Annotated in this window: 64 protein-coding genes (1 of these 64 only partly in view); 44 read left to right on the top strand and 20 right to left on the bottom strand. The window is 34.1% G+C overall.

The window, feature by feature from the left end; translation table 11 throughout:
• Positions 1–450: 450 nt before the first annotated feature.
• Together ASJ80_RS08535 and ASJ80_RS08540 are read right to left on the bottom strand one after the other, a co-directional pair.
• Positions 451–879: a hypothetical protein gene (locus tag ASJ80_RS08535; RefSeq protein WP_069585213.1), complete on the bottom strand. Its 429-nt coding sequence runs from the start codon at positions 877–879 to the stop codon at positions 451–453.
• Positions 880–974: 95 nt separating this feature from the next.
• The gene (locus tag ASJ80_RS08540; protein ID WP_069585215.1) at positions 975–1,277 is read right to left on the bottom strand and encodes a hypothetical protein; all 303 of its coding nucleotides are present in this window, start codon (positions 1,275–1,277) and stop codon (positions 975–977) included.
• Positions 1,278–1,474: 197 nt separating this feature from the next.
• On the opposite strand from ASJ80_RS08540, the gene ASJ80_RS08545 reads away from it, so the two are divergent.
• Positions 1,475–2,206 (top strand): hypothetical protein, encoded by a 732-nt coding sequence (locus ASJ80_RS08545; protein WP_069585217.1) that lies wholly within the window; start codon positions 1,475–1,477, stop codon positions 2,204–2,206.
• 82 nt (positions 2,207–2,288) lie between these two features.
• Here ASJ80_RS08545 and ASJ80_RS08550 read toward each other — a convergent pair whose 3' ends face one another.
• On the bottom strand, positions 2,289–2,576 hold the full coding sequence (locus tag ASJ80_RS08550) for a DUF7508 domain-containing protein (RefSeq protein WP_069585222.1): 288 nt from the start codon (positions 2,574–2,576) through the stop codon (positions 2,289–2,291).
• 71 nt (positions 2,577–2,647) lie between these two features.
• Positions 2,648–3,235 (bottom strand): M48 family metallopeptidase, encoded by a 588-nt coding sequence (locus ASJ80_RS08555; protein WP_069585225.1) that lies wholly within the window; start codon positions 3,233–3,235, stop codon positions 2,648–2,650.
• A 786-nt stretch (positions 3,236–4,021) separates the two neighbouring features.
• On the opposite strand from ASJ80_RS08555, the gene iorA reads away from it, so the two are divergent.
• The 3 genes from iorA (at position 4,022) to ASJ80_RS08570 (ending at position 7,085) form a co-directional block, all read left to right on the top strand.
• Positions 4,022–5,875, top strand: a complete 1,854-nt coding sequence (gene iorA / locus ASJ80_RS08560) for an indolepyruvate ferredoxin oxidoreductase subunit alpha (protein WP_069585228.1) — start codon at positions 4,022–4,024, stop codon at positions 5,873–5,875.
• Between the two features lie 27 nt (positions 5,876–5,902).
• Positions 5,903–6,496 carry an indolepyruvate oxidoreductase subunit beta gene (locus ASJ80_RS08565; protein ID WP_069585230.1) on the top strand — a complete coding sequence of 198 codons (594 nt, stop codon included), beginning with the start codon at positions 5,903–5,905 and terminating at the stop codon, positions 6,494–6,496.
• 322 nt (positions 6,497–6,818) lie between these two features.
• Positions 6,819–7,085, top strand: a complete 267-nt coding sequence (locus ASJ80_RS08570) for a hypothetical protein (RefSeq protein ID WP_141705211.1) — start codon at positions 6,819–6,821, stop codon at positions 7,083–7,085.
• Positions 7,086–7,196: 111 nt separating this feature from the next.
• On the opposite strand, the gene ASJ80_RS08575 is transcribed toward ASJ80_RS08570, so the two are convergent.
• Positions 7,197–7,589 carry a protease inhibitor I42 family protein gene (locus tag ASJ80_RS08575; RefSeq protein WP_069585234.1) on the bottom strand — a complete coding sequence of 131 codons (393 nt, stop codon included), beginning with the start codon at positions 7,587–7,589 and terminating at the stop codon, positions 7,197–7,199.
• A 140-nt stretch (positions 7,590–7,729) separates the two neighbouring features.
• Between ASJ80_RS08575 and ASJ80_RS08580 the strand changes: the two genes are divergently transcribed.
• Positions 7,730–8,128 (top strand): hypothetical protein, encoded by a 399-nt coding sequence (locus ASJ80_RS08580; RefSeq protein ID WP_069585237.1) that lies wholly within the window; start codon positions 7,730–7,732, stop codon positions 8,126–8,128.
• A complete protein-coding gene (locus ASJ80_RS17055; RefSeq protein ID WP_176720317.1) occupies positions 8,125–8,274 on the top strand; it encodes a hypothetical protein in 150 nt (49 codons plus the stop codon). Before ASJ80_RS08580 ends, ASJ80_RS17055 begins: the two co-directional genes overlap by 4 nt.
• Positions 8,275–8,290: 16 nt before the next feature.
• Here the strand turns inward: ASJ80_RS17055 and ASJ80_RS08585 are convergent, their stop codons facing one another.
• Both ASJ80_RS08585 and ASJ80_RS08590 read right to left on the bottom strand, forming a co-directional pair.
• The gene (locus ASJ80_RS08585; protein ID WP_069585239.1) at positions 8,291–8,722 is read right to left on the bottom strand and encodes an ACT domain-containing protein; all 432 of its coding nucleotides are present in this window, start codon (positions 8,720–8,722) and stop codon (positions 8,291–8,293) included.
• Positions 8,723–8,749: 27 nt separating this feature from the next.
• On the bottom strand, positions 8,750–10,048 hold the full coding sequence (locus tag ASJ80_RS08590; RefSeq protein WP_069585240.1) for a phenylacetate--CoA ligase family protein: 1,299 nt from the start codon (positions 10,046–10,048) through the stop codon (positions 8,750–8,752).
• Positions 10,049–10,649: 601 nt separating this feature from the next.
• Here ASJ80_RS08590 and ASJ80_RS08595 point away from each other — a divergent pair.
• The 3 genes from ASJ80_RS08595 to ASJ80_RS08605 all read left to right on the top strand — a co-directional run bounded on the left by ASJ80_RS08595 (position 10,650) and on the right by ASJ80_RS08605 (position 15,402).
• Positions 10,650–12,248 carry a sodium:solute symporter family protein gene (locus tag ASJ80_RS08595; RefSeq protein WP_069585241.1) on the top strand — a complete coding sequence of 533 codons (1,599 nt, stop codon included), beginning with the start codon at positions 10,650–10,652 and terminating at the stop codon, positions 12,246–12,248.
• Positions 12,249–12,360: 112 nt separating this feature from the next.
• Positions 12,361–13,224, top strand: coding sequence for an MBL fold metallo-hydrolase (locus ASJ80_RS08600; RefSeq protein ID WP_069585242.1), 864 nt, complete (start codon positions 12,361–12,363; stop codon positions 13,222–13,224).
• 180 nt (positions 13,225–13,404) lie between these two features.
• On the top strand, positions 13,405–15,402 hold the full coding sequence (locus ASJ80_RS08605) for an ATP-binding protein (RefSeq protein WP_179288746.1): 1,998 nt from the start codon (positions 13,405–13,407) through the stop codon (positions 15,400–15,402).
• Positions 15,403–15,612: 210 nt separating this feature from the next.
• On the opposite strand, the gene ASJ80_RS08610 is transcribed toward ASJ80_RS08605, so the two are convergent.
• The 3 genes from ASJ80_RS08610 to ASJ80_RS08625 form a co-directional block, all read right to left on the bottom strand.
• Complete coding sequence (locus tag ASJ80_RS08610; RefSeq protein ID WP_095652066.1) at positions 15,613–15,969, bottom strand: hypothetical protein; 357 nt, start codon at positions 15,967–15,969, stop codon at positions 15,613–15,615.
• 486 nt (positions 15,970–16,455) lie between these two features.
• The gene (locus ASJ80_RS08620) at positions 16,456–20,760 is read right to left on the bottom strand and encodes a PAS domain S-box protein (RefSeq protein ID WP_179288747.1); all 4,305 of its coding nucleotides are present in this window, start codon (positions 20,758–20,760) and stop codon (positions 16,456–16,458) included.
• A 132-nt stretch (positions 20,761–20,892) separates the two neighbouring features.
• On the bottom strand, positions 20,893–22,092 hold the full coding sequence (locus tag ASJ80_RS08625; RefSeq protein WP_069583320.1) for a glutathione-independent formaldehyde dehydrogenase: 1,200 nt from the start codon (positions 22,090–22,092) through the stop codon (positions 20,893–20,895).
• A gap of 537 nt (positions 22,093–22,629) precedes the next feature.
• Here ASJ80_RS08625 and ASJ80_RS08630 point away from each other — a divergent pair.
• Both ASJ80_RS08630 and ASJ80_RS08635 read left to right on the top strand, forming a co-directional pair.
• Complete coding sequence (locus ASJ80_RS08630) at positions 22,630–22,836, top strand: symporter small accessory protein (RefSeq protein ID WP_048080143.1); 207 nt, start codon at positions 22,630–22,632, stop codon at positions 22,834–22,836.
• A gap of 12 nt (positions 22,837–22,848) precedes the next feature.
• Positions 22,849–24,447, top strand: coding sequence for a sodium:solute symporter family protein (locus tag ASJ80_RS08635; RefSeq protein ID WP_069583321.1), 1,599 nt, complete (start codon positions 22,849–22,851; stop codon positions 24,445–24,447).
• Between the two features lie 33 nt (positions 24,448–24,480).
• Here the strand turns inward: ASJ80_RS08635 and ASJ80_RS17060 are convergent, their stop codons facing one another.
• The 5 genes from ASJ80_RS17060 to ASJ80_RS08655 form a co-directional block, all read right to left on the bottom strand.
• Positions 24,481–24,651, bottom strand: coding sequence for a hypothetical protein (locus tag ASJ80_RS17060; protein ID WP_176720218.1), 171 nt, complete (start codon positions 24,649–24,651; stop codon positions 24,481–24,483).
• A gap of 591 nt (positions 24,652–25,242) precedes the next feature.
• Positions 25,243–25,815: an ERF family protein gene (locus ASJ80_RS08640; protein WP_069583322.1), complete on the bottom strand. Its 573-nt coding sequence runs from the start codon at positions 25,813–25,815 to the stop codon at positions 25,243–25,245.
• Between the two features lie 67 nt (positions 25,816–25,882).
• Positions 25,883–26,641: an endonuclease NucS gene (gene nucS, locus ASJ80_RS08645; RefSeq protein ID WP_069583323.1), complete on the bottom strand. Its 759-nt coding sequence runs from the start codon at positions 26,639–26,641 to the stop codon at positions 25,883–25,885.
• Between the two features lie 394 nt (positions 26,642–27,035).
• Complete coding sequence (locus ASJ80_RS08650; protein ID WP_069583324.1) at positions 27,036–27,515, bottom strand: hypothetical protein; 480 nt, start codon at positions 27,513–27,515, stop codon at positions 27,036–27,038.
• Positions 27,516–27,530: 15 nt separating this feature from the next.
• The gene (locus ASJ80_RS08655; protein ID WP_048080148.1) at positions 27,531–27,716 is read right to left on the bottom strand and encodes a hypothetical protein; all 186 of its coding nucleotides are present in this window, start codon (positions 27,714–27,716) and stop codon (positions 27,531–27,533) included.
• Positions 27,717–27,930: 214 nt separating this feature from the next.
• Between ASJ80_RS08655 and ASJ80_RS08660 the strand changes: the two genes are divergently transcribed.
• The 4 genes from ASJ80_RS08660 (at position 27,931) to pyrE (ending at position 29,739) form a co-directional block, all read left to right on the top strand.
• On the top strand, positions 27,931–28,308 hold the full coding sequence (locus tag ASJ80_RS08660) for a cupin domain-containing protein (RefSeq protein ID WP_083240918.1): 378 nt from the start codon (positions 27,931–27,933) through the stop codon (positions 28,306–28,308).
• A gap of 362 nt (positions 28,309–28,670) precedes the next feature.
• Positions 28,671–28,937 carry a PRC-barrel domain-containing protein gene (locus tag ASJ80_RS08665; RefSeq protein WP_069583326.1) on the top strand — a complete coding sequence of 89 codons (267 nt, stop codon included), beginning with the start codon at positions 28,671–28,673 and terminating at the stop codon, positions 28,935–28,937.
• Positions 28,938–29,013: 76 nt separating this feature from the next.
• Positions 29,014–29,166, top strand: coding sequence for an orotate phosphoribosyltransferase (locus tag ASJ80_RS08670; protein ID WP_069583327.1), 153 nt, complete (start codon positions 29,014–29,016; stop codon positions 29,164–29,166).
• Between the two features lie 45 nt (positions 29,167–29,211).
• The gene (gene pyrE / locus ASJ80_RS08675) at positions 29,212–29,739 is read left to right on the top strand and encodes an orotate phosphoribosyltransferase (RefSeq protein WP_176720219.1); all 528 of its coding nucleotides are present in this window, start codon (positions 29,212–29,214) and stop codon (positions 29,737–29,739) included.
• A gap of 53 nt (positions 29,740–29,792) precedes the next feature.
• Here pyrE and ASJ80_RS08680 read toward each other — a convergent pair whose 3' ends face one another.
• Positions 29,793–30,317: a MogA/MoaB family molybdenum cofactor biosynthesis protein gene (locus ASJ80_RS08680; protein ID WP_069583329.1), complete on the bottom strand. Its 525-nt coding sequence runs from the start codon at positions 30,315–30,317 to the stop codon at positions 29,793–29,795.
• A gap of 584 nt (positions 30,318–30,901) precedes the next feature.
• Between ASJ80_RS08680 and ASJ80_RS08685 the strand changes: the two genes are divergently transcribed.
• The 11 genes from ASJ80_RS08685 to mtnA all read left to right on the top strand — a co-directional run bounded on the left by ASJ80_RS08685 (position 30,902) and on the right by mtnA (position 40,507).
• Positions 30,902–31,411, top strand: coding sequence for a PIN domain-containing protein (locus ASJ80_RS08685; RefSeq protein WP_069583330.1), 510 nt, complete (start codon positions 30,902–30,904; stop codon positions 31,409–31,411).
• A 147-nt stretch (positions 31,412–31,558) separates the two neighbouring features.
• Positions 31,559–32,653, top strand: a complete 1,095-nt coding sequence (locus ASJ80_RS08690; protein WP_069583331.1) for a DUF2117 domain-containing protein — start codon at positions 31,559–31,561, stop codon at positions 32,651–32,653.
• Between the two features lie 9 nt (positions 32,654–32,662).
• The gene (locus ASJ80_RS08695) at positions 32,663–33,649 is read left to right on the top strand and encodes a methanogenesis marker 2 protein (RefSeq protein WP_069583332.1); all 987 of its coding nucleotides are present in this window, start codon (positions 32,663–32,665) and stop codon (positions 33,647–33,649) included.
• 191 nt (positions 33,650–33,840) lie between these two features.
• Complete coding sequence (gene mmp3, locus ASJ80_RS08700) at positions 33,841–35,376, top strand: methyl-coenzyme M reductase-associated protein Mmp3 (protein WP_069583333.1); 1,536 nt, start codon at positions 33,841–33,843, stop codon at positions 35,374–35,376.
• Positions 35,357–35,800: a methanogenesis marker 6 protein gene (locus ASJ80_RS08705; RefSeq protein ID WP_069583334.1), complete on the top strand. Its 444-nt coding sequence runs from the start codon at positions 35,357–35,359 to the stop codon at positions 35,798–35,800. The genes mmp3 and ASJ80_RS08705 overlap by 20 nt, the downstream gene beginning before the upstream one ends.
• 94 nt (positions 35,801–35,894) lie before the next feature.
• Positions 35,895–36,278, top strand: coding sequence for a DUF2111 domain-containing protein (locus tag ASJ80_RS08710; protein ID WP_069583335.1), 384 nt, complete (start codon positions 35,895–35,897; stop codon positions 36,276–36,278).
• A gap of 72 nt (positions 36,279–36,350) precedes the next feature.
• The gene (locus ASJ80_RS08715; protein WP_048080160.1) at positions 36,351–36,797 is read left to right on the top strand and encodes a methanogenesis marker 5 protein; all 447 of its coding nucleotides are present in this window, start codon (positions 36,351–36,353) and stop codon (positions 36,795–36,797) included.
• Positions 36,790–38,019, top strand: coding sequence for a methanogenesis marker 15 protein (locus ASJ80_RS08720; protein ID WP_069583336.1), 1,230 nt, complete (start codon positions 36,790–36,792; stop codon positions 38,017–38,019). Before ASJ80_RS08715 ends, ASJ80_RS08720 begins: the two co-directional genes overlap by 8 nt.
• 21 nt (positions 38,020–38,040) lie before the next feature.
• On the top strand, positions 38,041–38,592 hold the full coding sequence (locus ASJ80_RS08725) for a methanogenesis marker 17 protein (protein WP_069583337.1): 552 nt from the start codon (positions 38,041–38,043) through the stop codon (positions 38,590–38,592).
• A gap of 29 nt (positions 38,593–38,621) precedes the next feature.
• The gene (locus ASJ80_RS08730) at positions 38,622–39,473 is read left to right on the top strand and encodes a radical SAM protein (RefSeq protein WP_069583338.1); all 852 of its coding nucleotides are present in this window, start codon (positions 38,622–38,624) and stop codon (positions 39,471–39,473) included.
• Between the two features lie 104 nt (positions 39,474–39,577).
• Complete coding sequence (gene mtnA, locus ASJ80_RS08735) at positions 39,578–40,507, top strand: S-methyl-5-thioribose-1-phosphate isomerase (RefSeq protein WP_069583339.1); 930 nt, start codon at positions 39,578–39,580, stop codon at positions 40,505–40,507.
• A 46-nt stretch (positions 40,508–40,553) separates the two neighbouring features.
• On the opposite strand, the gene ASJ80_RS08740 is transcribed toward mtnA, so the two are convergent.
• Together ASJ80_RS08740 and ASJ80_RS08745 are read right to left on the bottom strand one after the other, a co-directional pair.
• Complete coding sequence (locus ASJ80_RS08740) at positions 40,554–40,781, bottom strand: hypothetical protein (RefSeq protein ID WP_069583340.1); 228 nt, start codon at positions 40,779–40,781, stop codon at positions 40,554–40,556.
• A 94-nt stretch (positions 40,782–40,875) separates the two neighbouring features.
• The gene (locus ASJ80_RS08745) at positions 40,876–41,895 is read right to left on the bottom strand and encodes a class I SAM-dependent methyltransferase (protein WP_069583341.1); all 1,020 of its coding nucleotides are present in this window, start codon (positions 41,893–41,895) and stop codon (positions 40,876–40,878) included.
• A 340-nt stretch (positions 41,896–42,235) separates the two neighbouring features.
• Here ASJ80_RS08745 and dph5 point away from each other — a divergent pair, with 340 nt between their 5' ends.
• Positions 42,236–43,024 (top strand): diphthine synthase, encoded by a 789-nt coding sequence (dph5, locus tag ASJ80_RS08750; RefSeq protein WP_069583342.1) that lies wholly within the window; start codon positions 42,236–42,238, stop codon positions 43,022–43,024.
• 39 nt (positions 43,025–43,063) lie between these two features.
• Positions 43,064–43,996, top strand: coding sequence for a DNA adenine methylase (locus ASJ80_RS08755; protein WP_069583343.1), 933 nt, complete (start codon positions 43,064–43,066; stop codon positions 43,994–43,996).
• 18 nt (positions 43,997–44,014) lie between these two features.
• On the opposite strand, the gene ASJ80_RS08760 is transcribed toward ASJ80_RS08755, so the two are convergent.
• Entirely contained in the window at positions 44,015–44,248 is a 234-nt protein-coding gene (locus tag ASJ80_RS08760; RefSeq protein WP_048080169.1) for a hypothetical protein, read from the bottom strand.
• 259 nt (positions 44,249–44,507) lie between these two features.
• Between ASJ80_RS08760 and ASJ80_RS08765 the strand changes: the two genes are divergently transcribed.
• The 9 genes from ASJ80_RS08765 (at position 44,508) to mtrA (ending at position 50,811) form a co-directional block, all read left to right on the top strand.
• A complete protein-coding gene (locus tag ASJ80_RS08765; protein WP_069583344.1) occupies positions 44,508–45,020 on the top strand; it encodes a PadR family transcriptional regulator in 513 nt (170 codons plus the stop codon).
• 89 nt (positions 45,021–45,109) lie between these two features.
• Entirely contained in the window at positions 45,110–45,472 is a 363-nt protein-coding gene (locus ASJ80_RS08770; RefSeq protein WP_069583345.1) for a PadR family transcriptional regulator, read from the top strand.
• 65 nt (positions 45,473–45,537) lie between these two features.
• Entirely contained in the window at positions 45,538–45,993 is a 456-nt protein-coding gene (locus tag ASJ80_RS08775) for an HAAS signaling domain-containing protein (RefSeq protein WP_069583346.1), read from the top strand.
• Positions 45,994–46,104: 111 nt separating this feature from the next.
• Positions 46,105–46,314, top strand: coding sequence for a hypothetical protein (locus ASJ80_RS08780; protein ID WP_069583347.1), 210 nt, complete (start codon positions 46,105–46,107; stop codon positions 46,312–46,314).
• A gap of 17 nt (positions 46,315–46,331) precedes the next feature.
• On the top strand, positions 46,332–47,270 hold the full coding sequence (locus ASJ80_RS08785) for an ABC transporter ATP-binding protein (RefSeq protein ID WP_069583348.1): 939 nt from the start codon (positions 46,332–46,334) through the stop codon (positions 47,268–47,270).
• 5 nt (positions 47,271–47,275) lie between these two features.
• Positions 47,276–48,478 carry an ABC transporter permease gene (locus ASJ80_RS08790; protein WP_069583349.1) on the top strand — a complete coding sequence of 401 codons (1,203 nt, stop codon included), beginning with the start codon at positions 47,276–47,278 and terminating at the stop codon, positions 48,476–48,478.
• Positions 48,479–48,798: 320 nt separating this feature from the next.
• Complete coding sequence (locus tag ASJ80_RS08795; protein ID WP_069583350.1) at positions 48,799–49,095, top strand: hypothetical protein; 297 nt, start codon at positions 48,799–48,801, stop codon at positions 49,093–49,095.
• 316 nt (positions 49,096–49,411) lie between these two features.
• The gene (locus ASJ80_RS08800; RefSeq protein WP_069583351.1) at positions 49,412–49,987 is read left to right on the top strand and encodes a class I SAM-dependent methyltransferase; all 576 of its coding nucleotides are present in this window, start codon (positions 49,412–49,414) and stop codon (positions 49,985–49,987) included.
• A 266-nt stretch (positions 49,988–50,253) separates the two neighbouring features.
• Positions 50,254–50,811: a tetrahydromethanopterin S-methyltransferase subunit A gene (gene mtrA / locus ASJ80_RS08805; protein WP_069583352.1), complete on the top strand. Its 558-nt coding sequence runs from the start codon at positions 50,254–50,256 to the stop codon at positions 50,809–50,811.
• A gap of 49 nt (positions 50,812–50,860) precedes the next feature.
• On the opposite strand, the gene ASJ80_RS08810 is transcribed toward mtrA, so the two are convergent.
• On the bottom strand, positions 50,861–51,592 hold the full coding sequence (locus ASJ80_RS08810) for an archaeosine tRNA-ribosyltransferase (RefSeq protein WP_069583353.1): 732 nt from the start codon (positions 51,590–51,592) through the stop codon (positions 50,861–50,863).
• A gap of 764 nt (positions 51,593–52,356) precedes the next feature.
• Here ASJ80_RS08810 and ASJ80_RS08820 point away from each other — a divergent pair.
• The 7 genes from ASJ80_RS08820 to ASJ80_RS08850 all read left to right on the top strand — a co-directional run.
• Positions 52,357–52,872, top strand: a complete 516-nt coding sequence (locus ASJ80_RS08820) for a CDP-alcohol phosphatidyltransferase family protein (protein ID WP_069585292.1) — start codon at positions 52,357–52,359, stop codon at positions 52,870–52,872.
• Between the two features lie 141 nt (positions 52,873–53,013).
• Positions 53,014–54,030 (top strand): CoB--CoM heterodisulfide reductase subunit C, encoded by a 1,017-nt coding sequence (hdrC, locus tag ASJ80_RS17495; protein ID WP_069585293.1) that lies wholly within the window; start codon positions 53,014–53,016, stop codon positions 54,028–54,030.
• A 19-nt stretch (positions 54,031–54,049) separates the two neighbouring features.
• A complete protein-coding gene (hdrB, locus tag ASJ80_RS08830; RefSeq protein ID WP_069585295.1) occupies positions 54,050–54,961 on the top strand; it encodes a CoB--CoM heterodisulfide reductase subunit B in 912 nt (303 codons plus the stop codon).
• 232 nt (positions 54,962–55,193) lie between these two features.
• The gene (locus ASJ80_RS08835; RefSeq protein ID WP_069585297.1) at positions 55,194–55,460 is read left to right on the top strand and encodes a DUF749 domain-containing protein; all 267 of its coding nucleotides are present in this window, start codon (positions 55,194–55,196) and stop codon (positions 55,458–55,460) included.
• Positions 55,457–55,984: a DUF2096 domain-containing protein gene (locus ASJ80_RS08840; protein ID WP_069585299.1), complete on the top strand. Its 528-nt coding sequence runs from the start codon at positions 55,457–55,459 to the stop codon at positions 55,982–55,984. The genes ASJ80_RS08835 and ASJ80_RS08840 overlap by 4 nt, the downstream gene beginning before the upstream one ends.
• Before the next feature lie 38 nt (positions 55,985–56,022).
• Positions 56,023–56,691, top strand: coding sequence for a metallophosphoesterase family protein (locus ASJ80_RS08845; RefSeq protein WP_069585301.1), 669 nt, complete (start codon positions 56,023–56,025; stop codon positions 56,689–56,691).
• Between the two features lie 362 nt (positions 56,692–57,053).
• Positions 57,054–57,450: the beginning of a 2-phosphoglycerate kinase gene (locus tag ASJ80_RS08850; RefSeq protein ID WP_069585303.1), read on the top strand. Its footprint extends 521 nt past the window's final position; 397 of the gene's 918 nt are visible here — the first part of the coding sequence; it begins with the start codon at positions 57,054–57,056; the stop codon falls past the right edge of the window.

The raw sequence follows: 57,450 nt of genomic DNA on the forward strand, positions 1-57,450 counted from the left end.
CCTCAAAAAATTCATAGAATTTTTTGGGACATTCAAACGCAAAGCGTTTGATGCCTGCAAAATTTTTAATTTTGCGGCCGAGGAAACAGAGTTTCCTCCGGCATCGGAAATCTATGATTTCCGAAAGGTTAAGAAATGTTTACAAAATCTCCGATTTTGTAACCGCAAAAAACTATTGAAATCTCTGATTTCAATGCATCGAAAATTCACAGAATTTTCGAATGCTTCATTTTTTGCATGCTTGCATTTCCTAAAATTCGAAGAATTTTGGGGCATGAGCATTAAATTAATTTACAGGTACTGGAATGAAATCAAGTAAACTATTTTGAAACTAGACCGCAGGTGCAGAACATATAAATTTTTTGATATTCTCAAATGAGAGGAAGATACACTACTAACAAAAAAGTCCAAAATAACTCTTCTAAAAAGAATTTCCACTATAATTTTAAGCTAAAAAGTTATATTAAACAACACAACCCCCACAATAAACACACCTAAAAAGACAGCACAAGCGAGCATTATATACATCATATATCTAGAAATTATTAGTAACCTGTAACGTATTGGATGTTTTTTATATATTTCCAGAGCTTTCTCCCGTGAATCCTCCTGTTTTTTCTTCATTTCAGGATATTTAATTGAAGTATATCTGGAGTAAATGTGGCTTATAATAGAAATTATAAGCAATAATAATACTATAATCCAGATATAACCTGCAATAGTACATGTAATAAAAATAATTCCTAAAATAAATGGAAATAAAGCAGATATTAAAGCCTTTTCTTTTTCAGGATGTAGTCTATAGTGATTGACAGCTAAAATACCTAAAATCATGAATAAAATACCCATTATCAAAGAAAATATAGCGATGATTCCCATAATAACTCATTTTTAAATGAAATATAAAAATTTTTCGACATTTTAACAGGTAAACCTACCCCATTAAAATTATTATAAAACAAGGACTAATATAATCAAATTACAAGAGCCGCCCAACCAGCAGCTAACTTTTCCCAAAATGCAGGAGATTTATATCCTTCAGGATGTTTCTTTGAAAGATAAACATGATGTAAATAAAAAAGTACGAGTATAAACAGCATTGCAGGCCAAAAACCAGTAGCAACTATAATCCAAAGAATTCCAATAAGATATGTAAATAAATAAGATATATAATCCAACTCTTTTTCAGGATATTTTCGTTTGTTAAAGATATCTAGAGTGGTTACAATTATAAGAAAAATTCCTATTATTAAAAAACCTATATCAAAAATATTCATAATAACTCATTTCTAAATAGGATATAAAAAATTTTTGACAATCCAAAAACAAGTAACAGGTAACCTAACTAAACCAAAAAAATCCCAAAATACTCCTTATTTTCTCAAATACACTAAAATAACACCAGAACAATCACAATATTTACATTTTCAACAAATTTCATATAACATCTGCACCAATATATAACTGTGAGCACATGCCGAAATTTGAATTTTCAAATAAATTAAGGGATTATTTAAAGAAAATAGAAACCGAAACTGGAAAAGAAGTTAAAATACTTGAAAGCCCATATCTCGGAATAAAAGGTATGTGGGCAGGGTTCAGGTACCATCCAGATTACATCATAGTTATCATCCGTTCAGATATCCAAAAAACAAACGAAACATTGGAACGCTCCATTGCCCACGAGGCAACACACGGCTACATCCTGTTTAAAGAAAGGTACTGTAGGGGTGAATTTCCAGAATCAACTGAAGACAGCGACAAAAGGGATATCCAACTCATATTCACCATGGTTGACGACATCGTGGTCAATAAAATAATCTTTGAAAACGGCTTTACCCCATTCGGCGTGGAATATCTGGGCGTGGTCCAAAAGGAAATCGATTCCATGATTGCAGGTGTAGATTTTTACCGGCAGTTTTCTGATGACCTTCTTTTTGATGACTTGCTGATGATAACACGTTACACCATAGCATGGGGATTTTTAGAATATTATGATTTAAAACTTATAGAACAAGATATACTTAAAAAATTTTTAGATGTATTTAAAGAGACCTATCCTTTACAATACGAAATTACAAACCAGATAAAAGAAATTATTAAAGAAAATGACATATTTACAAGTTCAGGGCATTGTAAAGCCATGGGGCTTATTTTAAAAGAGTTAAAATTTGATAGTTTGGTAAAAATAACAAATATGCCCTGATAAAAAAAGGGATAGTTAAGGGTTAAAATTAACATCCATCAAAATAGCAACCAATCATTAAATATTATAATCAGTGAAACCCTTAATTAAATTCAGGCATTTTTCCATTTTTTTCTCTGTATTCTTTAAGCAGAATGTTCTTTCTCTGTTTTGAACTTTTTTTACTGTCGTTTTCACGGTATCTAAAGTAAACAATGCTTTCTGCTGCGTCTTCGTCTGAAAAATGCATAGAAATATTATGTTTCAGTTTTCCCTCGCCGATATAGACAATTTCCTTTTTATCATTGGCAAACTGGAATACTCCATAGGAATTTGGTAACTGTTTTACATTTTCTTCATTGAAATCCATCCATCGTTTTGCTGCTGGCATTTTTGACCTCCTTTTATGCTCTAGTATTCACATTTATTTTATTAATATATATTTTATTGATATATAAGCAATTAGGTTTTTGATTCACTAAATTGTGCCTCAATTATAGTATCTTTAATTGCAAACCAGTAGATTGAGAGTTCTTTTTCTATCTCTTTATAATTATTAAATTTTTCCATTATTATATCCCAGAACCGTTTGCTGTGATTTAACTCAACAAGATGGGCAACTTCATGAAAAACAACATATTCAATTAAAGATTCGGGTAAATATTTTAAGTATCTGTTGATATTGATATTATTTCTGGAACTGCAGCTTCCCCATCTTGATTTCATCTTCCGAAAATAGATTTTATTTACAGTTACACCCAGTTCAAGGGAGAACTTTTCAACAAGGCTGCGGACCAGTGCCCTGAATTCTTCCTCAGCAAGCCCATAATTAAGTTCTCTCTGCTTTGCTTCATGTCTTGAGGCATTAATGGCTTTAAATTTCTTATAAATCCATTTTTTGTGTTTTTCTATGATCTTTTCATAATTATCATGCCCATTAGGAGCTATAATCACTAATTTTTCATTTTTTAGCTCCAAACGCCAGTACTTCACATTGCGGTGAATTATATCATATTCCACTTTTAGATCATAGATTTTTACAGTCTGCATGATTTTCCTCAGGATCCATTCAGCTTTTAGATAGATACGTTCTATCAATCTAATCTAATAAATAGTAACATAAATCACAAATTCACTTTTATTTTACTAATTTATATGATATAATCTTTCATATCAAAAAGGATCAACGGATATCAATTATTGAGATTGGATTCAGTAAATGCTTTAAAAAGATCAAAAATTTCAGTAATTTTATTTATTAACTCTAAAGGTAAAAGTAGCATACCTATAAAAAAACTTAATTTAGATAATGTCCTAAATTAGATTTAACTAATTTCTAATTATACTATTAAACGTTCATGTCGAAGGTTGTGCGAATAATGTAATTATATATTTCAAAAACGACAGGTTTTGAATGCCTACAAAACCTTCGGTTTTGTGGCCGTGAAAAACGAAGTTTTTCACATGTTTACGAAACTTTCAGTTTCGTAACCGAAAAAATTAGAAATTTTTCCATGCACAAAAATCAAAGTTAGAGAAAAATGAGTAGCATGCGAAAACTTTGTTTTCGCTGCCTGCAAAACATAGTTTTGCAAGTTTCATGTAAATATTCTGAAGTACATGTTTTTAAGATAATTCCTATATATTAATCAAAATGGAAAAATCTATCGAAATTTATAATTTCGATGCAGAGAAAAATGCAAAGCATTTTTTGCATGTTTCTATTTTTCGGTTACAATTTAACATAAAATATAATTTATGCACATGATCATAAACATGAGCATAAGTAAACACAAGAATCAATTAAAGCATATTTAATCATTATAAGGCGATATCATGAATATAACAAAGGTTTTAACTGGCAAAGAAGGTGAAAAACTATTTTTGTTAGGTAACGAAGCTGCAGTTCGAGGAACAGTCGAAGCTGGAGTATCAGTTGCCTCAACATACCCAGGTACACCATCTTCAGAAATAGGAGATGTTTTATCCAAGCTTGCAAAGGATGCGGGGATGTACTTCGAATTTTCCACCAATGAAAAAGTAGCACTTGAGGTTTCAGCTGCTGCTGCTGCATCAGGCTTACGTTCATTTACTTTTATGAAACATGTAGGCTTAAACGTTGCTGCAGATTCATTTATGAGCGTAGTTTATGAGGGAGTAAATGGCGGGATGATCATCCTGTCAGCTGATGATCCTTCCATATTTTCATCTCAAAATGAACAGGACAACAGGCATTACGCACGGATTGCAGGCATTCCTACAGTTGAACCTTCCAATCCGCAGGAAATAAAGGATATGATGAAGTACGGGTACGAACTTTCAGAAGAGTTCCAAATACCTGTTTTAATGCGTACAACCACAAGGGTTTCCCATATGAGAGGAGTGGTAGAACTGGAAAAGCCTAACGCCAATAAAAAAACAGGATACTTTAAAAAAGACCCTAAACGCTTTGTGCCTGTACCTGCAAACGCCAGGGAAATGCACAGAATACTGGTTGAAAAAATGGAGAAAATAGAAGATGTGGCTAGTAATTCTCCATTTAACAGGATATTCAATAAAGAAAGCAAAATTGGTGTAATTACAAGCGGCAGTGCATTTAACTATGCCATAGATGTTATAGAAAAAAATGATCTGGCTGTAAACATCCTAAAAATTGGTTTTTCATATCCTTTCCCTGAAAAACTGGTATATGACTTTATAAAGGATTTAGACCATGTAATAGTTATTGAAGAAGTAGATCCAATAATGGAAAAAGATATACTTGCAGTAATCGGAAAATATGGCTTAAAAACAAAAGTACACGGCAAACTCGATGAAACACTGCCCATGATCTTTGAATATACACCAGATATAGTTCTAGAAGGCATGAGAAAAGTTATTGGCATTAATTTAAAAGAAAAACAATCATATGAACCGGACATTCCTCTTCCAGTACGTGCACCGACTTTATGTTCAGGATGTCCTCACAGGGCTGCTTATTATACTGTTAAAAAAGCAGTTGAAGAGCTAGGTCTTGATGCAGTGTATCCGAACGATATTGGTTGTTACACACTTGGAATTGAATCCCCATATGAAATGGCAGATTACCTGCTCGCTATGGGTTCAAGTGTAGGTACAAGCTGCGGATTCTCAAAATCAACTGATCAAAGTATTGTAAGCTTTATAGGAGACTCTACATTTTTCCATGCGGGCATCCCACCTCTCATAAATGCAGTGCATAATAAAGACAAGTTTGTGCTCGTTATTTTAGATAACAGAACAACTGCCATGACCGGCGGCCAGCCTCATCCCGGGCTTCCAGTAGATGGGATGGGTGAAATGGCCCCTGAAATAAGTATAGAAAAAATCGTTGAAGCGATTGGGGTAAAGTTTTTAGAAGTTATAAATCCAGTTAGCGTTGACATATCAAAGGAAATATTCAAAAAAGCGCTGCAGTTTGACGGTGTAGCAGTTGTTATTTCAAAATATCCATGCATGCTCACTAAAAAAGGAGTAACCAGTCAATTGCTTATGAATGTTGACCCTGAAAAATGTGATAAATGCATGAACTGTCTGAAAGAACTTACCTGCCCTTCAATTTATGTTGCAGAGGACGGTTCTGTAAACATTGATTCAATGTTTTGTAGGGGATGCAGTGTTTGCATGCAAATTTGTCCAAAAAAGGCTATTGGAGCTAAAAGAATAAGTTAACCTATTATAAATCATGGAGATTAAAAAATGGAACCATATAACATTTATATCTGCGGTGTCGGAGGACAAGGAATCATCAAAACCAGTATTGTAATTGGCGAAGCTGCAATGAAAAGCGACATGGGAGTTGTAATGAGCGAAGTACATGGAATGGCCCAGCGTGGGGGGGTTGTCTCAACAGAACTTAAAATAGGGGATTCAAAAAGCCCAATAATTGAAAAAGGCAGCACTAACCTCTTAATTGCATTTGAACCGATGGAAGCACTTAGGGCAATCCCAAAAGCAAGTGAAGATACCTATGTCATTGTAAATACTTCTCCAATAATGCCTTTTAACATAATTGGAAGTGAAGTGCCTTATCCAGAAATTCCAGATATTTTAGATGAACTTAAATCGAAAGTAAAAGATGTATTTGCTCTTGACGCTGAAAAAGCAGCTAAAGATGCAGGACATATCCTTTCACTTAACATGGTTATGCTCGGAGGGGCTACTGCAGTTTCAGACTTCCCCATAGGTAAAGAAGCTGTTTTAAAATCAATGAAGGCAAACTTACCTCAAAAAAGCATTCCTATTAACAAAAAAGCATATGAAAAAGGGTTTGAATTTGTTTCATCCAGATAATTTCTTAATTATCTTATTTTACTGGATTCGCTCAAATCATTCCCATTTTTAATCTTTTATAACATAATTTTCATCTCTCCATTTTTAAAGGTTTTAATTTTACTTAATCTTGATATTATTACTTAGGCAAAGCAGTAATTCCATTTTAGATAATTTTAAATATGAGAATGAATCAATATTTTACTTCATTAATATCAGGCTGTGGATTCCTCTAAAAATATATTTTGAAGGTGCCCATTAAGTCATTACTTTACAAATATCAATTAAAGGACGTGAAAAAACGGATATTAATAGTAGAAGCGGTTTAATTGTAATTATTATAGTGGTAATTATTGGAGCGGCGTATATTACACTGGCAAGTCAGGTTAATCACAATCAAACAAGTTCAAATGCATCAAATATTAGCCCAGCACATGATAACGCCAATAACCCCGAAAATACCAATACATCCATTAGCAATGGAACCAGTTCGCAAAATAGTACTCATACAAATAGTACAACCAGTACAAAAATTAATCAGACTCAAAATACTACTAACTCTACCAAAAAAGTAAGTGCACAAGCATTTACAGTAAGTAACGCCTCTTAAATAGATTATAAATCGCCAGCATATTATCTAAGTGTTACATCTAAACCAAAAGTAGAGTTTCATAGATATCTGGCGAAATAATTAAATAAAAAAACTCTTTTTTTCTTTTTATTAGTTTACAATGTTTATATGGTAAATGATCTCCTTTGCAGGGAGACAGTTTTCCCAAGGCATAATATATTTCATAGTTAGATCTGTTTTACCAGTTTTAAGGGCTTTAAATGTAAATATTTGATATCCCCCACTTCCACAGCGTATTGGCATGTCTGGAATATAAGTTTCATTTACAAGCTTTAAAGAATTTGAATCGAATTCTGAGATCCATTTATAACCAGTACTTGGATTACTTTCCAAAGTTATATTGAATTTTTCATTTACATTTACAGTTAACTTTTTTTCTTCTTTAACAGGCAATATACATCTATCTGCTGCAAATACTCCCGAAACCATACTCAATGAGAATACAGCTAAGATAAGTATTGAAGCTGTTTTTAAACATTTCATTTTTTTACCACCATTTCTTACTTACATTTAAAATGTAAAAGTTTATATATATAAATCTATCGTATAATATAAACAACAGTCAAAGTGAGCTGGAAGATAGGAACTATTTAAAAATAATACAGCAGGCATCAATTTTTTTTATGGCCTTTATCTCTGCACCAATATGCCCTGCAGCTACAGAAACCCGGATAACAGAAATAGAGAATATTTACGTGAAACATGGAGATAAAACATCCATATCGGCAGGTGGACAACTAAATGAAGGCTCAAGATGGGTAGACATTGATGGAAAATATTTAACGTTTACAGTTTCAGACATTAACGGCACCAAAATAATCAGTAAAACTGAAAAAATAAATTTTTGGGACGGTAAAGCCTCTGTAGATATAGATACCTATAATTTAATTCCAGGAAGATACATAATAGATGTAAAATACATGGGAAACAAGTATTTATGCCCTTGTAAGGCCCATGCATCGCTAGTGGTTATATCGCCCCACATTAACTTCCAAAATCAAAATCCAAGGTGTAATTTATGAAAATAAATGAGTTTTTGTGTTTATTTAAAAAATATATGCATTCAATCCCTTCAGACATGCTTTTATGTAATGATGAAACTCGTTTAAGGGAAAAAAATAAGCTTGAAGGTAAAAAACAAAAAAAATCCTCTAAAAGTAAAATATGAAAATTAAAAAATAAAACTACAAACCATAAATATCTTTAGCAGGTATAACCTCTGCACCGCCGTCTTGGAGTGCTTTAATTCCACCATCGATATTTTCTGGATGTAATAAAACTATAGCTCCGTTTTCTTTTTCTTCTACGAATGCATAAAGATATTCCAGGTTAATATCATTATCATCGAGAATTCCCAGGATTTTACCCAATCCTCCAGGCTGATCCTGCATTCTAACGGCGATTACTTCCCCAATTTTTACAATGAAATTGTTGTCTTCAAGCAATTTTTTAGTTTTATCAGGTTCTGGAACTATTAACCTTAAAATTCCAAAATCAGAAGTGTCTGCAATTGAAAGAGCCCTTATATTGACCCCACCTTCCTCAAGCACATCCAAAGCTTTCCTCATCCTTCCTTTCCTATTTTCCAAAAATATGGACAACTGTTTTACTTTCATAATGCCACCTAATGTATTTATGCTTTTTTATAATTCTCTTTTGTCTATAACTCTTACTGCTTTTCCTTCACTTCTTGGTAGTGTTTTCGGCTCAACAAGGGTTACTTTAACTCTTAAACCAATTTCACTGTGGATATAATCTTCAATTTTCTCCCTTATACCTACGAGTTCCTTAATTTCATCTGAAAAAAGACTTTCTGAAGCTTCAACCTGTACCTCAACTTCATCCATCAAATGAGGCCGTGTAACAATAATCTGGTAGTGAGGCTCCACTTCATCAATTCTAAGAAGAGCTTTTTCAATCTGCGATGGGAAAACTGAAACTCCCCTGATTTTCATCATATCATCGGTACGTCCAGTAACTCTATCCATTTTAACAAGAGTTCTTCCACATCCACACTTACCCCTTGTGAGTTTAGTTACATCTTTTGTTCTAAAACGGATTAAGGGAGTACCTTCACGTGTTAATGTCGTTAAAACAAGCTCTCCCTTTTCACCATCCGGCAGCACATCATGGGTATCAGAATCTATGATCTCTGGATAAAAATGATCTTCAGAAATATGAAGTCCGTCCCTTTCGCTGCATTCAAGACCTACTCCTGGCCCAATTACCTCAGTAAGTCCATATATATTGTATGCCGGTGCTTTAAACCTTTTTTGGATCTCCTGACGCATTTCTTCTGTCCACATTTCCGCACCAAAACCTATAGCCTTAAGGCCAATAGTTTTCGTATCAATCCCTTCTTCTTCAATTTCTTCAGCAAGATATAACCCATATGAAGGTGTAAAAATCATGACACTTGTTCCAAAGTCCTGCATGATTTCAATCTGGCGTTTTGTCTGCCCTGTTGAAATTGGTATAACAGTTGCGCCCATTTTTTGGGCACCGTAATGCACCCCAAATCCACCGGTAAATAAACCATAACCGTGAGTATTTTGAATTATATCATCGTCAGTTACTCCAAACATACATAGACCACGTGCCATAACTTCGCCCCAAATTTCAAGGTCTCCTCGAGTGTACCCAGACACGGTTGGTTTTCCTGTTGTCCCTGAAGAAGTATGCACTTCCACAATCTCCTTTCTAGGCACTGCAAACATTCCAAATGGATAAGCATCCCTTAAATCGTCCTTTGTAGTAAATGGGAGCTTTTCAATGTCTTTAAGAGTTTTAATATCCTCAGGTTTAACACCCAGTTCATCAAAACGCTTTTTATAATATGGAACGCTTTCATATGCTCTTTTCACTGCCATTTGTAGTCTTTCAAGTTGTAATGCTTCTTTATCGTTTTCTGACATGCACTCTGCTTTTTCATTCCAAATCATCTTATCCCCTGAGTTAATTGATTAGTAGCCAGTAGATTAAAAATGAATTTTCCTTACTTTAGGAAAAATATCTAATTTAATGTAATTAGAAGAAAGTTATAAAACTTGTTATAAATTTTAAATGTAAACTACCATCTTACTTACTAAATTTAATTTCAAATAAAAAAAATGGTACTCCAATTTTGCCGATGCCCCCACTGAAATAGAAATATTATTCAGATTATGGATTCAGAATTAATATTTCTCTAAATTTTCAACCGCATTACTTTATTCAAATACTTTTACACCAGCCATAATTATGTTTTATATAACAAAAAATAGGGACTACTCAATTGATTTAGTACCCCATGCCTTGTTTTATGGTCAATAAAAGGGCATATTACATGGCAGCAAAATAGTATGAAGTTATACGCAAAAATGCACTTAAACAAAAGTGTTACGGCTTTATATATAAAGTAAACTTAATAGCAATTATTAAAAGGAAAAATATTCATGTTTTTCATGCTTATTTTTAATATTTTCATAATTTTAATAAATTATGATTGATTACTGGTTAAAATAGGCTAAAATTTGGATAATTTTAATTAATGGAGGTTATTAAGTGGATTTATTTGCATTAATTGTTGTAGCACTGGTTTATCTCCTTATAATAGGATATGTAGGTTACATAGCATGGAAGCGAACCAAAAGTGCTGATGATTATATGGTTGCTGGAAGAGAAACTCACCCATATATCATGGCCCTCAGTTATGGTGCAACGTTTATCAGTACTGCAGCAATTGTAGGATTTGGTGGTGTAGCCGCCAATTATGGTATGGGAATTTTATGGCTTGTATTTTTAAACATCATTATAGGAATTTTTATAGCGTTTGTATTCTTTGGAAAACGTACCCGAAAAATGGGGCATAACTTAAATGCCCTCACATTTCCAGAATTCCTTTCGCGCCGTTTCGATAGTAAATTTATTCAGTACTTCTCTGGAGCTGTAATATTTGTTGGAATGCCTTTATACGCATCAGCAGTTTTAATTGGTATGGCAAGATTTGTTCAAACAACTCTTCAAATTGATTATAACATAGCTTTAGTTGTAATGGCCCTTATTGTGGCAGTATATGTTATATTTGGAGGTATAAGAGGAGTAATGTATACTGATGCCCTTCAAGGAACCATTATGTTCTTTGGAATGCTTATTCTACTAATTACTATTTACTGGCTTACAGGAGGCGTTACCGCAGGTAACCAGGCCCTCACAAATCTAGTCAATATTGTACCTGCCAGCGCCACAGCAAATGCTACGGCCACAGGATTTACAGGATGGACTTCCATGCCGGCATTAGGCAGTCCATTCTGGTGGACTCTGATTTCAAGCCTTATTTTAGGTGTTGGTATAGGTGTTTTATCACAGCCGCAGCTTGCAGTAAGGTTCATGACAGTTAAATCCAACAAAGAACTGAACAGAGCTGTAGCGATAGGTGGTCTCTTCATATTCATGACCACATTTGCAGCGTACATCGTAGGGTCTCTCTCCAATGTTTATTTCTTCCAGCATACAGGAATGACCGCAGTTCAAGCTGCTGGGGGTAACCTTGATTCAGTCATACCTACATTCATCAGCGCTGCCATGCCTTTATGGTTCGCATATGTGTTTATGATTGTTCTGCTTTCAGCAGCTATGTCTACACTTTCTGCCCAGTTCCACGTGCAGGGTACTGCTCTTGGAAGGGACATATATGAAACTATATCCAATAAGAAAAGAGGATCTTCAGTAAATGTAGCCCGCATAGGTATCCTAATAGCAGTTATAATAGCAGTAATTCTTGGATTTATCCTTCCGGGGAGTATAGTTGCTGTAGGAACATCAATATGGTTTGGTATAACCGCTGCAGCATTCCTTTCAATATACACGGCTGCTATATACTGGAAGAAAGCTACAAAAGCGGGAGTTATTGCAGGACTCGTATTTGGAACTTTTGCCAGTTTCTTCTGGTTAGTATTCCAGTACAAAAAATCAGCAGAGGCACTTGGTATTTGCAAGGCACTTACAGGTAATACAGTTCTTATAACTGCAAGTCCATGGCCTACTATAGACCCTATTGTCATAGGTCTTCCGGTAGCAGCAATTGTAACTATCATAGTGTGTTTAATTACCAAACCTCCAAGTAAAGAACACTTAGACAAGTGCTTTAACGGAATAAAATAAATTTATTTTAGGGGATTATCCCCACCTATCTTTTTTATTTTCAATTCAAAATTTTAATAAATATTGCACCTCATACTAAAATCAACTAAAATCATTAATTCTGGTTTTTATTATGGAAAGAAAAGCATTTGATGTCAAAAAACATGATTTTAAAGAATGGGACTCCCTATTTAATAATCCACAGCCCATAACAATTAAAAGTTTCATTACAGGATATGTAATATTAAATAAACGAGGCGCACTGAACCCAGACCATCCAAAAGCAGGAGTTATTGAAGATGAACTTTTAGAGGTTCCAGTACTAGCCCACTGGATCCACCATGAGAAACTGGGCGATTATTTAATAGATACAGGTTTAGATAGTTCATATTATGATGATCCACATGGAAATATGAAAGGACTGTTTGCAAAACTATTTATAAAAGCCAATTTATTTGTAGATAAATACAAACAGGCTGAAAATCAAAATATCGGTTACCATATTGAAAAAAATAGAATTAAATTAAAAGGAGTCTTTTTTACCCACCTCCACTCTGATCACATTGCAGGAACACGTGAATTACCTAAAAATATCAAATATATTGCCAGTAAAGAAGAAAAATACCACGACTATAAACCGTTCTTCTATGGAGATTACTTAAAAGGTGTAAAAACACTTTATGAAATTGATTTTAAAGATGCTGCAGATATGCCCATCCTAGGCAAATGCATTGATATTTTTGGTGATGGATCTCTGTGGGCAATATCAACACAAGGACACACTAAAGGCCATACCTCTTTTTTAATTAACGCTCTAAATGGCCCTGTCTTATTAGCTGGAGATGTTTGCTACATTAAATTAAGTTTAAAAAACGGAGTAGCACCTAGCAGCTATACTGAAGATGTTGAAGTTAATCAAGAGACTTTTGACAGGATAATTAAGTTTAAAAGGGTTTATCCACAAATTGAAGTGTTTTGTGGACATGAAATACCTTAATAGATCTTTAAATAATAATTAAATTATTATTAGTATTAATAAACTCTATTCTATTTAAAAAATTTTTCATAACTAAATAAAAAAACATAATAATGAGAACAATACAAAATAGTAACTATATCATTATTTAATTTTTCATTATAAGAAGGTATTACTTAAATAATGAATAGGATGAATAAAATGGAATTAAAAAGCCTGTTTTCGCTAAATGAAACGGACTACTTAACCATATTCGAAAATACACAAGAAGAAATACATATCCATGAATTAGTACATGATAGGGACAATAAAGTTATAGACTTTGCTTTTAAATATATAAATCCGGCTTCCACGCTTAACTCGACTGCATCAAAGGAAAAAATAATCGGCAAACGTGCCAGCGAGATATATAAATCTCCAAGAGCCATAGCAGATTATGTAAAAGCCGCTAATGAAATTATCAGAACTCAAAAAAGTAAAAAATTCGAAACATACTTCGAATCATTAAACAAACACTTCGCAGTATCTGCATTTTTTTTAAATGGATTATTTGTAACAGTTGGCCGTGATATTAGCGAACAAAAAGAAGCTGAAAATCAGATTATGATCCAGGCAGAAATATTATCTGAAGTAAGAGATGCTGTAATTGCAGTTGACGATGCAAACCATATAACATACTGGAATAAAGGAGCCGAAGATCTATACGGCTTTAAATCAGAGGAAATACTGGGTAAAATATTTTCCGATGTTGTTAACTACCGCTGGTTAAATGTAGAGGACAGAAAAAATGCCCATCAAAGACTTAAAACTATAGGAAAATGGCATGGGGAAAATTTAAGTACCAAAAAGAATGGAGAGGAAATTTATGTTGAATCCTCAATTCACGCGTTTAAAGACGATAAAGGTAATTATATTGGTACAATTTCTGTAATACATGATCTTACCGAGCCTGTACATATAAAACAAGCACTGGAAAAGAACTATAATCGACTTCAAGAAGCCCAGAGAATAGGCCATATTGGTAACTGGGAATGGGATATTCCAAGTAACGTAATAACCCTTTCTGAAGGCATGTACCAAATTTATGGGATCAATTCATCTAATTTAGTAAAATATGACACTATTTTGAATATGATCCTTCCAGAAGATCAGGATATTGTTAATTATAACCTTGAAAAAGCCCTTAGAGAACGTAAACCATTTAAATATGAAATTAAAATACGCCGTCAGGATGGGAATATCAGAATAATCTCATGCCGTGGAGAAGTAGTTACTGACTTTGCAGGACATCCTCTAAACATTATCTGTGTTGAACAGGATATTACAGAACGTAAAGAAATTGAATATGCTCTTGGCGAAGCAAAAAATGAATTAGAAACAAAAGTAAAAAGACGAACGAAGGAATTAAAAGAAGCTAACGAACGCCTTCAAAGAGAACTTGAAGAGAGAAAAATTACAGAAAATAAACTTAAGAAAAGTCAAAAAAATCTTAAATCACTTATAGAAGAGTTAAAACGTTCTAATGAGGAACTGCAGCAGTTTGCTTATGTATCATCACATGATCTTCAAGAACCTCTCAGGACTATTACCAGTTTTACCCAGCTAATTGAACGTCGTTATAAAGATAAGTTAGATTCAGATGCTGATGAGTTTATTGAATATATTGTAGATGCCGCAAAAAGGATGCAAACATTAATTAACGACCTCCTGAACTATTCACGCGTAGCAACAAGAGGAAAAGATTTTGAACTAACCAATACCGAAGAAATCCTTGAAAACACAAAATTCAATCTTTATGCGTCTATAAAAGAAAATAGTGCCCAAATTACCCATGAAAACCTTCCTAAAATAATGGCAGATAAAAGACAGATGATTCAACTGTTCCAGAATTTAATTGGAAACGCTATTAAATTTAAAAAACCAGATGAACCTCCTAAAATCCACATCAAAGCTCGTAAAGATAAAAATAGAAATGAACATGTTTTCAGCGTCCATGACAATGGAATTGGAATGGATCCACAATATGCAGAGCGTATTTTTATAATATTTCAGAGATTACATACTCAAGATGAATATGAGGGTACAGGAATTGGACTTGCAGTCTCTAAGAGGATTGTTGAACGTCATGGAGGGCATATCTGGGTTGAGTCTGAACCTGGTGCGGGTTCAACATTTTATTTCACACTTCCAAAATCTTAGATTTGTGTGCCGTAGGAACTCTCGAAATTCGTAGAATTTTAGAAAATATTTCATATTTTCTAACTTTTGGAAATCGGTGATTTCTAATGTTTGCAAATTGAAAATTTTCATAGGCTTTGGTTTTTGAGGATTTCAAAGCCCTTGAAAATCTTTGATTTTCGAGGAATTCCTGAAAGAAGCCTTCAAAAAATCCAGAACATTAAAAGTTAACTACAATAAATTTAATAATTCTTTAATATCCAATTTATCTAAATCTTTAAGTTCTTTTATGCCATATTTTTCATATAAATCTCTTAAATCATGTTCTGCCACGATTTCGTAGAATATTTTGTCCTCTAATTTTTTATTCTGTTTTATCTCTTCAAGCTCAACAATACATTTTCTAAGTATTTCATCTGCATTTTCAAGCTCATCAAGTTCATTAATTAAATTACTGTCACTTTTAGGCATTTTAACATCCATATCCTGATAATAAAACGATTTAAAAGTGTTATTTTGATCTATAACTTTATAAAGGATTATAATCTTCTCTTGAAGTTCTTCTACTTCTTTTTTGGTCAAATCCATGATATCACCTGAAATATGAATTGAGTCCTTAATAGGTTTATAGGTCTCGATGGTAAATAAATTTCGAGTAAAATAGTCACATCTCATTCTCTTCAATAACTTTCTGTACCAAAGCAGAATCCACATAAGCACGAACTTCAACTATAATATTATTTTTAAATTTGACTATTCAGCAATAGGTATTATTGAATGGAAGTCCATTTAAAGCCTGCAAAAACTATGTTTTTGCGGTCCTCGAAAACCGTAGGTTTTCGGGACATGTGAGAAATGAAACATGCAAATCTTAAAGAGTTGCTGCGTCAAAATTATAAATTTTGACAGTTTCTCACGGTTGAAGAACGTAGTTCCTCAAACATGGAAAAATTTTTCATTCTCGCCTTTGTCAATATTATTAAATATATTTTGGACCTGATCAACTGTAATAGGCATTATTAGACATCCTATCAAAAAATAACTTAATAACATAAAATTTAAAATTAGAATTTATTATTTAGATTCTTCTTTTACAGGTATAGTAAAATAAAATGTTGAACCCGCACCAGGTTCAGACTCAACCCAGATATGCCCTCCATGGCGCTCCACTATTTTCTTTGCTACTGCCAGCCCAATTCCAGTTCCTTTATATTCATCTCTTGTATGTAATCTCTGGAATAACTCAAAAATCCGTCCGGCATACTGCTGATCCATTCCAATACCATTATCTGAGACCCCAAAAATATGTTCCCCATTTTTTTCATCTTTTCTATATACAACATGGATTTTAGGAGGTTCATCTGGTTTTTTAAATTTAATAGCATTTCCAATTAAATTCTGGAAAAGCTGTATAAGCTGTTTTTCATCTGCAGTTATAACCGGGAGATTATCATGTGTAATCTCTGCATTGTTTTCATCAATAGTCACTTTAAGATTAAATAATGCATTATCCAGGGCATTCTGGACATCTATTGGTTTAAATTCCTCACCCCTTGTTTGAACCCTTGAGTACTTCAGTAAATCTTTTATCATTGCCTGCATTCTATTTGTTCCATCCACTATGAAATCAATAAATTCATCAGCATCCTTATCAATCTGGCCTTTATAGCGTCGTGCCAAAAGTTGTGTAAAGCTTGAAATTGTCCTTAAAGGCTCCTGAAGGTCATGTGATGCAATATAAGCAAACTGTTGTAACTCTTGATTAGAACGTTCTAGTTCGCCAATCAGGGTTTCACGTTCTCTTTCTGCGTTTTTACGTTCAGTAATATCTTTTGTTATAGCTACAAATCCAATTGAATTACCTTCAGCATCACGAATGCTATTTCCAGAAATTTCCACAGGAAAAACTTTTTTACCATCTAAAGTAACAGAATTGAGTTCTAAAATTACACTTCTTTCCTCAGATAAAGCTATTTTTGTAGCTTCCATTAATTTTGACCTGTCTTTTGGATCTACTAATTCCAATGCGTTTAGCCCTATCAATTCTTCACTTGAAGATGCACCATACATATCCATACTTGCCTGATTACATGAAATTATATCTAAATTTAAATCAGAAGATATAATAGAATCAGGAGATGATTTAATAATAGCATTTAATTTTTCTTCACTTTCTGCTAATGCCCTTTCAGCTTTTTTACGCTCGGTTATATCTCTTACAATTGCAGAAATTCCAGTAATTTCCCCATCAACATTTTTAATAGGTGATAATGTTATTAAAATATCTATCTTAACTCCATTCTTTTTTATTCTTTGAGCTTCATAATGAGCTACTTTCCTGCCACTTTTAACTTCTTCCAGAAGTTTAGATGTCTTTCCACGTTCAGAATCAGGAGCTAAACTAAATATAGGCTTTCCTACCATTTCCTGGGCAGAATAACCATATATTTTTTCAGCCCCCTTATTCCAGCTTAAAATTGTCCCATTTAAATCTTCACCAATAATAGCATCATCTGATGAATCAACTATATCTGCTAATCTCTTAATTTGCTCTTCAGCGTGCTTACGTTCTGTTATATCCTCTGTTACACCGTACATCTTGCCAGGTTTGCCTTCGTCATCTAATAAAACACTGCTTCGAGTGTGTATATACCTTATTTCACCATCAGGCCTGTTTATGCGGTGTTCTAAATCATATGGCTTAAAAGTTTTTAATGATTCATTCAATGCTCTTCGAACCATCATGACATCAGCAGGATAAACTACGTTCATAATCTCTTCAAAAGGCAATATACTCTCTTTAACTCCATAAATTCGTTGTCCTTCCCCAGACAATATAAATTCATCTCTTTTTATGTTCCATTCATAAGCACCTATTTTAGAAATATGCGAAGCCTCTTCTAAAATAGTTTCACTCCTTATAAGTTCTTCTTCAGCTTTTTTACGCTCAGTAATATCACGAGAAATAGAAAGAACGACCTTTTTTCCTTCTAAGCTAAAAAGATGAGTATTAAGTTCAACAGGTATCTTCCTTCCATCTTTAGCTATCTGAACATTTTCAATTATTGAATATCCTTTTTTAAACATTTCCAATGTCATTTTTAATATAGCAGAAGTGTCTGAATATATATCCAAAGCAGTCATATTTAATAATTCATTTTTACTATATCCTAATCGTTTAGATGCAGTTTCATTTACTTCAATAAATCCCCTGATTGTGCCGTCATCATTTACCTCAGATAAAGTAATCATATCCGTTGCTTGATCAAATAATTCGCGGAATTTCTTTTCACTTTCTTTTAAGGCTTCTTCTGCGTGCTTACGATCTGTAATATCCCTAGAAACAGCTAAAATCATATCTTTTCCTCTGAGCTTGAAGAAATGTGTAGCGACTTCAACAGGTATCTTAAAGCCATCTTTAGATACAATTATACTTTCATGCCTTGCATATCCCTTTTTTGACATTTCGGATGTTATATCCGATACAGAAATAGATGATTCAGGAGAAACTATATCATAAGGAGTCATATTTAAAAATTCTTCTCTACTATAGCCCAACATCTTTAATCCAACTTCATTTACTTCAATAAATCGTCCGGGCATATTTTCTTTAATTTTAGATACAGTTATCATATCATTTGCATTATTGAAAATTTCACGGAATTTTTCCTCACTCTCTTTTAAGGCTTCTTCTGCACGCTTACGATCTGCGATATTACGGGCCATAGAGAGAGCTACATCTTTTCCTCTGAGCTTGAAAATATGTACATTAACCTCAACAGGTATTTCTCCCCTGCTTTTAGTAACACTTTTTGCCTCAAATAGAGTAGATCCTCTTTTTTTAAGTTCTTCCACGATTTTAGGTATCTGGTCTTTACTATCTGGTGCAAACAAGTCCAGAGGAGTCATATTGGAAAATTCTTCTTTACTGTAACCTAATGTTTTAACTGCGGCTTCATTTACTTCAATAAATTGTCCAGCCATCATATCTTCTTGAACTTCCGATAGTACTATTACATCTAGAGCTTTATTAAATAGCTCGCGGAATTTCTTCTCGCTCTCTTTCAAGGCCTTTTCCGCGTGTTTACGATCTGTAATATCTCCACATGCAGTGAAAACCAGAATTTTCCCGTCAGATCTTTTTGTTGCACGTGTCGTTTCTTTTACCCACAGTATACTTCCATCTTTACGAACTTTACGTAGTTCCCAGTGAAAAACCTGCCCATAATTTTTAATGGCATTTCTTAAGTTCTGTTCTGCAAATTCTATGTCTTTCTCATAGAATATCTTCGACAACGGCTGGCCAATTAATTCAGGAACTGTATAACCTAATAACTCAGCCCCAAAGTGATTTACAGATAATACAGTAAAATCAGCATCTATAGTGAAGTACATGAAGGGATTATCGTCATATAAAGTACGGAATTTCTCTTCGCTTTCTCTGAGTTCTGCAGTTCGTTCCTTAACCTGTTCTTCTAAATTATCACGAGCTTCTTTTAATTTTTCCTCTGCACGTTTACGCTCAGTTATATCCTCAAGTACTTCCATAGCACCCATTATGTTACCTTCAGGGTCCTCAATAATACTTACTGTGGCGCGCAGCCATCTACCTTCTTTACCCATTGCAGGAAAAAAATCTTCAAGTTCATATGCCCCTTTCACAATTTTAGACCGCCTGCATTTTCCACTGTACCATTTTGAAATCCTTTCATAATCTTTTTCTATTAATAGATCAGCGACAGTCGGCCTTTTTTCACTGTAGAGTGCTTTCCATTGATCTTCTGTTTCAACTATATCTTCAGCTTTAATCCCACTATACTCTTCCATAGCCCTGTTCCAATAATTAACCTTATGATCTCGACCTATTATAAATGTAAGAACTGGAGATCCCATAATTATAGTTTCTAATCTCATTTTATTCTTTTTTAGTTCATTTTCTGCGTGCTTACGTTCCGTTATGTCCAGATCCATCACAATTCCTAAAATAATATTTCCTTCATCATCAGTTATCGGCAAAGAGCAAACACTTATCCATCCTCTTGTACCGTCCCCACGTAAAATTTCAATTTCTTCATTTTTAACTACTTCACCAGTTCTAATTGAACGGGATAATGGCCATTCATAAGATTTATAAGGAGTACCATCTGGATGAAAACCTCTATATTTCTTAAATTCATCAGCACGGGCTGTTTGTGGATAATGCCATATATTTGCAATTTGCTTATTAGCCATAATGAATTTTCCAGAAGGAGCTTCTGCAATAATAATTCCTGCAGGAATATTTTCTACTATTGCACTTAGCTGTTTTTTCTCAATTTCAGAATTTACTCTTTGAGTATTTTCCAAATTTCCTTTTAATGGATTTTTATTCTTTTTCAATCCTATATCTCCCATCCAAAGTGCTGCTGAATCTAACTTAAACTATCCCCTTAGATAATGTAATGTAAAAAATTAAAGGTTAAAATGTTCTATATTAAACTATTCTAATGCACATGCTGCATTTAAAAATATTTACTTTGCTGCCGCTCCAAATTTAATTACAGGTTTAACTACTGTATCTCTTTTATCGAACTGGCTGTAAATTTGAGGAGCATCTTCAATAGATATCCTATCTGAAACTATGAAACTTGGTTTAGCTTTGCCATCAAATATCAAATTTCTTAAAAACACGTGTAGTTGTTTTACAGGAGTTTGTCCCATACCAATTGTAATTCCTTTTTCCCATAGTTTTCCAAGCGGGAACATTATATTTCCCTGTTTTTCATCTTCATTATCTGCAGCAGGATTTTCCTTTGGATAAACACCTATAAGTCCTACATGGCCGCCGGCATTTATTACATTTGCAATATCCATAAGCACCTGGTTTCGTTTTTCCTGATTAGGGTTTTCTCGGTCATATGCCTGGAATCCAACTGCATCTATAGCAGAATCAACACCTAATGTCTTTTCTTCTCCAAGCCGCAACGATTCCATTAAATTTTTGTTATTTTGTCTCATTTCCATTATTTGCTGCGCGGGATCTCCATCATCCGTGTTTATTGGAATTGCACCAATTGATTCTGCACGTTTAAGCCTCTCATCGGAGTCATCGACTATGTAGACTTCACCTGCTCCTTTTAAAACAGAACTGTAAGCAGCAAGCAAACCTACAGGCCCTGCACCGAAAACTGCCACAGCTTTACCTGCAGAAACATGAGCTAATTCTGTAGAATAATAGGACGTTGGGAAGATATCTGCAAGAAGTACAAAATCATCTTCAAATTCATCTCCAGGTTCTCCAGGTAATTTTAAGCATGCCCAATCAGCAAACGGGACAAGTACATATTCAGCCTGTCCTCCTTCATACGGACCCATATCCACGTATCCATATGCTGCTCCGGGTTGCTCTCGATTCAGTGTAAGACATGCATTGGTCATACCTTGAATACAATTCAGGCAAAACCCACATGCTATATTAAAAGGCATGACAACTCTATCTCCGGGTTTTACTAACTGTACTGCATCTCCAACCTCTTCAACTACGCCCATTGGTTCATGACCAAGGGTTCGTCCGGATTCAAATGTTGTTTCACCGTCGTACATATGTAAATCGCTCCCACATATGGCACTGCTGGTAATTCGTATAATCGCATCTGTCGGCTTGCTTATTTTCGGATTTTCCACATCCTTAACTTCAACTTTTTTAGGACCTTTATAAACAACAGCTTTCATTTTTCAACCTCCAAAAAATTAAGTATAATTTTTTGGGCCCTCGAACACTCTGTGTTCGGGGCCTACAACTCTTTGATTTGTGGCCGAGAAAACGTAGTTTTCCACAGCATCGGAAATCTCTGATTTCCGAATGTTTCAGAAATTCATAGAATTTCTTTCAATCTCCAAAAAATCCCTCGAAAATTCTTTGAATTTTCGGGCTACCGAAAATCTACGATTTTCGAAGACTTCGATTTTTTGAGGTTTCGAAAATCTCAATTTTTGATTGAGATTTCCTTCAACCCCCCTCACGTTTGAAGATAATTTTATTGTTGATCATATTAATTATTTATTAATAATTATTACGAAATAATTTGGGTACTCTGCCAATTAAAATGAACAGAAAAATTACATGAAACATGCCCTAATAACTGAGCACATCCTATTTTTAATAATTTAGACAGTTTAAATAAGAGCACAAATAGATAAATTTAAAGGTATCTATTTTTAATTATTAATCATTAATTACTTAACATTCAATGAGCGGAGGTGAAAACAGTGGTTCTAGGAATAGATGATCCATGGGTTTGGAGTGCTTATATTTTAACTATATTAAGTATGCTTTTATGCGTGATTTATGGGGCCTTAAATTGGAATAAAGGCGATGAAGACGAAGAAACACAAGTTAAAGAAGAAATGGAATGGCATAAAAAAGAAAAAGAGATGGAAGAAAAAGAATTAGGGATATGGGATGAAGAAGGATAGGTAGGGATTAAAATGGATAACTACGTCTTACTTATTGTTATAGCTTTAATATATATTTTAATGGTGGGTTACGTAGGCTACATAGCCTGGAAAAGGACTAAAAGCGCCGACGACTATATGGTCGCCGGAAGAGAAACCCATCCATTTATCATGGCCCTCAGTTATGGGGCCACATTTATCAGTACTGCCGCCATCGTAGGTTTTGGTGGAACAGCAGGAGTGTATGGAATGGGCCTTTTATGGCTCACAGTGTTGAACATTCTTGTCGGTATTTTTATAGCATTTGTCCTGTTTGGGAAACGAACAAGGAAAATGGGGCATAATTTAAACGCGCTTACTTTCCCTGAATTTCTTTCGCGTCGTTTTGACAGTAAATTTATTCAATATTTCAGTGGTGCAGTAATATTTTTAGGAATGCCATTATATGCATCTGTAGTTTTAATTGGTATGGCAAGATTTGTAGAAACAACAATAGGTCTTAATTATTCAATAGCATTAATTGCAATGGCCATTATAGTCGCAATTTATGTTGTCTTTGGTGGAATAAGGGGGGTTATGTACACCGATGCCCTGCAGGGAACTATAATGTTTATAGGAATGGTTATATTATTAGGTGCTATTTACTGGTTAACTGGAGGTATTACCGCAGGTAACCAAGCTTTAACCAATCTAATTCATCAAATCCCAGCTAATGCGACAGCTACGGCAGCAGCTACTGGTTTTACCGGATGGACATCTATGCCCTCGCTTGGAAGTCCATTTTGGTGGACATTAATAAGTACACTTATTTTAGGAGTAGGTATTGGTGTTTTATCACAACCACAGCTCGTAGTAAGGTTCATGACAGTTAAATCCAACAAAGAACTCAACAGAGCAGTTCTAATTGGAGGAATATTCATATTCATCATGACCGGTACCGCGTTCGTTGTAGGAGCATTATCCAACGTTTACTTCTTTGATACTGTTGGACAGCTGGCAATGCAAGTTGCGGGAGGTAATGCAGACAAAATAATCCCAGTATTTATCAGTTCAGCTATGCCGGTCTGGTTTGCCTACTTATTCATGATAACACTGCTTTCTGCAGCTATGTCTACCCTAAGTGCACAATTCCACGTGCAGGGAACTGCTTTAGGCCGAGATATATACGAAACAGTGACTGGAACTAAAGGTAAATCCTCAGTGTTAGTTGCAAGGGCAGGAATTACCATCGCAGTTATAATAGCAGTTATTCTAGGCTTTATTTTACCAGATAACATAATAGCTGTTGGAACTGCCATGTGGTTCAGTATAACTGCGGCAGCATTCCTTTCAATGTACGTGTTTGCATTGTTCTGGAAACGTTCAACCAAAGCAGGTGTAATCTCTGGTTTAGTTATTGGAACATTATTAAGCATATTCTGGATGGTATTTGAATATAAAAAGTCAGCAGCAGCACTTGGTATATGTCAGGCACTTACAGGTAGCCCTGTTCTTATAGCTGCAAATCCATGGCCTACAGTTGATTCAATAGTGATAGCACTGCCTGTTGCATTTGTAATAACAGTTATAGTAAGTTTACTTACAAAACCACAGCCAAAAGAACAGTTAGATAAAATATTTAAGGGAGTTTAATTTTTTCCCCTTTTTTAATTTTATTTTTTTAAATTATTTGTATATTCGCTGGACAAAATCAGGGCACATTCTAGGATATTTTTTTTCAAATTCCATATTTAATTTATCAGTTATCTCTTCTTCAAGTTCTTTGTTTTTAGATGCAGATACAAAAAACGTTTTATTTTCGAAATAAGTGTTTAAAACCTCTTCACCTATGTGCATTTCAATATTAAATGGTTTAAAATCTGAAGACTCCCTTTGAATTTCAGATAATATTTTTGGAGATAATTTAAGGCGTTTATTATCTTCTTGAGTGTAAACAGTATATGGAGTAGCTATCTTTTTAATATGGAAAGATGCACAGCCTTCTATGTTAGAAGCTTTACGTGTGGTTCAAAAAACACAAAGGAAGACTTTTTTCTCAAAATCAACGCTACATTTAAGATTAACTGATTTCATAAAACCCCTCCTTATTTTTCCGAACAAACTAAGCTATCCTCATTATTATTTTGAATTTTATAGTATATATTCATCAAAGAATAAGGAGATTAAAAGAAGTTCGCTCATTTCCATTATCCTGTGCACAGTTTATACTTCATGTTAGATTGTCGTATTGGTTAATTTAAGTTAAATTTGTTTAAAAATCCATTTAATGAATAAGTTACATAGATTAAATTACTAACATTAACAATAACACCCCGAAATGAGTGAATAATGATATTTAAGTCGTATTTAAAAGTAAAAATTAATTTAATCAAAAAAATATAATTTAACATTTCCCAATTATGTTAATGAATTTATTTAAATTTCCAATTAGTTTCTCTTGAGTTGATCTTCAATCTGTTTAACCTGTTGGCCATCATAAAGCTGCTTAGCTTTGCTTATAATTGCATTTTCATTCACGTTAAAATTCTTTGCAATTAACATCTCTTTAATTTCATCTATCCATTTTACTGCTTCAGCATCATCTTGGGAAGGGTTTGATCCATCCTTTGGACGTGCTTTTGAAGCTATATTTCCATCATCATCATCTTCAGAACTTATTCCTAAAAGTGCTGTAAGCTGATATCGTCTACCATATGTAATTGCACTCCCACTTCCCTGAGCTGTATTCTTATCAGGTTTCAAGAATAATTTATCAGTTTCAATTATCTCCCCTGATGTGTGAATGAGTTTAGTTTGAACATATACATCTCCAGCTTCATTACTTCCAGTATTCTGAATTAACAATATTCCATTTTCAGTTAAAAGAGGACGTACACAGTTTAAAATATCCGGCAATGGCGCGTATTTACTCCTGAAAAATGGATTTGTAGCTGTGTTTGATGGATTCTTAATTTTTCTTTGGACTTCAAGTAGTGCTGCTGCTATATTTTTAATTTCCATTTAAATTACTCCTTTTCAGTTACTAGTTTAGTTAATTACCTAATTTTTAAATTTTAAAACAATAAACTTAATCAAAAAAATCTAATTTTATTATATCTTCTTTCTTGAGTTTTTTAGGAGGGTGCAGCTCCTTAAATTCTAACCCATACTCTTTTAAAAGTTTCATGGCACTATCTGTAATAGAAGGTGCCACTAACATCCCCCTTAAACCTTCATTTTCTTCCTTTAAATTATCCACATAACGTTTAAGCTGACTTACCGCGCCCAAACTCCCTCTAACTCTTTTAAGTTCTAAAACCATTATGTTTCCATTTTTATCTTTTCCAAGAATATCAATTACTCCATTTGAGATGGATTTTTCCTTTGCAATTGGTTTGAATCCTTCTTCAATGACTTCAGGGTTTTCATAGAAAATTAGGTTGGCCATGTCTTCCTCGCTTCCAATTAAGTCCAGTTCTTCATAGTCTTTAGCAACAAAATATGTCGCCATGTAAGTTTTTGAGATTTCAACATCCAGAATTTCCTTTGGATTTTTCCGGATACTTCTTATAAGCATTAAATCATCTTTAACCTTAAATTTAACAGTACACCCCGGAGGCTGCCAGTTTACAGGGTTTCTTTTTTCACTTTTGTGAATTAAAAAGGATCCATCTGGTTTTATTATAATTACCCTATCGCCCAGTTCAAGATTACTTTTAGCTCTACCTTCATAGAAAACCCTGCAGCAGGCTGTGATTATTATTATGGCTTTATTTTTGAGCCCATCCTTTAGAAGTTCATTTGTTTTCTCAATACTTGGATTTTCTTCTACTTTGAATTTCACCATGACTATTACTCGTTTTCTGTTAGTTAATTGTAGTGCAATTTTGAAAGAAGTTGAGGATTTAAATCAAGTTAAATTTAAAAAAAATAGAATTTAACAATAAATTAAAAAAAAATAAGAATAAAAATTATTCTTCGTTTTCAAATGCCCTCAGAAATCCCTCAAAATTCTTCGAATTTTGGGGCCACAAACACTTTGTGTTTGTAGGCATGGATTTCTGGGGTTAAATGAAATTACAAATCAGAGCTCGTAAAAACTAAGTTTTTACGGCCCCAAAACCATAGGTTTTGAGGGATTTGTAATTTCCTGAACCGATGAAACAAGCTTTCGAAAATCAAAGATTTTCGATGCTCCAAAAACCTTCGGTTTTTGAGAGTTTCCTCATGCATCGAAAAAGCTATGCTTTTTCGAATGCCTCTGCATTCACGATTTTGAGATTTGGAGTTCTTGCGTTTGGGTTACTTGCTTGAACTGCTTTTACTGTTACGTTTTTGACACTCTTGTTCACTGTTTCTCGGAATGTGTCAAAAACAACGGAGTAACTTTCAAGCTGATCTAGCTCAGTATCGTTTAAAGCATGACTTAAACTGTCTATCAATTCGTAGATCCTACCGCCTTTTTCTCCATATATTTTAGCAACGTCATCATCGAAGTATGCTGATGTTATAAGCCCACATATCCATTTTCGCTTGTTTTCGTGGTCTGTGATTATAACATAGAACTCCTGTACTTCTTTACCCTTAATTTCCTTGGATTTTAATTCCCCGACGTATATTTCACCAGTTATTTCACTTTCTGGTTCTAGTTGAGAAAGGTACATGGTTTCATAGTCGTCGTCGTAGTTTGCGCTTCCTTTTTGGATTCCTAAATCAATCATTTAATTCACCTCAAACTATTCGCACTGAACGTTTTCATCTTCGGGATGAGAGTATTCAAATCCTTCTTTTCTACACCAGTCATAGAAAGCCTCTGTAGCCCCACGAGATAATCGCCCTTGTTTGTCACCATATTTTTGTCGTGTAATTCTCCTGAATGCTATCTCTAATTCATCAGGAATGCATACTGTTACCGCTCCCATCCAATCATCATCCTCTTATGAAATATGTTTTATGCTTTATGTTATATGTTTTATTTTTAATATTTAAAGTTTTCGGTTTAGAAGATTAGAAAGTATTACTAAAACATTTAATTAGAATGGTTTAAAGGAAAAATAAGGTTAATACTAACTATTAAAGCAAAAGAGCTGCTTTTAATAACGATACATTTAAATAATACGAAATAATAGTCATATTATGATACTAAAACATTCCAATGATGTCTCTCCCGAGACTATGATAAAACCAGGTTTTAATAAGATGGAAGCACGTTTTCTTCTTACAAGTGATGATGGTTGCCCAAGATATGCTTTACGACTTATGGAATTTGGGCCTGAAGGACATACATCATACCATTGTCATAAAGAAGAACATGAAATGTTTTTCCTTGAGGGAAAAGGTATTGTTGTTGGAGAAGGAAAAAAAGAGGTGCCAGTTCATGCAGGAGATGCGTTATTTATTCTCCCCAATGAATATCACCAAATTAAAAACAGTGGAAATGATATTTTAAAAATGATCTGTACCGTGCCTATTTTCCCAGGGCAGACAGGTAAAGGTACAACCCCTTGTGAATGAGTTTAAAAGTTCCTTTTAAATTATTAAATTAATTTTTTATTTTTCCAATAAAATTTACGAATTACAGGTAAATAGATACTTTAAACTGCATTTAGTTTATAATAAACTGTTTTTAAATAAATTTCTTGAAAACATAACTTTTAATAGCCAAATAATATGGCATATATGGTTATAGTGCTAATTTCTTTCAAAATCAGGGATAATTTATAATCTATGTTTTTGAGGGAAGTTTATTTATAAATAAATGGAGATTAAGTTCTAAGGAAGAATATAAGTATCAAGTGAAACTTAATTAAAGATAACTATATGTTGAAGTCATTACATTACAATTTATATTCTATATGTAAAAAAATGGTGATATCATGAGAGTAGTGGAAGAAATTGTGGGAAAAGAAGTTTTAGATAGTTCTGCAACTATAATTGGAAAAGTAAAGGATATTGAAGTTAATTTAGGTACCAAAAGAATAGAAGCAATTGTAGTTGGAAAAGGGGGCATTTCAGAAAGCATAGGCATATCTAAAGAAGAAAATGTCATACCTTATGATATGGTTAAACAAATAGGAGACAAAATACTCCTTAAAGAGTATATAGATGAGCCAGGGTTAGAAACACAAGAATTAGGCCTATAATCTTTGATTTTTTGTGTTTGAAGGATTTAATTAAAACTTTTTATTTTAATTTTAAAATTTAAGCCGGGTGTTAACTTTGGAACTGGTTGGAATCTGCAGTGTTTGTGGAAAAGCAGGTAAAATGCATAGCTGCCCTTTATGTGGAAGTATAGTCTGTAAAAGCTGCTATGATGTTTCAAAAGGCATATGTAAGCGGTGCGCAAGAAACCCTGGAAAAATGATTAAATAAATAGATCCATCTATATAGTCTAAACAAATCTATCTAGTGATGTTAATGAATAACGAAAAAAAGAAACTTATAGCCCTTTTAAAGGCAGAGGAAGTTATCAAGTTTGGTAAATTTACACTGGCTTCTGGAAAAGAAAGCGACTACTATGTAAACATGAAAATGGCCATTACAAACCCCAAAATCCTAAAACAGGTTGCAAAAATTGTAGCAAGCCAGATAATTGATGATAAAATAGATAAAATTGCAGGCCCTGCTTTGGGAGCTGTACCTATAGCAACATCCATATCCCTTGAGTCATCCATCCCCATGCTTATGATAAGAAAAGCCAAAAAAGGCTACGGTACTGCAAAACTCATAGAAGGTGAACTTGTTGAAGGAGATTCAGTTGTTGTGGTTGAAGATGTAACTACAACCGGAGGATCTCTCATTAAAGCTATTAAAGCCATTGAAGAAAACGGCGGAATAGTTAAAAAAGCAATTGTAATTGTTGACAGGGCGGAAGGTGCCGTTGAAAATCTTAAAAAAGAAGGCATTAATTTAGAACCTTTAATTTCAATAAATGATTTTCAATAAAAAGAAATAAATTATTTATTTTCTTATTTTGAATACTTAAAAAATAGATTTTATCAATCTCTTAAATGCTTGACAAGATGTCCCAGCTCAGGCATTACTATTTTTAAGCCCAAACCTACCGCATTTGGAGATCCTGGAAGAGATATCACTAATTTACTTTTATAAACCCCTGCTGTTGCCCTGCTTAAAATTGCCCCCGTTCCAAGTTCTTTATACGACTCGTACCGGAATATTTCTCCAAATCCATTTAATTCTTTAGTAAACATTTGTTTTAATGTTTCAATCGTTATATCTCGAGGACCTATTCCCGTTCCTCCTGTGGTTATGATAACATCAACATCATAATTTTCGATTATATGATCTATAGTTGAGACTAAAAGCCCAGCATTATCAGGTATTACCGAATAAAAAACAAGATTATGTTGTTCACCTAAAGCATCCTTTATTAAACTTCCAGATACATCACTGTTCTCATGCAATAAAAAATCATCATATTTAGAGTCACTTAAGGTTATAACCGCGCCATTTACAGATTTTGGTGCTAATTTTTTATGCTCCTTCATACTTTCACTTTTCATAAAATCATCCTGCATCGCCGATATTAATTAAATAAAGAAATACTTTGAGTTTAATAACTAAATAAGATTTAATCAATAATATGTATACCCCTTGTACTATATTATTTATTCCCATTATATTTTAGATGCATACATCATTATATAACCTGCAAAATTAATTTTAAATCCTAAAATAAGACTTATATCTAAAAAAAATAAATAACAAAATTAATCTAAGAATAATAAGTCTTAAAATCAACATTCAGGCTTATTTAACAGCAATAAGAAATCAAAAGATTTATATGCTATCCAATCAAACCATAACTAAATGGCATTAGATCAAATCAATGCTGCAAATTACATAAAAAGTCGTAGAAACAATTTGGAAACCAGGAGGGCATTAGATCCAATTCAGAGGCGGTTTAATTTTTGCGGAAAAATTAAGAGGAGTCTAATTTCGCCCTCCCTGCATATCTTTATTTATATTTCATAGCATAAAAACTTTCTGCATATTATGATAATGGACTGCAAAAATGCCTATTTAAGCCTGAATGTTTTAAATGATTATATAAATTTATTATTTTTAAAAATTAATAACTGGTATTATGCAAAAAAAGATTTACGTTTTGGACGCGTCTGCAATAATAGGGGGTTTTTATTCAAAAAGTTATGCTAATTTTACCACAAGCGGTGCTATTTTAGAAATTAAAGACTTAAAATCAAAAATATTACTGCAGTCTGCCCTAGAAAATGGACATATTAAAGTAGATGAACCTGATCCTGAAGATACAGAAGAAATTAACCAGATTATCACATCTTCAGGTGATATCCTACGGCTTTCTGATGTTGATAGAGGTATCGTAGCACTTGCATTTAAATTCAAAAGAAATGGATTTAAACCAATTGTTGTAACAGATGATTACTCCATGCAAAACACCCTTAAGACCATTAGAATTGATTATCAAAGCGTTTTAACCCCTGGAATAAAAGAAATTATCAATTGGGTCAAGATCTGCAAGGGCTGTAAAAAAAGATATCCATCAGACTATAAATTTGAAGAATGTGAAATATGTGGATCGCCTGTTTTTAGAAAGAGAGTAAAGGCTGTTAAATAATATTTAGCCAATATAATTCTTTTAAAGATAAAAATAATTCTCTAATTAAATCTTATCTAAAAAGAATAAAAGTATCACGTAATTATTTTTTTAAGGTTACAAGTTCAGCGATAATTTTAATATATAATTCATCCAGAGAAAGAGATTATGAAAATTGGTGTAGTTGTGCATGGACCCTATATAGTTGATTCAGGTTATGCCAAGAAAATTTTGAACTTACTTCAAGATTATGGAGATGTAAAGGCACGGCTTGGAGGAACAATGGGTAGAACTGCAGTATATGATGCAGGACTTGAGGATAAGATAGACATAAGTCAAAAATTGTTTCCAAGCGAATCTATTGAAAAATTTGTTCATAATTGCGATGTTATATTTTTAATAAACTATGGAAAATCCAGCGTAACTGGCCATGCATTCGGATTTAAAGTTTGGAGCAGATGTGAAAACGTTCCTCCTTTAATTCAAATTGAAAGGCCAGGTGAAGTGGATGGAAGCGTAATAGCATGGGATAGTTCATTAAGTGAATTTGCAAATCAAATAGCAGAGAGATTATGCTTAAAAGTTGTTGACGCGGAAGAAATAAAGAATGAATTGGTGAAAAGTGAAGTCACACAAACTCGCAGAAAGGTTGCAGGCGTATCTCCTAATGAAAATATATTTGTAAATGGGCTTGTCATTGGTAAATCAACTTCATGTGACGTTACTTTAGTTGCAGAAGATGGGATTATAACTGAAATAATTGGAGGGGCCCTTAAAAAACACGGGGTCGAAAAACTCGGCAGAGTTGATTTAACCAAAGTAGTGATAAAAACAGGGCTGCTTAGAAGATCCAAAGTCACTCCAAGAGTTGCTGAAAAGCCCAAAACTGGAGATAAATTTAATGTAGCCTTTTTAAATCATGCTGCAGAAGATATTTACAAACTAAAAGACGCGGATATCGTTGTAACAGTTGGAGATGATACTACTCTTGTTGCAGGTGATATTCTTTATAGATTTGGAGTTCCTATAATTGGAATTACCGATGGGGATATTGATAAAGTGGTGGAAAAAGGGTTTAAAAATAGCAAATCCTTAATAATAGAACTTGAAAGTGGTCATGATGATATCATTGGCCAAAAAATCTTCCGTGAGCTCTTCAATGAAGAAGAAATCATAGAAACAGAAAATATCGAAAGTTTTAAAAATGAAATACTACAGATTATAAATAATAACACCACTTGCTTTAAAATAAAAGAAAACTGAGGTGTACAAGTGGATTTAAACTCTCTCATTGATTCTATAAAAAATTTTGAAGGAATTACACGAAAAAATTCCATAAATCATATTGCAAATATTTTAAAAGATACATATAATATTGCTGGAAATACTATTTTAAGCTTTGGCGACGACGCATCTGCCATAGAAATAGGAAATGAAAAATTAGCTCTTCTTGCAGCCGATGGAATGTGGGGAAAACTTATGGAAGCTGATCCACGCTGGGCTGGTTACTGTTCAGTTTTAGTTAACGTGAATGATATTGCTGCTATGGGCGGAAGACCAATTGGTATGACCAATGTTATTTCTACAAAAGACAAAAAAATATGCAATGAAATTATGGAAGGTATTAATGAAGGAGTTAAAAAGTTTGGAGTTCCTATGGTAGGGGGCCATTTACATCCAGATACACCATACAATGCTTTAGATGTGTCTATTACAGGGATAGTAAATAAAGATGATGTTATTACAAGTTGTGATGCTAACATAGGCGACAAGGTTATAATTGCAATTGATATAGATGGAAAACTGCATCCACAATTCGATCTTAACTGGGATACAACCACAATGAAAAGTGATGAACTTGTACAGGCCCAGATTGAAGTTATGAATAAAATAGGCAGTGAAAAACTGGTAACTGCAGGTAAAGATATAAGCAATCCCGGAACTTTAGGTACACTTGGAATGCTACTTGAAGCGTCAGGTGTAGGTGCAACCATCGAACTTGAAAAGATCCCGCGAAATGAAAGTATAGAATGGGAGCAATGGCTTAAATTATACCCTGGAGCAGGTTTTGTCCTTACTTCAGAAAGCAACAAAGTGGACAGGTGTATTGAACTACTTGAAGAAGTTAATATAACAGCTTCAGTCACTGGAGAAATTATTGAAGATAAAAAGCTTTATGTGACTCATGAAGATCAGGAAGCAGTCTTATTTGACTTCCAAAAGGATAAAATAACTGGTGTTAAAGAGGAACGATCATAAAATTACCCTGCATAAATTATTAGACATATAATGATTAAATAAATTAAGCACTATGATTAAAGAATTGAATCACTGCAAATATCTGGCGGTTCATATTAAAGTTCAATAAATATCTCATAAATATAATTCAAAAAGGAAGAATTACTCAATCTAAATAAATCATTCATAAAATTAGTCCATGAGGAGATTTAATGTTTGTAAGGGTCAATGGAGAAGAAATAGACCTCCCTGAGGGTTCTACAATAAAAGATGCTATCAAAGCTGTAAATGCACCATATATGGAAGGCTGTGTCCTCAGTATTATTAAGGGTAAAGAGGAATTTGAAAAGCACGTGAATAAATACAAAATAAAAACCAGTAAAGGAAGCGTGATAATTGAACTACTGGAAAACAGCCCTTCAGATCTAGTTGAAGTATGGAAAAACATGTATAAAAAGTTTGAGAATCAAGAAGTGCGGTGGACTACCTCCAGTGAAGTTTCTCTTGGACCTATTAAAACAAACCTTACTCCAACAAGAGATGAATATAAATATGGAAAATGGGATGTTATTATAAGCCTTTCAGGTTTTACTGCAGATTCAACCCATATCATCTTAAGTAAATCCAAACATGAAGCAGTATATGGTGTTCCTGAAGGAAGTAATGGAGTTTTTGCTAAGGTACTTGGTGGTAAACGGACTCTACTTAATCTCACAGATGATGATACAGTAAAAGAAATTAAACCTGTTATAGAACGAAGCAGCACTGTAAAAAGCGCTACAGTAATCGATTTAGATACACCCATTACTGAAGGAAACGAATTATTTACTTATGTTTTAATTAATCCTGAATTCAAATCTCCACAGTCTGTTGAACATTTCTTTGCATTATCTGAAGAAGGTAAAATTAAGGTAGACTATGAATCTAATTCTTTTGTAGGGTTTTACAGATTACAAGGGCTTTCAAAACCTTCAGAATATATTGATCAAAGAACACGGGGAACGGTTACCCTCAGAAATACAGGCAAAGGAGCTGGACGGGTCTATATTTACCGAGAAGACAGGGTTTCTACACCACCCCATACAGTTATAGGGCACGTTAATAAAGGAATACAGCTTTTAGATATTGCAAATAATGGAGATTATATCACAGTTAAAACAGATCCTGAGAGGGTAATGACACTTTCTATGACCCAAAAAGAAGCAGAAGAGTATCTATCCTCACGAGGCATAGAACAAATACGTGAGGGATTAGATGACGATGACGCAATAGTTGTAAGTCAAAATCCATTGTATACAACTGAAATTATCAGTACTAAAAAGGTAAAAACACTTGGAGTTACGGAAGATGAAATAATCTACATCGATATAGATGATAATGCACCAAGATCTTCATGGTACTTCCAGAAAATTACAGGACTTCTTGATTATCCCATAGGATCTCTTAAAGTTCACTTCGCATTCCCTGGAATGAAAGTAATGATGTTTGAGGGAAAAACAAAAGAAGCACGAGGGCTTGTTCCAGAAAATACTCCTTCTCAATGCGTAAATGCAGGTCAAATTGGAATAACCAACATGTCAAGAAGGCATGTAGGAATGATTGGAGTGAGATTTGAGGATAATAACGAATTTGGCCCTACAGGAGAACCATTTGCCGGGACCAATGTCGTTGGTCATATTGTAAAAGGACTTGAAAACCTTGAAAAATTTAAAGAGGGGGCGACAGTTTATGTCTCAAGAAAACTCTGAAAATTCTAAAGTTACTCGCATGATAGTACTGGGACCATCTGCACAAATAAATCAGGCAGAACTGGTTCAAAAAATACACATGATGGAACTTCCACTTACCATTAAATCAACATGTTATGGAGCTATAATACACGGGGACGAACCTGTTGTAAAAGAAGCTGTAACTAAAATAAGAGAATTAGATCCATGTAATATATTTACAAAAGATAGAGGATTTCCCCCAGGAGATACAAGGCGTTGCAGGGCCAAAAGAGGGGCAGCAAGAGAAGGTTTCCATCAGCTCGAAAAAGAATATGAACTGCTGGACTGCTTAAGGGAAGCACTTGAAAATCCACGGGAAGTCCACGTGGAAAAACCAAAGAAAATTTCGCCTGATGAATTCAAAAAGCTCATAGAAGAAAGTGAAAAGCCTCGAAAACCATAGGTTTTTAATGGGGCCTAAAATTATAAATTTTCGAGCATAATTAAAAAAATTCCTAAGCTCATATATTTATAAAATATTAAGAGGAATGATAAAAATGCAGATAACTTCTTCTTCAAATAGTAAAGAGATAGCCCCAATGGCACTCGCTATCCACCATCTTGTGAATAAATTACCCATAACAATGCGCTGTAAAAACTCCAAGGGAGTTAGAATAGAAGAGGGTGAAATTGTAGATTATAATTATACCGGCCCTGTCCTTGAAAAAGTATTACAAAATGGCAAACTTATCCATGAAACACCTGAAACTGGCATTTACGAAGGAATTCCAGTAGTAGTTGTCCCCATAATTGAAAAAAATGAAGTTATCGGTGCATTAGGAATTGTAGACCTAACCCGAGGAATATTCAGTGACCTCATGCAGATAGCAAGGAGACCCGACCTCATAAAATCTGAAACACCCAAAGGTGAGTTTTATTAATATGATGATGCATTTTACAAATTTAAAAATAAAAGGAGACTTATCCAGATAACAGTTACAGGAGATGTTTAATTGAAAATAGCTATATTCCCTCCAAATTCATTAATTTTATCGGATTTAGTTGAACGACGAGGACACGAACCACTTTCACTAATGAAAGAAGTAAGAAAAAAAGTTACAGATGTGGAGATAGATTCACCTCCACTTAACATAACTGAAGCAGAACCAATAAAAGGACTTAAATATGCAGCTATTGAAGTACCATCAGGAGTAAGGGGCAGAATGGCCATATTTGGGCCTTTAATAGATGAAGCAGAAGCTGCAATAATCATGCAGGAAGCTCCTTATGGATTTGGTTGTATAGGCTGCGCCAGAACTAATGAACTTTCCATGTACTATCTAAGAAAGAAGGACATCCCTATACTCGAACTTCAATATCCAACTACAAGAGAAGAAGCCATAGAAATGGTAAACAAGATTAACACTTTTTTAGACTCACTGGAGGAAAAAAATGGTTAAGATAGCCCAATTATCCTGTGGAACAGAATACAGCGGTATTCAAAAGGAAATAGAAAAAGCTGCCGCGACTTTTGATGCGGAAATTGTTATTCCTGAGGCAGATTTAGATTACATTGATGAAGCTTATGAAAAATTCGGGTTTGCCGCTGCAAGTAGCGGTATCAAGCTTATGATAGCAAGGGCAATGTCCCTGGTTGAAGGAAAATCAACCGCAGATGCTGTATTCATTGCAACCTGTTTTAGATGTGCAGAGGGTGCACTGGTTAGAAATGAGCTGAGAAGGCTTATACAGGAGAATACTAACTTACCTGTTGTGACCTACTCATTTACAGAAAAAACCAAAGCTGACGAGCTTTTCATAAGAATGGAAGCACTGACAACAATTGTTGCCAGGAAAAGCCTCCTTGCACGTGAAAAGCAGAACGGTCTCACAATTGGAATAGATTCTGGTTCAACCACCACAAAAGTTACTTTAATGGAAAACAACAAGATAATAGGAACAGGATGGCTCCCAACAACCGACGTTATCCAGTCTGCAGAAGACGGAATGAAAAGCGCCTTTGAGGGAACTGGATATAAATTAGACGATGTTGACGGCATGGGTGTAACTGGATATGGAAGGCTGACCATAGGAAAGCACTACAATGCTGCCTTAATCCAGGAAGAACTCAGTGTAAACTCAAAAGGAGCTGTTTACCTTGCAGACAGTCAAAAAGGTGAAGCTACTGTGTTAGACATTGGTGGTATGGACAACAAGGTTATAACTGTTAACAACGGAATTCCAGATAACTTCACCATGGGGGGAATCTGTGCCGGAGCATCAGGGCGGTTCCTGGAAATAACTTCACGAAGGCTGGGAGTTGATATAAGTGAACTTGGAGCACTGGCTTTAAAAGGAAATTACAAGAATGTCCTTTTAAACAGTTACTGTATGGTATTCGGTATTCAGGATCTGGTTACTTCACTTGCTGCCGGAGGTACCAAAGAAGACGTGGCAGCCGCTGCGTGTTACTCTGTAGCAGAACAAGTTTATGAACAGCAGCTCCAGGAAATTGATGTTCGTGAGCCCCTGATTCAGGTAGGCGGAACATCACTTGTGGAAGGCCTTGTAGAAGCTGTAAGTACAGTTCTTGGAGGTATCAAAGTTATTGTGCCAGAAAATTCACAATACATCGGTGCAGTTGGTGCTGCGCTTCTAGTATCAGGTTTAGGGAAAAAGTAGTTGTCTGCATGGAGATATTAAATGATAGTTGAATCTTACGATGAAAACGGTGCAAAAGTCTATGAAATGGTTATAAGACAAACATTACAAGATCTCCAGGTTTCAAGAGCAATTAGAGATATGAAAGTGTTCGCAGACCCAAGAGAGCCTGTATTTATCATTGTAGTTGAATATGAAAAAGCTGCATCTCCCATTACGATTGACGATCTTGCAGAGTATGAATATAAAAAAGATGAAAACAACTTATACATAAGGGTTAAAGATGAAACTTACCTTCCAGAGTTACTTCAAAAATTGTGGGAAATTGAAGGAAGGGAAAATATACAACAGCCCAGCAGATATGAGATTATAATAAGCAATCCTAAAGCCAAAGTGGAAGGAATTATTATCCACGACCCCCAAGAGGACTTAAAAAAGAAGGTATATGATGCCATATTCAGAATAATACCTGAAGGCTTTAGGGTTATAGACCATTTATCAGAAGGTAATGTTATTGCAATGGTCTGTTCTGATGAAATTATTAAAGACGAATGGATCAAAAAGCGAGATGAGATGATTAAAAAACTTAAGTAATAATTAAAGCCTCTTAAGGAGATAATAAAATGAAAGAAAGTAAGTTTGCCCATATAACAAAAGTGCACCCCTGCTTTAATGAAAAAATGCACGATAAAGTTGGAAGAATCCACGTTCCAATTGCACCAAAATGTAATATTCAATGTAATTTCTGTACAAGGGACATCAACAAATGTGAAGTCCGTCCAGGAGTTGCTTCAAGAGTCATGACTGTTGATGATGCAATAGAACATGTCAGGAAAGTTACAGGTGAGATGCCAATTTCTGTGGTGGGTGTTGCAGGCCCTGGAGATGCCCTATTTAACGATGAAACATTTGAATTCTTTAAACGTGTAGGCGAGGAGTTTCCTGAACTTATAAAATGTATGAGTACAAACGGACTTCTTTTACCAGATAAAGCCGATTTAATTGCTGAATTAGGTATAAATTCAGTGACAGTCACCGTAAATGCAGTTGATCCTGAAATAGGAAAAGAAATTTACAGCGGAGTTTTCTATGATGGTAAAATGTACAAGGGAGAAGAAGCATTTAAAATACTCTCCAAAAACCAGCTTGAAGGCATAGAAAAACTTGCAAAAAAAGATGTAGTGGTAAAGGTTAACGCTGTACTGATTCCAGGATTAAACGACGAGCATATAATTGATATTGCAAAGGAAGTCAAAAAGCGAGGGGCTTCTTTAATGAATGTAATTCCTCTTATACCACTTAACAAATTCAAAGATTATGAAAAACCAGGATGCGCACAAATAAGCCAGGTAAGAGATGCTGTTGAAGAAATAATACCTGTATTTAGAGCATGTACCCAATGTAGAGCAGATGCATACGGAGTTCCTGGTAAAGAAGACAAACACCTGGATATGACTCCAGCAAGCCACTATTAAACTAAGGATCTATCCTTTTTTAAATCTTTTTTTATTTTACTAAAAACAGTAACTATTTTTTTGTTTTATCTAAATAGGAATATACTAATTAAGGAGAAATTTTAATGAAAACAATGTTCTGGGAAAATAATCAACTTGTACTCATTGATCAAACAAAATTACCTCATGAACTGGTTTATTACCACTGCAAAACTTATAAAGATGTAATTCACGCTATTAAAACCATGAAAGTACGCGGTGCCCCTGCAATAGGAGTTGCTGCAGCCTTTGGAATGGCACTTGCAGAACTGGAAGGTGTTGACCTCCAAAAAGCGGGAGAAGAAATCAAAGCTGCGCGTCCAACAGCAGTAAATCTTTTCTGGGCAGTTGACAGAGTACTTAAATCAGATAATGCACTTGAAGAAGCTTTAAAAATGTACGATGAAGACATCGAAACAAATAAAGCCATTGGAAAACACGGCGCAGAAGTAATAGATGATGGAGACACCATTTTAACCCATTGTAATGCAGGGGCTCTTGCCTGTGTAGATTATGGGACTGCTTTAGGAGTTATAAGGGCTGCATTTGAAGAAGGCAAAAAAATTAAGGTTATATGTGACGAAACAAGGCCTTTCTGCCAGGGCGCAAAGTTAAGCGTCTTTGAGATGCAGCAGGAAAATATTCCGGTGAAGTTGATCGTGGACAACGCCGCTGCACGGATGATGCAGACAGGAAAAGTAAATAAAGTAGTTGTTGGTGCAGATAGAGTTGCTAAAGGAGGAATAGCCAATAAAATAGGTACTTTGATGGTTGCTCTTGCTGCAAAACGGTTTGATGTGCCATTTTATGTTGCAGCCCCTAAAAGTACATTCGACTTTGAAAATTCAATATATGATACTAAAATAGAAGAAAGAGACCCTAATGAAGTCCTTTACTTTGGGGAATGTAGAGTTGCACCTGAAGGAACTGAAGTTGAAAATCCTTCATTTGATATTGTGCCCGGTGACTTGATTACAGGCATAATTACTGAAGAAGGGATTTTAGAGCCTTTTTAATTACTTTTTCTAAAATTTAAAAAATATTTATTTAATTTTTAACTGATCATTCCATAAACTCTTCTTTATACCAGTAAAATACCAGCTGGCCTCCGCATTCACATGAGTCAAAATCTTCTGGATTTTCTCCTTCTTGAAGTTCATAGTAACCCCCGCATTCACTGCATACTAAATACCCATTTGTGTTTTCCTCAGGTAGTTCCAATTTTGCATTACAACATATGCAAAAGGTGAAGTTTGGAGGATTTTGAGTTCCACATTTCTCGCAACGCATAATAAATCATCTTATGTATAAAATTAATATTTCCTAACTGAAAACATAAGATATAGAATATTTTATTATATAAAGTTTACTCGCTTATCCCAAATCAAAAAACTCTGACATCGATACCCATATGCCATTTACCTGGGCTTCTGGAGCGAACTTTACGTTTATCGAGAATTTCAACTTTCCTCGGGTAAGCAGCCTCTTTAAGTCTCGCAATTGGTTTTTCAAAACTTTCAGAAAACTCGTAGTAGTGAATGATTCCTCCAGGTTTTATATGCTGCACCGCAGTGTCCAGAAATTCATATGCACTTCCAGGAAGATTCATGATTATTCTATCTGCTTTAATATCTTTATTTTCCAGAACTTCCCTGACATCCCCTAAGATTGGGATTACTTTATCCTGGACTTTATTAAGCTCAATATTTTTCTCTGCATATTTATAGGCTTCAGGGTTAATGTCAATCGCATAAACCATCACATCATGGTTTTTTGCAATGAGCACAGGAAACGGGGCAACTCCAGCAAACATATCCACTATTACCTCCCCTCCTTTTACGCTGTCAGCCACCCTTTTTCTCTCAGTTGCCAGTCGAGGGCTGAAATATACATTTCTAACATCAAGCATTAGCCTGCATCCAAATTCCTGGTGAACAGTTTCAGATATATCTTCCCCGGCAATATGTTCCAGTTCCCTTGTCCTTATAATTCCTTTAATCTCGCTCGTTTTTCTAAAAATCGCTTTTCTTTTTGTAAATTTTAGTGCAGCTTCCCCAATTAGTTCTTTATAATCTTCCAGATCATCAGGTATCTCTAAAATAACAACGTCACCAATTATATCAAATGATCCCCTTATTTCATCAATTGTTTCATCATCAATTTTACCTTTTAGGTAATCTTTAAGGCTTCGGGGGCCTTTTTTTTGCTTTTCAAATGCAGTTTCTATTATTTCACATTTTTGTCCAATTAGCTCCTGCATATCTTGATCTGGCTTTTCGTTAAGGGGAAATATAACAAAATCATTATCACGTTTTATTCTAGCGTCAAGGTTCAGTAGTGAATGATTCAATAAAATTTTGCGCACATCATTTGCCATGTTTTTTGGAATTTTTAGACCTATCATGATTTTCCTCGTGATTAAAGCTTTAAGCTAATATAGTGAATGACTAAATACTTTATATTAATATTTATAAAAAATTTGTTTGCTTTAAATTTGTAAAAATCTCAGCCCAAAACTCATTTTTGAGGATTTTGAGGGATTTTCGAATATCTAAAATTTGTAATTTAAAAATTACGTCATTCACTACAGCTAAATATTATCATGATTAAAATATAATCATTCTGATAATTATGGTTTAAATTTAAAAATATACAAAATATTTTTACTCGTTAATTAGGAGCTAAAATGTATTTATAAATTATATTTATTAAATGAAATCTTTACAGGAAATTGAGGTGTTAATATGCTTTATTTTATTGGTTTAGGACTTTATGATGAAAAAGACATTTCATTAAAAGGAATTGAAGCTTTGAGGAAAGCTGATGTTGTATATGCTGAATTTTACACTGCAAATCTTTTTGGAACAACATTAGATGCATTAAAATTCATGATAGGAAAAGATATAGTTGTTTTGAAGCGAAGTGAAGTTGAAGAAGAAAATATCATTTTAGAATCTGCAAAAGATAAAAATGTTGGGTTTTTAACTGCAGGAGATCCCCTAATTGCAACTACACACACCGATTTGATGATTGAAGCTAAAAAAAGAAACATTGAAACCACAGTCATTCATGCATCTTCCATTTTATCTGCTGCTCCAGGGCTTGCAGGACTCCAAGCTTATAAATTTGGAAAAGTCACCACCGTACCATTTCCAGATAAAAACTTTTTCCCTCATTCACCGTATACTGCTATAAAAGCCAATATAGAATTTAATGCCCATACACTGGTACTTTTAGATATCAGGGCTGATGAAAACAGATATATGACTGTAAATGAAGGTTTAGAATATCTCTTAAAAGTTGAAGAAGAAAGAAAAGAAGGAGCTATAACCGAAGATACTATAGCAGTAGGAATTGCAAGGGCTGGTTCAGACAAACCATTTGTACGTGCAGATAAAATTAAAAATTTAATTAAAGAGGACTTCGGCGGGCCGCTCCACTGTATGATTATACCTGGAGACCTTCATTTTATGGAAGCAGAGTATTTGGTAAAGATCTGCGGGGCACCTGAAGAGATTCTTGAGGATCAGTGAATCTCAGGTAAATATTAATAATTCTCGGATTGTAAAAACATGCGAAATGATGATGCTTTTGGTGCAAAACCATTTTTAAAGTGGGCTGGTGGGAAAACACAGCTACTTGATGAATTTGATAAAAGATTACCCCTAAAAATAAAGGACAGTAAAGTCATTGAAAGATACATTGAACCTTTTATTGGTGGAGGAGCTATGTTCTTCTTTTTAAAGAGAAAATATAATATAAAGAAATCATTTCTTTTTGATATTAATCATGAATTAATAATAGCATATAAAGTTATACAGGAAGATTATAAAGCATTAATAGATAGATTAAGTGAAATCAAGTACAAACACCTTCAAAAATCAGAGGACATGCGAAAGGAATACTACTACCAGATTAGAGACAGGTACAACCGACAAATTGAAAACTTTAACTACAGCAGTTTCAATGATGAATGGATTGAAAGAACTGCTTATCTAATATTTTTAAATAAAACATGCTTTAACGGTCTTTTCCGTCATAATAAAAAAGGAGAATTTAATGTTCCATTTGGACGTTATAAAAATCCAAGTATCTATGATGAAGAAAATATTATCAAAGTAAATAAAGCTTTAAAGGATACTGAAATCTTCTGTGGAGATTTTACAAGTTCCAGCGAGTATATACAGAAAGGTAGTTTCGTGTATCTTGATCCACCTTATCGTCCGCTAAATAGAACATCAAGCTTCACAAGTTATTCTAAAGACGGCTTTTTTGATGAAGATCAGGTCAGATTATCAATGTTTTTTGAGCAAAAGGATAAACTGGGAGCATACTTAATGCTCAGCAATTCAGACCCTAAAAACAAGGACATTAATGACCATTTCTTTGATGAACTCTACAAAAATTACAATATTAACAGAATTCCAGCAAAAAGACACATAAACTCTGATGCCTCAAAAAGAGGAAAAATTAATGAATTGGTTATTACAAATTACATTATTTAAACATTGATTAGTCTAAAACTATTTCTTCTCTACTTCCGATTCAACTTTTCCCCCTACTTTTTCCATATAGTCACATTTTTCAATATTTTGAAGAGGAATTATCACATGTTTGATGCCGTCCTCTTTAGCACCGTATGTTACTTCAATTAAGCCCCTATCTTCATCAATTTCAATCTTTTCCACCCCAAATTCCCCTTTTTTGAAATTATGAACATTTTCATTGATTAAGCTTACTTCAAGTTTTTCTATCATTTTGTTCACCTTCCAGCTGATATTTATAATTATGTAGATTATTATTCAAGTATTTTGAGCATTTCACTTACTTTTTTAAATAACTGCCATAATTTTTTAGTTTTTTCAAATCGTATCTCGTCCACTACAAAGCCACAACATGATTTTAAACTTATTTTTAGCAAAACTTTAAATACCAGAAAACTATATGTTAAAAATAACCTATGTTAAATTTAACATAAGTTAAAAATAACCTACTTAAAAATAGGATGTGAATCAAATGGCAAATACAGACCTTATTATTCTGGGTATGATTTACCTCGTACCAAGCCATGGATATCAGCTTAAAAAGAATATCAAAGAATCTTTCGGGAATCCCTACTTTAAGCTGAATAACAATGTCTTGTATCCTACTCTTGCAAAATTTGAGCAAAAAGGCTTTATTGAGGGAAAAACAGTTGCTGGCGGAAATACCAACAAAAAAGTGTACCATATCACAGAAAAAGGTAGAGAAAAGTTGCTTGAAATGGTAGCCGAACCTGTTGAACCCGATATTGACGGTTTTGATTTCAGCGTACATGCAGTGTTTTTTGACCTCATACCCAAAGAAAGCCGTGTGAAAATAATCAAACCGCTTTATGAAAGTAAATTGCAGATGTACAAAGAGTCTCTTGAAAAAAAGGAAAAATACGGTACCAATATACTGCCTATTTCCTTTGCAGTCCTGGAATATGGTATTAAAGGGTTAGAAAGAGATCTTGAGTTTTATAAAAAATTAATGGAGATGGAATAGATCCCTCTGCAAACATTTTTATATACCTTGTCACGTACAGTATAGTATATGACATCTATTAATGCCACACATTATATGGGAGGATAACAATGGACAAAGTCCTTGAAAAATTCGAGACTGAAATAAGACGAGGGATAATGCAGGTAGCCGTGGTCTGTCTTCTGGATGAAGAGAAATACGGCTATGAAATAATCAAAAGTCTCAAGGAAGTAGGATTGAATGTTGAAGAAGGCACATTATATCCACTTCTTAGACGTCTCGAAAAGGATGAACTACTTTCTAGCCGCTGGGAAACCAGCGGACCAAGGCCGCGGAAATATTACATGGTAACTGAATACGGAAAGGAAATTAGAACAAAATGGTTGAATTCGTTTAATGCAATTCGTGCCGTCATTGAACGACTTAAAGAGAATATTCAAGATAATGAAAAGAGTGGATTATACAATGTGTAACCTTGTCAACGATTATATAAGTAAAGAAGTGAAGACGTTTCAAGTAAATGAAAGGGGCGTTATGCATGTACAATAACCTTATCAAGGAATATATAAACAAAGTAACGAAGGATATGGGCTCAAATCAGCGGAAAGAAGTTTCTAAAGAATTAGAAACACATATTTTAGACAGCGCTGAAGCTCTTGCTGTCGAAAAAAATGTTGATATTGATGAAGCTATCATTCATGAAGTTATCACCAGGATGGGATCTCCAGAAGAAGTCGCAGCTATGTATTCCCCCGAAAAAACTTTTTCAGATAAAGTAGTTGACCAATTAAAGGAGATATGGAGAATAACAGTCCATTTCATCATAATAGTCACAATTGTCTGGATTGTATTGTTCATTGCATTCTGGATATACTTCGGCCGTACAGATTATATCGAGTTCAATATGTTCACTTTACTCATAATGATTATCATTTACCTCGTTATAATTGCCTTTCACATGGTCAAAAAGCTTAAAATTTTTTCACAGCACTAAAAAGCAGTAATAAGACACGAAATATATTAAATTATACATTTAGCTTTCTTAAATTCACACAATATAAAAATAAATGATTTAAATTCATACCCTAAAAATTGGAGGAATTATATGGACAACAGACGTGAATATCGTCGCCACAGACTATTTGGATTTCCATATGGCCACTTAATCTGGCCGCTTGTAATTGGAATTACTTTAATTTGTGCAGGCTTATCTGATTTGATTAAAATAGATATCTGGCATTATATATGGCCGATGATTGCCATTGTTTTAGGCATATTAATTATAGCTGGAGGAATCTTCAGCAACAGACATTAACTAAAGAAGGGATCTATATGGATGAATATGTAATAGAGGCTCAAAATCTTACCAAAAAATATGGTGATTTTTTAGCTGTAGATAATTTAAATTTAAAAATAAAAAAAGGAGAAGTCTTTGGTTTTTTAGGTCCAAATGGGGCAGGAAAGACGACTTCAATTAGTATGATGGTAGGGCTGCTGCGCCCTTCCAGCGGTAAAGTTCTGATCAACGATAAAGAAGTAGAAAAGATTGATAAAGGGACCATTGGCATATGTCCACAGGAACTTGTTCTCTGGGAAAATCTTACATGCTACGAAAGCCTTAAACTTATGGGAGATATGTATGAGATACCCAAAGATAAACTGGATCAAAGGATAAAAACTCTTTTAAAAGATCTTTTCCTTACAGATAAAGCTGACACAGTAGTTTCTAACCTTTCAGGAGGTATGAAACGTCGTTTAAATCTTGCACTTGCTGTAATTCACCAGCCAGAAATAGTACTTTTAGACGAACCCTCAGAAGGTCTTGATCCTCAGTCACGTCGTGTATTATGGAATTACATCCGATCACTTCGGGATGATGAAGGTAAAACCGTTATTTTAACAACACACCTTATGGATGAAGCAGACAGGTTAAGCGATCGAGTTGCTATAATTGACCACGGCCAGCTGCTTAAATTAGATACCCCCAAAAATCTCAAAAAAGAGGTAGGAGAAGGAGATATTGTTGAAATGACCCTTTCTAACCCGAATAATAGAGATGTCATAAAGTATCTTGAAAACCTAGAGGATATCATATCTGTCGCGGAGTTAGACGGGAAGATTAATTTAAGAGCATTTGATGCTGTAGGAAAACTTCCAAAGATTATTGGAGCTCTTGAAGAATCTAATATTAACATAGATGATCTTGCTATACGACAAAACACTTTAGAAGATGTTTTCATCGAGTTAACAGGGACAGGGCTCAGGGAGTGAAAAAAATGAAATTCATGAGTATAGCTTCAAAAGATTTAAAGGAACTTTTAAGGGACAGAAGAGGATTATTCTTTATACTGTTATTCCCACTATTTTTTATGTTAATTTTTGGATTTGCATATGGGAATATGGGTGAAAACAATGAACCACATAGTATTGCAGTAGTTAACTATGATCAGGGCGTGACAATGCCCGGTGGAACCAATATAAACTTTGGGGACAAGACTACAGACACGCTAAAGGATGTCCAGTATCCTGAAAATGATACAAATATGTTTAATGTCACTTTAACATCAGAGGCAGAGGCAGATAATCTTGTAAAACAGAGAAGTGTAGACGCAGAAATTATAATTCCAGAGAATTTCTCTAAATCTATTTCAACTTTAACACCGTCAACAGTTATCGTCCGTGGTGATACTGGTTATTCCGGATTTGGAATTACTCAAGCCATGTTATCAAGTGTTTTAGGAGAATATCAAACTAAATTAGCCGCTAAAATCGAAAATAATGGAAATAATCAATCAGAACAGCTTATTCAAGGCAAAATAGAAGGATTGCCAGGAACAGAATCTTTTACAGCCTTTGACTATCTTGCACCTGGAATGATGGTATTTGCAATATTAATGCTTGCAACCAGCGTAGCGACAATACTAACAAGAGAAGTAGAAAGTGGAACCCTTAAACGTCTGAAACTCTCTAAAATGACCTCATTTGATTTCCTATTTGGCGGTCTTTTGCCATGGTCACTTGTTGCGGCTGCACAAGTATTAATTCTCTTTGCAGTGGCTATAGGGATAGGATTCCACTGGCAGGGAGGTATTGAGTCAATTATACTATCAGTGATCATTGGTATAATCGGAGGTATAGCTTCCATATCTCTGGGAATGATCATAGCATCCTTTGCAAGAAGCCCCCCACAGGCAGGTCAGCTTGGAACTCTAGTAGCAGTACCTTTAACATTCATGGTTGGTGCATTCTTCCAGCTGCCGCAGATGGTAATTGGCAGTTTCATGGGACAGCAAATCCAGGTTTATGATATTCTCCCATGGTATCATGTTGCAAACGCGCTGCGTTATGTTCTGACATATACCGTTAGTTGGGATACTATCATGTATCAAATAGTTTGGGCAGTTGTTCTTTCAGCCATTCTTTTTGTTATAGGAGTATTCCTATTTTCAAGAAACAGATTAAGGCCAGATAATAGTTAAAAGATAGAATTAAGATTAATTTTTCTATCTTACCTTTTTTATAAGCTTAAAATAAATTTTAACCCTTCTTTTCATTAGCTAAACTAGGATAAATAAATTTTAAAATAATTAACGAATTATTAATACTTTTTTTATAAATAGTAGTAAATTACTTATAATTTGAACTTCAAAATTAGAAAATAAATACTTCTATTTCCAATATTTTAGATAAAAAACCCATTAAAACACTTTAAATCATATTATCAAGGTTAATAAAGATTAAATTTGCAAATAAATTTGATACAGTTTATTTTCAAGATATAATCAATTGAGGTGATAACTTGAAAGAAGAACAATCTGAAAGGAAAAATATGTCAGAAAAAGAGAGAAAAGAAATGGAAGAACAGGAAAAAACTGCAGAAGTATGGATAGAAGAAAGTAAAGAAAGGTCAAGCTCAGATATTACTAAACAAGAAGAAAAAGGCAAAACTCCAAGGGTAGATTCAGATTTACCCACATTTGAAGGTAAAACAATAGTTAACCCTCCCCAAGGAGGAGGTAAAATACTTAAAGGATCACGAGGGGAAACTGCTGCAGGAGCAAAATGTGGATACCCAAGCAAACCATGTGACAGGTAATAAAGCCCACATTATCAAAATAGAAAAAAAACAAGATGTAAATACCAAATACATCTTGTTATCACATCTTTACAATTAAAATCAAATTTTGTTAAATTTTATAGGTTATAATGTGATTAATTACAGTTTAACAGAAGTATTTTATGCGCATGTCATAGACATTAATTTTAATAATTATTTTGTATCTTATTGATTTAAACAGCTATTTTTTGTATAATTTTTAAGCCATCAGATAGTTTAATATTTTAGTAGTCCCCATACTACCAAAACACGATAACTTTAAAATTTTTGAATTATTGAATAAAAGAGGGAAAAAATGGCAGAATCTGAAAAACATTTTCATCATGGACGTTCAAGTAAAGAAATTCTGGACTCAAATAGAGTTTTAAGTGCAGTTGGACTTAAAAAAGGAGATACATTTCTAGATGCGGGTTGTGGAGATGGATATATATCTCTTACAGCCTCAAAAATAGTTGGCAATGAAGGTAAAATCATCGCTGTTGATGTTTGGGAAGAATCAATTAATGTATTTAAAGAAAAAATCAAAAGCGAGAATATCAAAAATATAAATGCTGAAGTTGCAAATATAACCCAAAAAATACCAGTAGATGATGAGAGTATCGACATACTGTACATGGGTAATGTTCTACATGGGTTTATTGAAAACAATGAAGTTGAAACTGTAATGAAAGAAATACAGAGGGTAATTAAGAAAGGAGGGTCATTTGCTGTGGTTGAATTTAAAAAAGAAGAAAGTACCCATGGCCCACCATTACATGTCAGAATCACACCAGAAGACATAGAAGAAATAGTTAAAAATTATGGATTTACCTTAAATAAAGTAGAAGAAGTCGGTACATATCATTATGCCACAATACTAACTAAGAATTAACTGCTCTACTTTTAATATTACTTTTTTACGAAATAAAACCTAAATTATCCATTGATAAATTATTTTTAACTAAATTTGATTATGCTAAACTTTTTTATAGATGAATGTTATAACTTATAACCAATATGAAACAGCGTGTTATTTATCCTACTTTTTAAAGGCCCACGCCGTCGAAAATTTTTGATTTTCGATGCACCGAAAACGAAGTTTTCGAGGGCTGCAAAATTAAAATTTTGCACGCTGTCAAAAACTTGGAGGTGTTTTAATTGGCTGAAAAGAAATCACCCGCAGAAGGATGGCCAGTAATTAATGGAGATTATGTGGTCGGGGACCCTGAAAGCCCTGTAGCAGCGACAACACTCGGATCACACAACGAACAAATTCCAGTAGATGCCGGAGCCGCCATAGCAGGTCCATGTAAAACAGAAAACTTAGGAATCGAAAAGATGGTTGCAAACCTTATATCCAACCCCAACATAAGATTCCTCATATTGTGCGGATCAGAAGTACAGGGACACATTACAGGCCAAAGCATAGAAGCTCTACACGCTAATGGTCTAGATGAAAAAAGAAAAATATCAGGTGCAACAGGTGCAATACCTTTCATCGAAAACATTCCAGATGAAGGGCTAGAAAGGTTCCAGCAGCAAATGGAAATCGTAAGTATGATTGACGTAGAAGATGCCGGACAAATCCAGGGCAAAGTTAAAGAGTGCATTGAAAAAGATCCAGGCGCATACGAAGAAGAACCAATCGCCATAAGACTGGATGAATTAGAAAAAATTCTATCCAAAAAAGAAGAAGTTGCAGAAGCAGAAACATGAATGGAATACTACGTATTCCATCTAATTTTATTTTTAAAATGCTTTTTTATTAATATAAAGGCATGTATTTCTTTAAAAAATCAGCATATTTTTTATCAAGTATTCTAAGTGCAGACATAGCTTCGGGGGAAGTGCAACATCGCTCATCTACTAAATTTCTGAGGGTCATATTTTTGATATTTTCCTGTATCTCTTTAATTACAAAGTCCAATGTATTTTTATTGTACGCTTTAAGCTCTTCAAAATCCAGATCATAAATCTGATATTTAGTGATATCGTAGTTTGCAGATGGAGTTTGCATGATATTTAGATAAGCATAAAAATCGCATGAAAAGTCTCCAAATAGATCTACACCCATATAAGCAAGTAACGGGATAAAATTAATGTCTACAAATGAAAAATATAGTGCTGCGTTTGGGTTTATATTTTCTCTTATGTTTACTATTATATCAACCAGATCCCATGGTTGTCTCATAAGCTCTTTGGGATTTGCTACTAGAAATGTGGTGATTCCAAGTTTATCTAATTCTTTTGCACATTTTATTCTCAAATCCAGATATTTTCCGCCGTGAATAACTCCAATACCCTTTTCTTTACTTTCTTTTGCATTTTCAATTGTCTGGCTAACAGACCATTTTGCCAGTTCCTTTGGGACATCATATGGCATTGGTTCATCCTTTATAATCTTAAATTCAATACCAGGTTTAAAAACAGCCGGTGTTTTTAATTCCTCATAATTTCCAAGCCTTGCAGGACCATCATGTCGTTTTATTTCAAGCATAAAAATCAATTTTCCATTTCTTATGTAAATGTATTTAAATAAAAGTTTATAGTGAATAACCAAATATTTTGGATTAGGGAATTATAAAATTTGTTTACATGCTCTTTAATTTAAAGAATGTAAATGTAATTAATTTAATTATTTAAAATTTATAAGTTTAATAAGTTATGTTTACAAAACGAAGCTGGAGAAAAATGTTTACAAAATCTCTCAAACACTGTTAAAATCTCTGATTTTGACGCCCCGAAAACCTTAAGGTTTTCCTGAACCGCAAAACGTAGTTTTGCAGGCCACAAAAAACTTCGTTTTTTGTAGGCTTCGTGTTTGGAGCCCTCGAAAATCTTTGATTTTCGGGGCGTCGAAAATATTATTTTCGACAGTGCAAATCGAAGTTAGAAAAATACAAAGTATTTTTCTACATAAAAAATCGAAGATTTTTTAAGATTTGCTAACTACGATTTTGTAAACATTTCCTAACCTTTCGGAAATCATAGATTTCCGATGCCGGAGGAAACTCTGTTTCCTCGGCCGCAAAATTAAAAATTTTGCAGGCATCAAACGCTTTGCGTTTGAATGTCCCAAAAAATTCTATGAATTTTTTGAGGATTTTGCATGCCCCAAAAAATCCCTCGAAATTCGTAGAATTTCGGGGCATCAAAAACCAGCGGTTTTTGAAGGCTTTGATTTTTTGAGGGAATTTTCACATGTTATTCACTATAGAATATTTGTATAGCCAGTTTAAATAACTAATTGCAAGGATAAAAATGAAGATCAACAAATTAATCTTAGTTCCAACAGGAATAACCGCGTTTAGAATTGTATTATCCATTCTATTTTTAGACTTGCTTATAAATAACATGGAACTAATTGCAATCCTTGTTTTTTTACTTGCAGTCATTACAGATGCTTTTGATGGATATTATGCCAGGAAATTAGGAGTTTCATCAGATTATGGTGCATATCTTGATATAACTGCCGATTTTATTCTTGTTTTAGTCGCATTCTTAACATTCATAATTATTGGAATCTATCCATACTGGCTGCTGATTCTCATAATTTTAGTATTTTTGCAGTTTATACTGACATCAAAGCTTAAGGTTCTAGTATATGATCCAGTAGGTAAATATTATGGAGCTTTCCTTTTTGCGGTGATTCTTGTTACGTTAATATCACCACCCATTTTTTACGGCTTTTTACTCATAGCTACCCTTTTATTTACCACATTATCATTGATAAGTAGGTATCTCTTCTTTATTTTTCGAAAAACAGTTGAAAAATAATTCAAAATTCTGAATGGGATAGGTGTCATCAAAAAGGTTACAGTTTGCAAAATTTCCGCAAGGTATATATACACAGATCATCAACCTAGATATGAAAATTGTAAGTTTTCACGTAGACCCGTTACCAAGGGTGTGAAAAGAATGAGAACCTTAAAGAAACTAAAAAATTTTTTAACTGGGGGAGAGGCAGAGAAAGAGGAAGATGAAAATAAATCTGAATCTGAATTGTCAGAAATCGTCAAAGAGGAAAAACAACCAGTTGAATCAGAGACAAAACAACAAACTGCCCCTGCAGTAGAAGAAGTTAAAAAAGAGCCTGTTGTAGAAGCTGAACCTGCTGTAGAAAATAAACCTTCAGAAGTTGAAGTTAAAACTGAGACTATTGGAGAGGCACCTGCAATAGAAGAAACACCTATAGTAGAAGAAGTTGAACCTGTAATGGAAGAAGCTGAAGCTGCTGAGGAAGATAAACCTTCAGAAGTTGAAGTTAAAACCGAAACTGCTGTAGAAGAGAATGTTGAAGAACCTGCTGCTTCAGAAGAAGCAGAAATCATTGAGGAAACTAAAAAAGACGAACCCAAACCCAAAGGAAGTGAAAGTATGAGTTTACTTAATAAAGAAGCAAATCTAATACGCGCTGAAGAAGTAGAGCCAGGATTTAAACAGGAAATAATAGATGCTGGTGCAGAAACTGTAGCTTTATGTTACCAGTGTGGTACTTGTACCGGATCATGTCCATCCGGAAAAAGAACCCCTTACAGGATAAGGAATATCATAAGAAAATCCCTCATGGGACTCAAAAGTGAAGTTATGGAAGACGACAGTCTCTGGGAATGTGTTACCTGCTACGCATGTCAGGAAAGATGCCCAAGGGGAGTAGCAATTGTAGATGTTGTTAAAATTTTAAGAAACATGCAGTCCCAGGCAGGAAAAATGGCACAGGCACACAAAATGACTGGAGTATTCGTACTTAAAACCGGACACGGTGTACCTATAAACGACGCCACAATGGCATTAAGGAAAAAAGTTGGATTAAATGAATTACCACCAACCACACACGAATTCCCAGAAGCATTAGAAGAAGTAAGAACAATACTCAAGAAAACAGGATTCGACACTTTAATCGGATACAACTGGGAAACAGGAGAAATAGAATAAATTTTTTGGAGGAATTATAATGGCTGATTTCGCATATTTCTTAGGATGTATAATGAACAACAGATACCCTGGAATCGAAAAATCATCAAGAATGATGTTTGAAAAGTTCGGTATAACCTTAAACGACATGGAAGGAGCTTCATGCTGCCCTGCACCAGGTGTATTTGGATCATTCGATAAAACTAGCTGGCTCTCAATAGCCGCAAGAAACATTACCATTGCTGAAGACATGGGAATGGACATAATGACCGAATGTAACGGATGTTTCGGTACATTATTTGAAACTAACCACGAACTTTCTCACGATGAAGCAGCAAAAGCAAAAGTTAACGAAATTCTCTCTGAAGTTGGAAGAGAATACAAAGGCGAAATAAAAGTAAGACACTTCGCAGAAGTATTATACAACGATGTAGGTCTCGACAAAATAGCAGCTGCTATTACAAACCCATTAGATGGACTTAACATAGCTATACACTACGGATGCCACTTCTTAAGGCCATCAGCAGATATCCAAATAGATAACGCTGAAAAACCAACAATTTTAGATGAAATTGTAGAAGCAACCGGTGCAAAATCTGTAGACTACAGAGACAAAATGCAGTGCTGTGGTGCTGGTGGTGGAGTACGTTCAAGAGACTTAGATGTCGCTTTAGACTTCACAAAAGATAAATTAACCAACATGGAAGCTGCTGGTGCAGACGCTATCGTAAACGTATGCCCATTCTGTCACTTACAGTTTGACGTAGGTCAGACCGAAATTAAAAAGAAAACCGGTGAAGAATTCAACATACCTGTCTTCCACTTAGCTCAATTCTTAGGTCTTGCAATGGGATACAGCCCTGAAGACTTAACCGTTGACGTTCACCAGATAGCAGTGGACTCTGCACTGGAACAAATAGCAAAATTAGATGAAATAACTGGCGGAGAATAAATATACTCCCTCTCTTTTTATTTTTTAAGGTAAGTTTTATTAATGCATCTCTATTTCTGTAAATATATTCTATTCTAAAAATATCAAATAGCTCTGTCTTAAATGGCCATATATTTCTTATTTTACCAAAATATTAAACTTAATATATAAACTTTTAAATATTTTGAGGCTTATATTTTAACTTGAATTTGAATTTGATTAGTTTGAAACTTAAATTATTCGAGGTGTTTTTTTGTTTATTGCTACACTGGTTGGAATATTTAAATTTAATGAATTACCACAAGAATATGGACCATATGTAAAATATAAGGCTTCTCTTGAAAAGAAAAACATTGATGAAAATGAAAAAATCGCCATTCTAAACATAAGTGGTACAGAAAGCTATCATGTTTTATTCTTAGATTCATATAAAAGCACAGCTGAAATAGACGAAGAACTAAAAGCAGCTGATGCAAAACTTAATTACAACACTAAAAAAATACTGGAAGGACACTTATGACTGAACTGCCTATGGAACAAACATGGTTAGTTCTTGTTGAACTTTTAACTGACCTTCGAAAACGTGGAACCCAAATTCCAGATGAAGTACCCAAAACTGTGAGATTAGCAAAAACTACCATAAATTTTTACAAAGCAGACCCTACTAACCCAGACATGATAAACGAAATAAAAAGAATAAATGATTTTCTAAATTCAGTTCAAAATACTCTTCTTGATCTTGCTGAGGAAGTAGGTAAAGATTACAAAGATGAATGGCTTAATAAACTTATGAGGGCTTCAAGAGGGGAAAGAGTAGTTGAAAAAGAGGAAAATGCACCTAAATTTGCTGTTGGAGTTCCTTCCGGATTTTCAATGGTAAAAGTTACCTTCCAGGAGCCTTTATCAGAGGAAAGGTTAAATGATATTGCTGAAGAATATGGAGTTATAATAGAATTTGAAGAAGATGACGTGGTTGCAATTTATGGGGATCAAGACAACGTTAAAGCAAGTTTAAAAGAAATAGCTTCATTTTTCCAGAAATAAAATAAATTTAATTTTTTTATATTTCAGGGAGTTACAACATGAAAATTCTGGTTATGGGCGATATACACGGACAGTGTCATAAAATCTTTAATTATCTTCAAAAGGACACTGTGGATCTAATAATTTTAACTGGAGATATAACACATTTCGGGCCGCCCAAGTTATGTGGAGACATATTAAATGAAATATGCGCATTTAATGTTCCCACATTTGCGATACCTGGTAACTGCGACCCATCAGGGGTTTATGGGGAAATTGAAAATTCAAGTGCAATTAATATACATAACAGATCAATTATTATTAAAAATATAGGTATTTGCGGGTTTGGCGGCTCAAATCCAACTCCATTTGACACGCCCCTTGAATTTGAAGAGATGGAAATATATGATGAACTTAAAAAGCTGATGAAACAAATTGAAAATCAGGAAATAAGAATACTGGTGACTCATGCACCACCCTACAACACGAAAACTGATTTAATACCTTCTGGAGACCATGTAGGAAGCAAAAGTGTTCGAAAGATAATAGAAGAGTTTCAACCTTCCCTTAACTTGTGTGGACATATACATGAAGCAGTAGCCATTGATAAAATAGAGAATACTATTATATTCAATCCAGGAGAAGCATCTCATGGTTTTGCAGGCATAATAGACATAAATGAAGATGAAAGAGAAATAAAAATATCCCCCCAACTCATAAATCTTTAAGAATGCTTTATTAAAATTATAAAAAGGAATTATATTCATAACCCTAAAATAAAATAGTATAATTATTTATGTCAATAATCTTAAGAAATAGACATGTAATCAACTTTGATGGTTAATAGCATATATTATATAATTGGATCTAAACCATTTTAATGAAATTTAAAGTATTTAATTAATTGACATTTATTCTATTTGAGGTTGAGAAAATGTTATAAAAATTCTTTGAATTTTGTAACCGCAAAAATTAAAGATTTTTGCATGTTATACATTTTCGAACATTCGAAAATTTTTGATTTTTGAATGCCCGAACACCATTGTTCGGCAGCCTTAAAATCAAAGATTTTAAAGGTGAGAAATTGAGGATGATAATGGTAGAAGGAGAAGTAAGCGGTAAAAAGTATAGAGAGCCTTTTTCTAAAGGAGTCTTAGCACGATCTTTAACTCGAGCAGAGATGGATCCAAATAAGGCATATACATTCGCATCTCAAATAGAGGCACATTTAAGAAAAGAAGGAATAAAGGTTATAAGTCTAGATGACCTTGTAGGAATAGTCCGTGCAAGATTAAAAGAAGAAAATGAAGAAGTAGCTGAAAAATACGGGCTATGGAAACGGATTCGTACATGTAAAGAGCCTCTTATTATATTAATAGGAGGAGCTTCAGGAGTTGGTACATCTTCAATTGCTTTTGAAGTTGCTAACAGGCTTGGAATAAGAAACATGACAAGCACCGATATCATAAGAGAAGTTATGCGTAAGA

This window comes from Methanobacterium bryantii (genome assembly GCF_002287175.1).
GTDB classification, from domain to species: domain Archaea; phylum Methanobacteriota; class Methanobacteria; order Methanobacteriales; family Methanobacteriaceae; genus Methanobacterium_D; species Methanobacterium_D bryantii.

Coding starts and splice junctions, on each gene's coding strand:
- ASJ80_RS08780 (WP_069583347.1), top strand. CDS start 46,105: ATGGACAACAGACGTGAATATCGTCGCCACAGACTATTTGGATTTCCA.
- ASJ80_RS08820 (WP_069585292.1), top strand. CDS start 52,357: ATGAAGATCAACAAATTAATCTTAGTTCCAACAGGAATAACCGCGTTT.
- ASJ80_RS08755 (WP_069583343.1), top strand. CDS start 43,064: ATGCGAAATGATGATGCTTTTGGTGCAAAACCATTTTTAAAGTGGGCT.
- mtnA (WP_069583339.1), top strand. CDS start 39,578: ATGAAAACAATGTTCTGGGAAAATAATCAACTTGTACTCATTGATCAA.
- pyrE (WP_176720219.1), top strand. CDS start 29,212: ATGAATAACGAAAAAAAGAAACTTATAGCCCTTTTAAAGGCAGAGGAA.
- ASJ80_RS08840 (WP_069585299.1), top strand. CDS start 55,457: ATGACTGAACTGCCTATGGAACAAACATGGTTAGTTCTTGTTGAACTT.
- ASJ80_RS08665 (WP_069583326.1), top strand. CDS start 28,671: ATGAGAGTAGTGGAAGAAATTGTGGGAAAAGAAGTTTTAGATAGTTCT.
- hdrB (WP_069585295.1), top strand. CDS start 54,050: ATGGCTGATTTCGCATATTTCTTAGGATGTATAATGAACAACAGATAC.
- ASJ80_RS08710 (WP_069583335.1), top strand. CDS start 35,895: ATGCAGATAACTTCTTCTTCAAATAGTAAAGAGATAGCCCCAATGGCA.
- ASJ80_RS08730 (WP_069583338.1), top strand. CDS start 38,622: ATGAAAGAAAGTAAGTTTGCCCATATAACAAAAGTGCACCCCTGCTTT.
- ASJ80_RS08585 (WP_069585239.1), bottom strand. CDS start 8,722: ATGAAAGTAAAACAGTTGTCCATATTTTTGGAAAATAGGAAAGGAAGG.
- ASJ80_RS08535 (WP_069585213.1), bottom strand. CDS start 879: ATGGGAATCATCGCTATATTTTCTTTGATAATGGGTATTTTATTCATG.
- ASJ80_RS08790 (WP_069583349.1), top strand. CDS start 47,276: ATGAAATTCATGAGTATAGCTTCAAAAGATTTAAAGGAACTTTTAAGG.
- ASJ80_RS08565 (WP_069585230.1), top strand. CDS start 5,903: ATGGAACCATATAACATTTATATCTGCGGTGTCGGAGGACAAGGAATC.
- dph5 (WP_069583342.1), top strand. CDS start 42,236: ATGCTTTATTTTATTGGTTTAGGACTTTATGATGAAAAAGACATTTCA.
- ASJ80_RS08725 (WP_069583337.1), top strand. CDS start 38,041: ATGATAGTTGAATCTTACGATGAAAACGGTGCAAAAGTCTATGAAATG.
- ASJ80_RS08610 (WP_095652066.1), bottom strand. CDS start 15,969: ATGGATTTGACCAAAAAAGAAGTAGAAGAACTTCAAGAGAAGATTATA.
- ASJ80_RS08550 (WP_069585222.1), bottom strand. CDS start 2,576: ATGCCAGCAGCAAAACGATGGATGGATTTCAATGAAGAAAATGTAAAA.
- ASJ80_RS08685 (WP_069583330.1), top strand. CDS start 30,902: ATGCAAAAAAAGATTTACGTTTTGGACGCGTCTGCAATAATAGGGGGT.
- ASJ80_RS08785 (WP_069583348.1), top strand. CDS start 46,332: ATGGATGAATATGTAATAGAGGCTCAAAATCTTACCAAAAAATATGGT.
- ASJ80_RS08555 (WP_069585225.1), bottom strand. CDS start 3,235: ATGCAGACTGTAAAAATCTATGATCTAAAAGTGGAATATGATATAATT.
- ASJ80_RS08720 (WP_069583336.1), top strand. CDS start 36,790: ATGGTTAAGATAGCCCAATTATCCTGTGGAACAGAATACAGCGGTATT.
- hdrC (WP_069585293.1), top strand. CDS start 53,014: ATGAGAACCTTAAAGAAACTAAAAAATTTTTTAACTGGGGGAGAGGCA.
- iorA (WP_069585228.1), top strand. CDS start 4,022: ATGAATATAACAAAGGTTTTAACTGGCAAAGAAGGTGAAAAACTATTT.
- ASJ80_RS08680 (WP_069583329.1), bottom strand. CDS start 30,317: ATGAAAAGTGAAAGTATGAAGGAGCATAAAAAATTAGCACCAAAATCT.
- ASJ80_RS08745 (WP_069583341.1), bottom strand. CDS start 41,895: ATGATAGGTCTAAAAATTCCAAAAAACATGGCAAATGATGTGCGCAAA.
- nucS (WP_069583323.1), bottom strand. CDS start 26,641: ATGGTGAAATTCAAAGTAGAAGAAAATCCAAGTATTGAGAAAACAAAT.
- ASJ80_RS08655 (WP_048080148.1), bottom strand. CDS start 27,716: ATGGGAGCGGTAACAGTATGCATTCCTGATGAATTAGAGATAGCATTC.
- ASJ80_RS08600 (WP_069585242.1), top strand. CDS start 12,361: ATGGAAAGAAAAGCATTTGATGTCAAAAAACATGATTTTAAAGAATGG.
- ASJ80_RS08650 (WP_069583324.1), bottom strand. CDS start 27,515: ATGATTGATTTAGGAATCCAAAAAGGAAGCGCAAACTACGACGACGAC.
- ASJ80_RS17055 (WP_176720317.1), top strand. CDS start 8,125: ATGAAAATAAATGAGTTTTTGTGTTTATTTAAAAAATATATGCATTCA.
- ASJ80_RS08590 (WP_069585240.1), bottom strand. CDS start 10,048: ATGATTTGGAATGAAAAAGCAGAGTGCATGTCAGAAAACGATAAAGAA.
- ASJ80_RS08635 (WP_069583321.1), top strand. CDS start 22,849: ATGGATAACTACGTCTTACTTATTGTTATAGCTTTAATATATATTTTA.
- ASJ80_RS08575 (WP_069585234.1), bottom strand. CDS start 7,589: ATGAAATGTTTAAAAACAGCTTCAATACTTATCTTAGCTGTATTCTCA.
- ASJ80_RS08705 (WP_069583334.1), top strand. CDS start 35,357: ATGTCTCAAGAAAACTCTGAAAATTCTAAAGTTACTCGCATGATAGTA.
- ASJ80_RS08770 (WP_069583345.1), top strand. CDS start 45,110: ATGGACAAAGTCCTTGAAAAATTCGAGACTGAAATAAGACGAGGGATA.
- ASJ80_RS08845 (WP_069585301.1), top strand. CDS start 56,023: ATGAAAATTCTGGTTATGGGCGATATACACGGACAGTGTCATAAAATC.
- ASJ80_RS17060 (WP_176720218.1), bottom strand. CDS start 24,651: ATGCACATAGGTGAAGAGGTTTTAAACACTTATTTCGAAAATAAAACG.
- ASJ80_RS08800 (WP_069583351.1), top strand. CDS start 49,412: ATGGCAGAATCTGAAAAACATTTTCATCATGGACGTTCAAGTAAAGAA.
- ASJ80_RS08545 (WP_069585217.1), top strand. CDS start 1,475: ATGCCGAAATTTGAATTTTCAAATAAATTAAGGGATTATTTAAAGAAA.
- ASJ80_RS08605 (WP_179288746.1), top strand. CDS start 13,405: ATGGAATTAAAAAGCCTGTTTTCGCTAAATGAAACGGACTACTTAACC.
- ASJ80_RS08540 (WP_069585215.1), bottom strand. CDS start 1,277: ATGAATATTTTTGATATAGGTTTTTTAATAATAGGAATTTTTCTTATA.
- ASJ80_RS08640 (WP_069583322.1), bottom strand. CDS start 25,815: ATGGAAATTAAAAATATAGCAGCAGCACTACTTGAAGTCCAAAGAAAA.
- ASJ80_RS08580 (WP_069585237.1), top strand. CDS start 7,730: ATGGCCTTTATCTCTGCACCAATATGCCCTGCAGCTACAGAAACCCGG.
- ASJ80_RS08775 (WP_069583346.1), top strand. CDS start 45,538: ATGTACAATAACCTTATCAAGGAATATATAAACAAAGTAACGAAGGAT.
- ASJ80_RS08660 (WP_083240918.1), top strand. CDS start 27,931: ATGATACTAAAACATTCCAATGATGTCTCTCCCGAGACTATGATAAAA.
- ASJ80_RS08760 (WP_048080169.1), bottom strand. CDS start 44,248: ATGATAGAAAAACTTGAAGTAAGCTTAATCAATGAAAATGTTCATAAT.
- ASJ80_RS08690 (WP_069583331.1), top strand. CDS start 31,559: ATGAAAATTGGTGTAGTTGTGCATGGACCCTATATAGTTGATTCAGGT.
- ASJ80_RS08810 (WP_069583353.1), bottom strand. CDS start 51,592: ATGCTTGAAATAAAACGACATGATGGTCCTGCAAGGCTTGGAAATTAT.
- ASJ80_RS08740 (WP_069583340.1), bottom strand. CDS start 40,781: ATGCGTTGCGAGAAATGTGGAACTCAAAATCCTCCAAACTTCACCTTT.
- ASJ80_RS08765 (WP_069583344.1), top strand. CDS start 44,508: ATGGCAAATACAGACCTTATTATTCTGGGTATGATTTACCTCGTACCA.
- ASJ80_RS08625 (WP_069583320.1), bottom strand. CDS start 22,092: ATGAAAGCTGTTGTTTATAAAGGTCCTAAAAAAGTTGAAGTTAAGGAT.
- mmp3 (WP_069583333.1), top strand. CDS start 33,841: ATGTTTGTAAGGGTCAATGGAGAAGAAATAGACCTCCCTGAGGGTTCT.